Below are 57671 nucleotides of genomic sequence, written 5' to 3' on the forward strand. Positions count from 1 at the left end.
TCTTGAAAAAACAGGAAAAAAAATGATACCGATTACCACTAAGCAAAAATTCAATTTTGCCGGCAATATGCTTGAGGTAAGGTGTGAAAGTGGCAAGAAATACACAGTGATGTCTGCGTCCGCATATGATTCTCTGGGACAGGTGCAGCTCAACACCATCAAACGCTATACAGATATAATTGTACCTAGAATACCTACCATAGAAAAACTCGGAGGAGGTTCGGTCAGGTGTATGATGGCAGAGATTTTTCTTCCATCAGTGTAGGCTACTGGTTTTAATGGAAGGAATGGATATCGTTTCGAATGTGATATTTTTAGCTTTCGAAGATGTTTTGAAGTTTTCTATTACTTCCAGTACATCATAATCAATAATTTTGGAATTACTTCCGTCAAGGACTACATGTTTGTCATTTGGTATTTCGTCCAAAGTTTTGATCAGCGCTCCTTTGTTGAGGAAGCTCATTTCTTCGGAAAGTTTAATTTTGATAATGTCTCCTTTGGTCGTTGTATTGCCTTCAATGATATGAGAGTTTTGGTAGTTTCTCAGAAGAATGTAAATGATGGCTACTCCCATTCCTAAGGCAATCCCAATCAACAGGTCAAATACAACTATGCCTAAGATGGTGATGATAAAGGGCAGGAACTGGTCCCATCCCAGTTTTGCCTGAGTTCTGAAAAGGGAGACTTTTGTCAATTTGTAACCCACTTGAAGCAATATTGCCGCAAGGCAGGCCAAAGGGATTAGATTTAAAAGACCTGGAATAAAAATCACCGAGATGAATAACAGAAACCCGTGAAAAACAGCAGACATTTTTGTTCGTGCTCCTGAAGAAACGTTTGCCGAACTTCTTACTATGACAGCAGTAACTGGAAGACCGCCTATAAAACCATTGATTACATTGCCCACACCTTGGGCAAGCAACTCTCTGTTAGGGGGTGAGTTTCTTTTATATTTATCAATTTTATCGGCAGCTTCCAAGCTGAGAAGGGTTTCCAAACTCGCTATGATTCCAATTGTCACTGCGACCAGCCAAACATCCGAATGAAGAATTTGAGAGAAATCAGGGAATCGGAAAAGGCTAAAAAAACCGCTGATATCACTTACTTCTGGAAGTATTACTTTGTCTTCTATATTGAGATAAAGTGCGGGGATAAAAAACTTGAAGAATTTATTGATCCCCACACCTAACAATACAACTACCAAAGGGCCGGGGATCAACTTCGCTATCAAGCCCCGCTTGAAGAAAGGAAGGTCCCAGACTATCAAAATCCCTAAAGAAACAACCGTAATAATTAATGCGCCAAAGTCAAACTCTTCCAGCAAGTTGCCCAGGTTTAACACAGCTTCCCAGTCATTTACAAATGGAATATATTGGGCTAAATTCTCGGTTTCATTTACTCCAAAGGCGTATGGGATTTGCTTTATGATCAGGATTATGCCAATCCCGGCCAGCATGCCTTTGATCACTGAGGTAGGGAAATAATAACCTATGATGCCCGCTTTCATAATGCCCAGAATAAGCTGGATCAAACCTGCCAAAACTACAGCAGAAAGGAAAATCTCAAAAGATCCCAATTCTGAAATTGCATTCAACACAATTACGGTCAGTCCAGCTGCTGGTCCGGATACTGAAGTGTGGGAACCTGAAAGTGTGCCAATGACAATTCCTCCTACTACTCCTGCGATAATACCGGAAAACAAAGGGGCGCCTGAAGCCAGTGCAATACCGAGGCAGAGAGGTAAGGCAACGAGAAAAACAACTAATCCTGCGGGCAAGTCACTGTTCAAGTGACTGAACATATTTTGGGTCTTTTTCATTGAAATGCTGGAGGCTGGGTTTCAAAAATCGATACTCTAAAATAGGATAATTAAGGATATTCCAGTTTGCCGAATAAAAAATAGTTTGGAAAAGGCATCTTTCTTTAGCCCTACTTTTCAAATTTGGATTAAAAAATAAACATGCCAAGCTTTTAACAATAACAATTAACTTGATAAAGTTGGATTGGTCTGTGGTTCTGAACTAGATTTTGGTGAAAAGGTCTTCATCTCAGCTTTTTTGATATTTGGAAAAATTAGTTTTCAGAGTGATATGAGAAAAAACACCCACCCAAAGCCCAAAGGACTTCGAGTGGATGAAAAAAAAGATCAATAGATTCCTGTATAATTGAAAGGGCTGATTTGTTTCAATTCAGCTTTCACAGCATCACTTATATTGAGGGTTTCGATAAAGTTCTGAATGGAGTCCTCAGTTATTTTGGTGTTGGTCCTGGTGAGCTCTTTAAGAGCTTCGTAAGGCTTTGGATAGCCTTCTCTTCTCAGTATGGTCTGAATTGCTTCAGCGACTACAGCCCAGTTTTCTTCCAGATCTGCATCGATGGCAGTTCTGTTGAGTTCCAGTTTACCAAGTCCTTTTTGCAAAGACTCAAAACTGATCAACATATGCGCCAAAGGCACTCCGATAATCCGGAGTACTGTACTGTCAGTAAGATCCCTTTGTAATCGGCTGATTGGAAGCTTGGCTGCCAGGTGTTCGAGTAGGGCATTGGCGATTCCCAGATTTCCTTCGGCATTTTCAAAATCTATTGGGTTAACTTTGTGGGGCATGGCAGAGGAGCCAACTTCCCCGGCTTTGATTTTTTGTTTGAAATAATTCATGGCTACGTATTGCCATACATCTTTGGAAAAGTCGAGTAGGATGGTGTTGATCCTTTTCAACCCATCAAAGCATGCTGCCAGGTTGTCGTAATGTTCAATCTGAGTGGTAGGGTAGCTTCTTTCCAGTCCTAGATATTGAGAGACAAAACTATCTGCAAATGCATTCCAATCTACTTCAGGATAGGCTACGTGATGTGCATTCATATTACCGGTAGCTCCGCCAAATTTTGCAGCGTAAGGAACCTGTTTCAACAATTCCAATTGCTTTTCCAAACGGATAATGAACACCTGAATTTCTTTCCCAAGCCGGGTAGGGGAGGCTGGCTGCCCATGCGTTTTTGCTAGCATGGGAATTTCTCGCCAGTCTTTGGCTTGCTCCTGAAGTTTTTCAATGACCATTTGAAGTGAGGGTAAAATCACTTTTTCCAAACCTTCTTTGAGCATTAATGGCGTGGAAGTATTGTTGATATCCTGAGAAGTCAATCCGAAGTGAATAAACTCTTTGTATTCCTGCAAGCCTAAATCATCAAACTTTTCCTTGATAAAATATTCCACAGCTTTCACATCATGGTTGGTTATTTTTTCAGTTTTCTTGATGGTATCAGCATCGGATAAGCTAAAATCTTCTGTGATTTTTCTCAACTTGGCGAAAAGGGCTTTGTCAAACCCATTCAATTGAGGAAGAGGTAATTCACAAAGGGCTATAAAGTATTCAATTTCTACATGTACCCTGTATTTGATCAGTGCAAACTCTGAAAAATAATCTCTTAAAGGGGTGGTTTTGGAACCATACCTGCCATCTACTGAGGTGATGGCTGTCAGGTGAGTCAAGTCCATTTGAAGTTGATTTTTATATGAGCCTGCAATTTAGGCTATCCCATCGAAAAACCTGCCCTCCGTTTATAATTAAATGGCTTTAATCGAACCTTAATATTTGCCTTAAGAAAAATTCAAATAGTCTTAGGGCTTTTCTAGTAGTATCATTGCGGGAATGAAACCTATTTATTTCTTATTTACTTTACTCCTTTTTGCTTCTGTTCAGACTGTGTTTTCAAACAGTGACAAAGACAAGGAACTCAAAGAAAAAAAAGCCAAAGACAAAGAGTTTGGCATGGAGATAGGGTATGCGGTTAAAGCAGTCAACCTGGACGGTTCGGTTGATGAGGGAGAGTGGGATGATACAGAAGTGATATCAGGGTTTGTCCAGCAGATTCCAAATGAAGGTATGCCGGCCAACCAAAATACAGAAGTTAGGGTGAAATACGATGAAGATTTTCTGTATATCGCAGCCACTCTTTATCAGAATGCACAGGAGGGATATGTTATTTCTTCACTCAAAAGGGATTTTAGATTTTATGAGAATGATGCTTTTGCCGTCACTTTAGGTCCCTATGATGATGGTAATAATGGGTTTATGTTTGCCGTAAATCCATACAACATACAAATGGAAGGCCTGATCTTCAATGGAGATAGGGTCTCTGATGTCTGGGACAATAAATGGTATTCCTCTGTCAAAAGGTTCGATGACCGCTGGGAAGTGGAAATGGCCATTCCATTCAAAACTTTGAGGTTTACAGAAGGTTCAGATTATTGGAGAGTCAACTTTTTGAGAAATGACAGGAAAAATTTTGAGCGCTCCTCCTGGGTGCCAGTTCCGCTCAACCAAAGAATTCAAGGGATTGCTTTTTCAGGCTATCTCAACTGGGACGAACCCTTAAAAAAGCCAGGGGCAAATATTGCAGTCATACCCTATATTGCCGGGAATGGAGCCAAAGATTACAGATCTGAAGAGGGTGTCAGTTCTGGTGCCGCAGCAGGTTTTGATGCCAAGGTAGCCTTAAGTCCATCTATGAATCTAGACCTGACTTTTAATCCTGATTTCTCAACAGTAGAAGTTGATCAGCAACAAACCAACCTGAACAGGTTTGAACTCTTCTTCCCGGAAAGAAGACAGTTTTTCCTTGAGAATGCAGACCTCTTTGGGGATTTTGGTTTTTCTTCTATCCGGCCATTTTTCTCCAGAAGAATTGGGATAGCCACAGACAGTATGGGCAGAAGTTCCAACAACAGAATCCTATACGGTGCAAGACTTAATGGAAATGTAGGAGACAATACGAGGGTAGGACTGCTCAACATGCAGACAGATACGGAAGATGCTGTAGGCTATCCGGGACAAAACTATACTGTAGCTACAGCACAGAGGAAAGTTTTCAGCAGGTCCAATATTGCAGCCATATTTGTTAATAGGCAGACTACGGGTTCGGTTGCAGAGCCGGGTAGGGATATTGCCAATTACAATAGGGTAGTCGGTTTGGATTATAACCTTGCCTCTGCGGATAATAAATGGACCGGTAAGTTTTTCTATCACCAATCTTTCAGCCCGGATGTGACAGGGGATTCAAAATCACATGCAAGTCACTTGAGTTACAATACCAAGAAATGGATCGTACGTTGGAACCATGAATATGTAGGTGAAAACTACAATGCAGAAGTAGGCTTTGTGCCAAGGTCTTCCTACTGGAGGTTTGAGCCAAGCATGATGTACAGATTGGTGTCCAATAGCAGTAAGATCTTTCAACAGACCTTCCAATTGGCTTATGATGTTTATACTGATGAGAGCTTTGGTCTGAAAACTGATGAAAGGATGACCTTTGCTTACAGGCTTTATTTTAAAAACACATCCACATTACAATTCCGGGTATTTAATGAATATGTGTATTTGTTCAGTCCTTTTGATCCGACCAGAACAGGTGGAGAACAATTAGCTGCCGGAACGGATTACTCCTATACCCGAACAGGATTGACGTATTCTTCTGATTCCAGAAAGCTTTTCAATTATTCCAGTACTGTGTATGCAGGGGAATATTTTAATGGGGAAAGACTTTTTGTCAATACGAATATCAATTATAGGTTTCAGCCCTATGGGAATATTTCACTTTTTGCCGAGTACAATAAAATTGATATGCCGGATCCATACAATGATGCCAGTCTATGGCTTGTTGGACCTAAAATGGATGTTTCCTTTACCGACAAACTATTCCTGAGCACTTTTGTGCAGTACAATTCTCAGATTGATAATGTTAACATTAACACCCGTTTTCAGTGGAGATTCAAACCAGTTTCTGATTTATTTGTTGTCTTCACAGACAATTATCATCCAGAGAGCTTACAAATTAAAAACCGTGCATTAATTTTGAAGCTGACTTATTGGATCAACGTGTAAAGGAAAGCGGGAATGTTTAATTTATTTAAGAAGAAAAAAGAAGAAAATAATAAAGGTGATCAATATCTCTCTCTCAAGATCAGAGAAGTGGTAAAAGAAACGCCAGATACAGTCACTATTTTTTTTGAGCAGCCAGAGCCTTATCTCGATTATAAGGCAGGTCAATATCTAACAGTAATTTTGGATGTCAATGGGAAAGAGGAGCGGAGATCCTACAGCCTTTGTACTTCTCCCTTTGTTGATCCCTATCCCGGGATCACTGTCAAGCGGGTTTCGGGGGGATTGGTTTCCAATTATCTGAATGATCAGATTAGACCGGGGAAAACCATAGAAATTATGAAACCCCTGGGGAACTTTGTCAGTGAGTACCACTCCAAAAACAAAAGGAATTTTGTAATGATTGCAGGCGGCTCTGGCATTACTCCAATTATGGGTATTACCAAATCTGTTTTGGTCAATGAGCCCGAATCTAAAGTGACTTTGCTGTATTGCAGCCGTTCTGAAGATCAGATTATTTTCAAAAATGAACTGGAAAAGCTTGAAGAAAAATATGATGGTAGACTGATGGTTATTCATAACCTCAGCAAACCCTTGGATTCATGGACCGGTCTGAAAGGAAGGCTGGATGCTGAAAAAATCAAGGATGTGCTAGATTCCACAGTGGAATTGAGAAAGGATACCAATAGATTTTATGTCTGCGGCCCAGAAGGATTGATGAAAACTGGGATAGAAACTTTAAAACAGCTTGGTATTCCGGATGAAAGGATCATGGAAGAAAGCTTTTATTCTGACCTAGACGCCAAAGAGCAGGAAATGAAGGAAGCCGGACTCTTATCTCCCGAACTTACCCGCGAAGTAGAGGTGATTGTTGAAGGAGAAAGCTTTACCTTTGAGGTACCTGCGGGCAAAACAATCCTGGAAGCAGGACTGGATGAAGATGTAGATATGCCTTACAGTTGTCAAAGTGGTCTTTGTACAGCATGCAGAGGCAGGTTGATTTCCGGAAAAGTGGACATGATTGAAGATGCAGGATTGAGTGAAAGTGAAATTGCGGAGGGATATATCCTCTGTTGTTCTTCAAAGCCCGCCAGCTCAGATATCAAAATAAACATTGAATAAAATAGCTTTGGACAAAGTCTTTATTAGAAAAAAATTCGACACCTTGGAAAGGAATGCACTCATCATGATGGCCATTCCGCTTCCGTTTTTTGCATTATCCTATTTGTTTACCACAAGCAGTACGATAAGCTACCAGGTACCTGACCTTCCCTTGATTTTGGATACTTTATTGCTCACTTTGGTAATAGTGATGCTGGGAGTTCATTATTTCAATTTCCGGGCTGCTATCAAATCTGCCAGATTGGAGGGCAAAAGTCTTGAAGACAAAGTGCTAAGGTATTCACAAGCGACCATGAAGCGGCTTTGGGTACTATTTGTTGTAATTTTGCTTTGCGCAGCTGGTTTGTTGGTGTATCAAAATCCAGGATATACAATTTCCTTTGCGATTGCTTTGGTTTTCTTCTCTTTGGGAAAACCTACACCTGACAGAATCATAAGGTTACTCAAGTTGAGAGGTGAGGAAAAAGAAGAAATTGAAGCTTTGAAAATTAGAAACCGCTGATTTTATTCGGCATCGTGCCTTTTGGGGACACCAGGGTTTATAAAAGTAAAACCTCTTGCATCATTGCCTTCATAAAAATCCACCTTCATTCCCATCAAAAACATGTAGTGTTTCTTTTCTATTAAAATTGAAATCCCATCTATTTCAAACTGCTGGTCTCCTTCTTTGGGTTTGTCAAACCCAAGCATGTAGGACATTCCGCCGCATCCGCCTCCTTTCACTCCCACACGGAGGGAATAATCAGCCGGAATGTTTTTATTGTTGATAATGTTTTTGATTTCAGCTTGAGCTTTGTCAGTAATATTAATTGGGATAAGCATGTCAATACAATTCAATTTTCCGTTATGAAGTTCAAAATTACAGCTGAACTTAAGGAAATTCTTCGTCTACTTTATCAAAACCTGAAGATGGGAGATTTCCTTTTAACAAGATTTTGATTCTGGTTTTCAATCCTCAAAATAACGATTCCCAAAGTTTCAAAGCAATCAATATTTTCGGATATTCGACCCAAACTAAAAATAGACTATGGAGTATTTGGCCGACTTATTAAAAATTGTATTACCGGCAGGGCTGGTTATCTACGGCATGTATCTCACCATCATGAGCTTTCTCAAAAAGGAAAGGGATAAAATGCTGGTAGAAATAAAAACTCAGAACACCCAAACTATCCTTCCTATACGACTTCAGGCCGGAGAAAGAATTTGCTTGCTTTTGGAAAGGGTTACGCCAAACAATCTTATCAGAAGGGTGAACAGCCCTGAGTTTACCGCCCAGGATCTTTATCATAAATTGATTTATGAGATTCGGGAAGAATTCAACCACAACCTTTCACAGCAGGTTTATTTCACGGATGAGACCTGGGAAAGTGTAAGGAGAGCTGTAGAAAGTGTGATCACAATGGTCAATACTGCTATGCAGGACATGCCGGATGAAGCAAGAGGTCTTGACCTGGCCAAAAGAATTTTTCAGATTTCCTTAGACCAAAAATCTGATACCATTCAGAAAGCATTAAGAAATGTAAAAGACGAAATCAGGATATTTTTCTAAATTGTAAACATGACTTCATTCAAAGACAAATCATTTGATTTTTTTACTAAAGCGAAATTGCTGTATTCCAAAAAAGCTGAGGAGATAGCTGGGTCTGAGAATAAAATCAGAAAGCTGATTGAAAAAGTAAAACTTAGGCTCGAGACTGTATCCCATAATCCTAAAATTCAGGAGGCATTGGAACCTATTTTGGTTTTCAAAAGAATGCTGATAGCGCATAAAAAGAAAGATTTTAAAGTTTCCGGCAGAACTCTGGGATTGATCGTTCTGGGTTTGTTGTACTTTGTTACTCCTATAGACTTAATTCCTGATTTTATTCCTGTTATTGGCTATGTTGATGACCTTTCAGTGCTTTTGGCTGTTTTCAGTGCGGTAAGGGATGAGGTAGAGGAATTTAGAAAATGGGAGAAAACCAAGCTTTTTTGAGCTTGTTGAATCAGTTGAAACTTTGAAGACTTTATGATGCGAAAAATTGCTTTTTTGGCCGGTACTTCAGGCTTGGTGGGGATGCAGACTCTTCACCTTCTGTTGCAAGATGAATCCTACGATATGATTATTTCTGTAGGAAGAAGAAAACTAGCACTCAAACATGGGAAATTGGTTCAAGTAGATGTTGATTTCAAAACCATTAGGAACCTGGACTTGGAAGCCAAATTGCGGGAAGAGGACCTGGGTGGAATATATTTCCCGCTGATAGAAGCTTTGCAGCGTAAGAAATTAGAAATCCATGCTTTTTGTTCACTGGGGACAACCATCAAATCCGCTGGATCCAAGGAAAAATTCTATGAAATAGACCATGACTTTGTGATTAATTTTGCCCTATGGACTCAACAAATGGGAGCCAGTAAGTTTTTATATGTGAGTGCACTTGGTGCAGATCCGCAATCAAATGTATTCTATAATCAGGTAAAAGGTGAAGTGGAAGAGGACCTCAAAGTTGTTCCCTTTGATTATTTGGGCTTATTTGAACCTTCTCTTCTCCTAGGCAATAGAAATGAATTCAGGTTTGGAGAAGAGGCTGCAAAAATCCTGACCAAACCTTTGGTATGGCTCAAACTGGCCAAGAAATACAGACCCATTCATGATTATCAAGTCGCTAAGGCAATGATTCATCATGCTAATGTAGAAAAGAAAGTAAAAGTGGAGGTAATCCCTTCCAAGGACATGCAACAGTTTTAAAGCCATGATAGCAGTTATTCAGAGAGTTTCGGAGTCAGCTGTAAAAGTAGAAGGGAAAATCATCGGGGAGATAGGTTCCGGGCTTATGGTCCTCTTGGGTATTGAGGAGTTGGATACACAGGAAGATACAGGTTGGCTAAGTAAAAAAATCGTCAACTTGAGAATTTTTCCCGACGAAAACGGAATAATGAATAAAAGCCTTTTGGATGTAGAAGGAGACATCCTGTTGATTTCGCAATTTACCCTGCATGCCAGTACCAAAAAAGGAAACCGTCCTTCCTATATCAAAGCAGCCAAGCCTGATTTTGCCATTCCTATGTATGAAAAATTTATTACGGCTTTAGAATCCGATCTCGGAAAGCAAGTGCAAACAGGCGAATTCGGCGCAGATATGAAAGTTTCATTGGTCAATGATGGACCTGTCACCATTGTGATTGATTCCAAAAATAAAATTTAAAAAACACCTAGCAGCAATTGTCGACTCTTATTTCCATAAAAAAGGCTACAGTCAGGCACCTTGAAAAGATCGTGTTTCAAAATTTGGATTTTGAATGGGAAAAGGGAGAACATTGGGCTGTACTGAGTCACTCTGGGGCTGATTTGACTGCTTTTCTGGATACTTTAAGAGGTAGGACTATGGTCACGGAGGGAGTAATTGAAAGACCGTTCGCAAATGATTATCAGAAAATTAAAACAGCAGCCGGAGAGGTCAATTCTTTTAGAGATCTGATAGCTGTAGTTTCACAAAAATATACTTTCAGGAATAAATCCAATCTTCAGAACTTTTATTATCAACAACGCTTCAACTCCATGGAATCAGAAGAAACGGCTACTGTAGAAGAGTTTCTTTTGGACATTCCGATCAAAAACACCGGATACTGGACACTCCAGAAAGTAATCAGCTTACTCCATTTGAACCAGTTGAAAGACAAATCTCTGATCAAGCTATCTAATGGTGAAACGCGCAGGCTGGCTATTGCGCAAGCCCTCTTGCAAAACCCTAAGCTTCTTTTGATGGACCAGCCATTGACGGGTTTGGATGTGCAAACCAGAGCGGAATTCGGTGATGTTTTACAGCAGGTGGTGAATTCGGGAACCCATATTGTGATGGGGACCAATCCTGAGGAAATACCCGATTGCATTACAGATATTGCAGTTTTGGGAAAAAAGAAAGTGCTGAAAATTCTTTCTGCAAAAGAAAAGGATCAAGTCAATTTAGATTTTGAGGAGGCCAAGGGCTTTGAGGACGACTTATTGAAGGGTCTGCTTTTGCCGTACCCATTATGCGGAGCAGATTCCATTCTTAGGTTGGAAAATGTTAATGTCCGCTATGGTGAAAAACAAATTCTCCATGAAATAAACTGGAAAGTCAAAGCTGGAGAAAGATGGAGTCTTAAAGGTTCTAACGGAGCTGGGAAATCCACCTTGCTGAGTTTGATATTGGGTGAAAATCCGCAGGCTTATGCAAATGAGATTTACCTTTTTGACAGGAGAAGGGGAACTGGAGAAAGTATTTGGGATATCAAGAAAAAAATAGGATTTGTAGCGCCAGAGTTGAGCAGGTTTTTTCCAGGGAATCAGACTTGTCTAAAAGTGGTTTTGTCAGGATTGTTTGATACCATGGGCTTATTCAGAAAAGTCAATCCCGATCAGGAAAGACTGGCCTTGGACTGGCTCAAGCTGTTTGGTTTGGAAGATACCAAAAGCAAATTAATGAAACAGGTTTCCCTGGAAAACCAACGCTTTATCCTGCTTGCCAGGGCGATGATCAAAAAACCTGATTTATTGGTACTGGACGAAGCCTCTCAAGGGATGGATATGAGGCAGCGAAGGATTTTTAAGGAAACAGTAAATAGAATTTGTGAATTGACTCCTGTGACCTTGATCTATGTCAGTCATTATGTAGAAGATATTCCGGAGGTGGTGGATAGGGAGTTTGGATTGTAGACTTTGAAGATAATAGATTGAAGATTGAAGATTGAAGATTTAAGATTTGGGCTTTGCGTTATTAATGAAAGGACTCGTAAATCGTACTTCATAAGCCTGAAATAATAAAGAAGCGAGAGATGAGGGATATGGTACCTTCGAAATTCATCATTCGATGTTCAATATTCATAATTTCGAATGAAGAATGATAAAGTATTGTCAGAGCAGAAGGATGAAGGATTAAGGAAATTTAGTCTTTCTATCCATATTGCTCCAAAAGTTTCCTTTTGAGCTGCCTTGGAGTCATGTTGTAAAATTTTTTGGAAGTATGGTAAACCCTATTTTCTTGGTCAATTAGAAAAACTGTATAATTGTAAGTAGTCATATCCTGAATGAAACTGTGGTCTGCGTCCGCAAATTGTGGCCTAAACACAGCATTTCCATGTGGGGCGATTACTAGGTTTCGCTGATTGAAAAAATAAACGAGGATTTCTCCTTTTTCACCATTGTCGATTTCCATGTGTGCGGCTCCGATATGCAATTCCAAGATGTCTTTTGAGGCACCTACATAATGACGGGTTTTGGTAAGTGACCTGTCGCAAGAAGAGACCAAAATCAGAAAAAACAATATGACAAAATACCTTAGCATTTACTATTAATTTAATCAACCCATATTAAAGAAGACGGATTGATTGAGGAAAGGTTTATGAACCAGCTTGATTTTCGAAGGTCCCCATATTGTTCCAATACCATGTATTCAAGGTTATAAGGGGTGGCTTGATAGAAATTTTTGGAGCTGTTTTATACCCTGTCGTCTAAGTCAACCAGGGAACCCACATAGTTTCATTTTGTCTTAAGGATCAAAGAATTAAAATGGCAGAGGTTATTAGGATTACTGAATTCAATGAGGAAGCTCAGGCTTTGGCCAAAAAGGCAAAAAGAAAGAGGAATTTGGTGTGAAGCGGAATGGGGTAGGTTTTTCTCTAAAATTTTGATCAGAAGACTTTCTCCAGATCCAAATCCCTTTTGTCGGTAGGCACGCTGATGGCATCCAAAAACTTCCCATCCTCGCGCAATTTGATTCCTGTAAGACAAATATTTCTGTATGCTCCGGTATCTATATTCCAAGAGTTGGATGATGAGATGAATTCTGGTTTCCCATTGAGTCTTGGAGTGTGGCCGATTACCTGTACTTTGCCGATATTGAGTAAGGATTTTCTGTTCCAAAGCAGGCCATTTGGATCTCTGATGTCAAAGGGATCGTCTGCAGCAACTGAAAAACCTGCATGGGAGACCATGATGTGTTCATTGTTCCAACTCAGTGGGAGGTTTTTTATCCAAGAAAGATAGAAGTTTGGATCGGCACCCTGCTGGTTAAATTCTTGGAGGGTTTCTCCTCCGCCATTGTTCAGCCAATTGAGATGGTTTCCCTTTTCCATTAAATAATCTATCATCATCTGTTCGTGATTCCCTCGCAGAAAAATGGTTTGTTGCTTGAAAGTGGCTTGGAGTTCAAAGGCGAGTTTTACGCATTGAGAAGAATGCTTGCCTCTGTCAATCAGATCACCGAGTTGAATTAGTATTTCTGTTTTTGGATCCCAATTCTCCAGCAAATGGAGGTAAGTATTGAAACAGCCATGGACGTCGCCGATTATAAAAACTCCCATTTAGTCCCGATTTTTTAAACACTTTTTTTCTACATAGATACGTACGAGATATTTTCATCAAAGATATCTTGACATCTCATTTTAAATTTCCTATAATACATTGGTATACAGGAATGTATTTGAAAACAATCTTTTAAAATCTGAAGTTAATCTTTTATGCGTATTTCAATGAAATAGATTTTCTAACCAAAAAACTCAAGCCAAAATGAAAGCAAATGCTACTACACTTATTTTATTCTTCATTTTGAGCGGTTGTCTGACACAAAAGGACTACATCGCAGAATATGATTTTAATTATGCAGGAAACTTTAAAAAATATAAGACTTTTGGTTTTGTGGCCAATCCTTTTCCTGATACTACATTTTTTCACAATACCATAGAAAATACCATCAGCAATAGGCTGGACGCCCAAGGTTTTATAGTTCAGGATGAAAAACCTGACCTATTGATCAATTATAAAATATTCAGTGATACCATCAAATACAGAGGTTATGAGCAGCCCAATTTTGATTATTGGCTTTCCAGAAGGTCATCCCAATACGAAGTATCAGAAGAGGAAGAAAGGGAAAATAGAGAGAGAGACGAGAATTATAACAACGTCAAGTATTTACAAAATAATGGTATGTTGGTGATTTATGTAATTGATAACAAAAGGGGCAGCACCATTTGGCAAGGGTACACTGCAGCAAGCTTTGACTTTATGTCCCCTGATATCAACACAGAACTTACAAAAGCAACCTACAGGGTAATGGATAAATTTAAATTACTCACACGAAATTAACCTTAGAATATAAATGAATGCCTCCCTTTTGCAAACAATTGCAAATAGGGAGGCTTTTTGGTTTATCAAGAATTGGTGTTGTCCTGTATTGAAAAAAGAATAAATAGTGAGTATGCTCTCAAAATAGAATTAAAAGTCATGATCCCAGGTCCCCTCAGCTTGCAGTTGTCCCGCAAAATGTAGTGCTGCTGTTTTTTGGACCACTTCAAAATCCTGAAATGCACAGGTAACTCCTGCAAATTGATCCAAGTCAGTAAACTCCTTCAAAGCTAAGGGATTGCCAAAAATATAAAGAGATACTTTTTTCCTTTCAGCCAGAAGCTGTAACTTTTTTAATGTTGCAGGGTTCATCCCAAAATGGTTGATTGGCTTGGCAGAAGGTACAAATAAGGCTACGAGAACCCATTCAGCATCTTCCAATTCCTCAAATTGTTTGTCTAAGTTTTCGAGTTCAAATGGTTCCCTTGGAAGTAGCTCATTTAAAGATTTGAAAAAGCTGTTTACTTTGCTGCCAAAAACGGCCACTTTACTGCAGTTTTTCATATCTATTTCTCCATTCACTTTTTTCAGGATGGCTAGAAATTTTGGTGATAGTGTTTCCAAAAATTCCTTATGCGACTCCCAGTCAAAAACTGGAACTTTGACTTTTTTGGCATTCAAAACACCATATTTCTCTTTCCATGACATGATTTTCTGAAAACTTTCTTCAATTCTTTCTTCCGGGGCCCTTTCTGAAATCCATTTGATGCCATCTTTGACATTTTCTGAAAAACAGAGCAGGTCTGTTCCTGCCATAAATGCTTCAAATTCCAACTGGCCAGGTTCTGGATAAAGATTCGCCACAGCTTTCATGTTCAAGGCATCAGATACAATTACTCCTTCAAATCCCATTTCTTTTTTGAGTAAGTCTGTAATGAGTTTTTTGCTGATGGAAGCTGGTATTTCTTTACCTCCTGTAAGCTCGGGAACTGCCAAGTGCCCGACCATAACCATGTCAATCCCTTCAGCTATTCCATCTTGAAATGGAGAAAGCTCCTCTTTTTCCAATTCTTCTTTTGTTTTAAGCAGAACGGGAAGGCCCAAATGAGAATCCACAGCCGTATCTCCATGACCTGGAAAATGTTTGTAGCAGGCACCAACTCCTTCATCTTGATGACCTTTGTACAAATGCTTTGAAAATTCACTGACCTTCTCTTTGCTTTTCCCAAATGATCGGTAGCCTATCACAGGATTGTCAGGATTAGAATTGATATCTGCAACGGGTGCAAAGTTTAAATGGATACCAGCTGCTTTTAAATCTCTGGCCATATGCTTACCCACTTCATAAATCCATTCTTTCTCAGAAATATCCATGGCACCTAAACTGATGGCGTAGGGGTATTGAGGAGTGTTTTCAATCCTCATAGCAAGTCCAAATTCAGCATCTATACTTATCAGTAATGGAATTTTGGTGACTAATTGGTATCGGTTGATCAGTTCAATGAGTTTCTCAAGGGTATTGTCATAACTAAGGTTTTCTTGCCTCCTTTCAAAATTGGCAGCAGCAGAATGTCTGCTGTGAAAAAAGGTCAGGCCTCCTATATGGTATTCAGCAATGAGTTTTTCCATAGCCTGAATATTTTCTTCAGAGTCATGGATAAATGCTGCTGGAGAAAAAAGCTGACCGATTTTTTCCTTGATATTCATAGGTTTTTTTCTTTCTATTAATAATTTATAAGCTTATTGCTGTGCTTTCTTCTTCCCATATTCATAAGGGTATTTCACGTATTTTACCATCAAAACCCCGGGTATTGCCGCAGCAACCACCCAAAGGAAAAAGCCTTCGTAACCCAGCCATTCTTGTATAAAACCGGAAATCATTCCCGGTATCATCATACCCAAGGCCATAAAGCCAGTGGCAATGGCATAATGGGAAGTTTTGGCAGGCCCCTCAGATACATAGATCAGATACATCATAAATGCTGCAAAGCCAAAGCCATAGCCCAATTGCTCTATAACCACAACCGCTCCGGCATAGAAAGCAGACTCAGGTTGGAAATAAGCCAAGAAATAGTAGAAAAGGTTGGGCACATTGAGAGCTAGGATCATAGGGAGCATCCATTTTCCCAATCCATCCTTTGAAATCACAATCCCCCCAATGATCCCTCCAAGACTGAGTGCAATGATCCCGAAGGTTCCGTAAATCAATCCCACTTCGGAAGTGCTGAGGTTAAGTCCTCCTGATTCTCTTGCATCAAGTAGAAATGGAGAGGCCATTTTTACCAATTGGGACTCCCCGAGCCTATACAACAGAATAAAAGCCAGCGCTATCCAAACTTCTTTTTTACTGAAAAAACTCTCAAAAACCTTCCAAAATGTTAGGGACTCCTGTTTTATATAACCTTTGGCTTTTTCAACATTCGGTGTGGTCCAAAGATTGATCAAGGTAAGTATAAACATCAGCCCGGCTATCATGACCATAGTCAATGACCATGCTTTGGCATTGTCACCAAATCGGATTTCCAGATAACCCGCAACAATCACAAATAAACCCTGACCTGTTACCATGGCAATTCTGTAAAATGTGCTTCGAACGCCGATGAAAAAAGATTGCTGATCTTCTTTTAAAGCCAATAAATAAAAACCGTCAGAGGCGATATCATTCGTAGCTGAAGCAAAAGAGGCAAGCCAAAAGAATGCTAAGCTGATGACAAAAAACTGACTTGTTGGTAGGGAAAGGCCAACACCCAGAAATGCCAGAGATAAGATTAACTGCATCCAAAGAAACCACTTTCTCTTGGTTGCATAAAGATCCACAATGGGACTCCAAAAAGGTTTGATGACCCAGGGTAAATATAGGAAGCTGGTGTAAAGCCCGATGTCAGAATTAGATACCCCTAGATTTTTGTACATGATCACCGAAACTGTAATGATCAGAACGTAAGGAATACCTTCTGTCAAGTATAAGGGTGGGACCCAGTACCAAGGATTGTTTCCTTTAGGTTTACTCATGGTTTTTTCTGATCATGTTTTGGTAAACGCTTATTTCTGAATTTTTTATCTCTACTGCCTGTACTGTATTTTTGTAAAAATCTGCAGGACCTACACCACCAATAATGGCATAAGTATATCCCATTTCTTTCAATGCCATCAAACTTTTGATCAGCAATACCCGTCCAATACCTTTTCCTCTCCACCCTTCTTTAGTTCCGGTAGGACCAAAGAAGTTTTTTGCAGTGACCTCATAGCAGGCAAATCCCAGGATTTCATTTTCTTTTTGGGCAATAAAGCAATGGACTGGATGGCAGGAAAAAGCTACTTCCGTTTCATTATACCAATATTGCCCAAAATGTTCCTTTACCCAGTCGCATACAAATGATTTTTCAGGCGCAATAGGTCTTCTGAAAATAATTTTCTCTTCAGCGAGTTCCTTTTCTACCAAACTGATATTTGGGAGTTCTGAGAGACGGACGAGCATGTCTTTCATTATTTCTGGGTAAGGTTGCGGGTTTGAATTTCAAATGCTTTCGGCTTAGTTTCCTTACCATACCTGTCTATAAAGCTGATGATGACAAATTTCTGGTTACTTGGACTAAGTACTGGAATCAATTGTCTATTGGTCTCGTCCAGATACACTTTTTGGACAAGGGTATTCCCATTTTTGAGCTGAATGTCCTGAATAGTGGGTGATGTATAGATCAATGCATACCTGAAATCTGGGTCTAAAGGTTGACTAAGCTGAAATGCAAAACCATCACTGTGAGGGACTAATTCTATTTTTTTGGAAAATGTCGGTTGAAAACTTACAGACAATACATCCGGAGTTAAGACCGGGGTCTGGTAGTGGTTTTTAAACAAAAGGTCTGCGACATCTCTATTTTTCAGGTACATGGATTTTGCGCTGAAGTAGGCATTGCCTGAGATGTTTGGAGTAATTTTGGAAAGGGCTACCTGATTGGGGATTTCCATGGGATTTTCCCAAGCTTTATCTGCATTATCACGGATTTTGTATGGTCCATTTCCGATGTAAATTTTGGTATTGTAACTGTTTCTGGACCACCAGTTTACCAATTCTCTATGGGACGCAAGGTTATAGTCCATGCTCCAATAAAGTTGCGGGATGAGATAATCGATCCAGCCATTTTTCATCCATGTGATGACGTCCGCATAAAGGTCGTCAAAGTTGGTCTGCCCTGCACGGGTATTGGACCCATTGGGGTCTTTGTCTTTATTCCTCCATACACCAAAAGGGCTGATGCCAAATTGCACCCAAGGTTTTTCTGCTTTGATGGTTTCATTTACCTCTTTCACCAAAAGGCTTACATTCTCCCTTCTCCAATCATCTATTTTTTGACCTGACTTCCCATATTTTTTGAAGGAAGCAGCATCTGCAAAGTCCAACTTCCCGACTTTATATGGATAGAAATAATCATCAAAATGTATAGCATCTATATTATAGTTTTTGACCACTTCCTGAATAATATTGACCAAATGCCTGCGGACTTCCGGTAGTCCAGGATTGTAATAGTATTTCGTATCATATTTGATCATCCAGTCTTTATGCTTGAAAAAATCATGTTCTGGGCTAAGTATTTTGGTGTCCAGGTTCATAGTGGCCCGGTATGGGTTTAACCAAGCGTGGAATTCCAGTCCCCTTCTATGTGCTTCCAGGATCATCCAAGAAAGCGGGTCTTCGGTAGTGTTTGGTTTTTGGCCTTCCTTTCCTGTCAGATACCTTGACCATGGTGCAAATTTGGAAGGGTAAAAGGCATCACCGGATGTACGGATCTGTACGATAACCGCATTAAAGTTTAGTTTTTGATAGTAGTCCAGAAGTTCTGTGAATTCCCTTTTTTGTCTCTCGAAAGGAATGTGTCCGGCACTTGGCCAGTCAATATTAGCCACAGTAGCAATCCAAACCGCACGGAATTCCCTAGGACTTGGAGTGATTTCCATATCCAATACTTTATAAAACTCGGGAGCAGGCAGGGCATTTACCGTTCTTTCGGGAAAACCTTTTGAATTGGTAGGAAAGGGAGTGCTGATACTCTTGTTACCGGAAGAAGATATATTAGGCTGTGTGGTTTTACAGGATTGAAAAGCCAGAAAGATAAAAGCAAAATATAAAATAGAAAGGAATTTGTTCATATTGGTGCTGGGGTAATTTATTCGATTCAAGGTTGATGTTTGAAATTCAGGTCGACGAGTTTTTTTCTTAGTTTTTTCATAAACCTATCTCCTGGGTCTTGTTTACTCGTAAGGTAATCAGGGTCTGTTTCTTTCCAGAGTTCAGAGCCTTGAAAATCATAATATTCGTGATGGCCTATGACATATTCAATGTCATGCTTCTTATGGAGATATCTGATCAATTCGGCATTGGCCTTAAGTTGCGCTTTGGTGAGCGGCGCATCCGGTCCTCCAATATTTTCTATGCCAATGGCCATGTAATTCAATCCTATGGTGTGTCTGGCAAAAGCAGTATCGGACAATAGCCTGAATATGGTGCCATCCCGGTCTACCAAAAAATGAGCCGAAACATTCAGGTTGCTGGCAGAAGTAAGTTCAGGTCTCCCACCCAAGTGTACAGGGTTGAAAACATCAAATGTGGTCTCCAAAGTAGGTACAGCCGTCCAATGAACCACCACCATTTTCGGGTCAATTTCTGCCTTTTCTCTGCTGAGCCCATGTCTTTTCTCCAGATATTCTAAAGACAATTTTTCTCGTTCTTCATTGTATATGATGGGTTTCTCAAAAATACGGAAAGTCTGGGCAGTGGCCGAAAAAAGGCAAAATATGAAAATCAGAGAGGTCAGAATAGCCAGTTTGCGGTTCATGATTTTGGGTTGCTTGTGGGTATAAAATTAAGATTAAAGTTTGGATTGGCAGTGGCTGTTCAGATTGTCTTTTAGGGTTTTTCCATTCGGATAAATAGCTTCCTAAGCATGAATTCTATGCAACGGGCAGCAAGGCGTGCTGTGGCATTGTCCTGGTCATATTTGGGATTCAGCTCAACTACGTCCATGCTGATCATTTTTCCCGATATAGCCAGCCATTCCATCACCTTAAAGGCCAATTCTGGAGAAAAACCCAATGGGGAAGGTGCGCTTACTCCTGGAGCAAAAGCAGTGGAAAACCCATCTAAGTCTATGCTAAGGTAGATTTTATTGACTTTTTGATAGAAGTGCTGCAATGTCTCCGCAATATAATCCCAATTGTCGATTCTGAATTCTTCCATATCCATCCATTGCGTTTTGGTGGATTTAGCTGTTTTAAAGAGACTCGCAGGGTTTGCAGGTTTTTGGATTCCAAGGCATAAGTATTGAAATTGGTCCGGGGATTCCTGAGAGAGTTGATAAAATGGAGAACCTGAATGTCCCTTTCCTCCATTTAGGTCACGAAGATCAAAGTGGGCATCAAGGTTGATGATACCTAAGCTTTCATTTTTTTGTTCCAAATGCTTCAAGATAGCCCTACCATGTGCTAAGGCAAGGTCATGTCCTCCACCTATCAGAACAGGAAAGATATTTTCCTGCAGTAATTCGGTTACTTTTTCAGTTAGCAATTGGTGGCTGCCTTCCATGTCATTTCCAACTGTCAGAATATTTCCTAGATCTAGAATCTGCAAAGAGTCAGAAAGGTGGTATGCCATTCCTGCTAACATTTTTCGTATGGAATCAGGTCCTTCGGCTGCCCCAATTCGCCCCTGATTTCTTCTTACCCCCTCATCTCCGCAATAACCCAATAGCGCAACTTTCTTTTTACCTGTTACCTTTACAAAAGACATGGCCTGATGCCAATAATCTATAGATTGGGAATTTCTACCCGTCCATATTTTTTGATTTGCCGGAATGTGTTTTGCCATTTTGTTTAAATTCAAGGGTTGGGATAGTTGATCTGTATCAAGTCCCACAGGTTGCCATAAAGGTCTTCAAAAACCAAAACTTTACCATACTTTTCTATAATGGGTTCTCTTTTTATCCTGACATTATAGGAAAGTAAATTTTGGTAATCCCTGTCGATGTCATCTGTATATAGAAATAGGAATACCCTACCACCGGTCTGATTACCAATGCTGGCTTTTTGCTTTTCATCGGCGGCTTTTGCAAGCAAGAGCGAACAACCTCCACCTCCTGGAGGTCTGATGACTACCCATCTTTTGACACTGGAAAGAGGGGTGTCTTCAAGCAGATCAAATTTTAATTTTTTGGTGTAAAAAGTGATGGCTTCATCGTAATCTTTTACCACAAGGGTGATTTGATTTAAAGTCTGCTTCATTAATACTACTTTAAGTTTGATTTCCAGGCCTCCCATAAGATGCCTGGAAAAATGAATAAGCTCCCTTAGACTTCAAATCCGGGACGATATTCTCTGCCAACAAATTGGTTAGCTTCTTCCAAGTTGGTAATCTGCATATTGTCACCGTCCCAGAGGAGCTTCCTTCTGCCGTAAAACTCCATTTGTCCTTTGCTGTTTTCCCTCCTCAACATATAGCTTCTGATTGCCAAGTTACCCATCAAAACAGTTTCGGTCATTGGACCTGCATAGTCGAATGAAGAAGTAAGTGCTTTGTGTTCTTTGCTTCCATATCCAGCTTTGATGGCGTCTACCCATAGCCTTTGGTGCCCGTATTCCGGTTCTTCATTGGATTCTGATTCCGGACCAAACTCCTGTGTTCCATCATTGAGATACAGCTTGGGCATTAATGGGGAGCTGTCATTGATATTGGTAGAGATAATCCCTTTTTCTCCTATGATCAATACCCCATTGGCAGAATTGGCCCCTCCAATGTCATGGTCAGCGGGGATGATATCAGGATGTGATGGACGAATACCTCCATCACTCCAAGTCATTTCTATTGGAGACTGGCTTTTGTCTGTAGCCTCAAAATGCAGGGTGATAAAGGAAGAAGCCGGGGCACCTTCAGGATTATAATCAGGAGTCCACATCCTTGAAAAAACAGTGCCTACACTGCATTCTGCACTTTTGGGATAATGGAGGCCTAAAGTCCTGAACGGAATGTCAATCAAATGGCAACCCACATCTCCCAGTGCACCTGTACCGTAATCCCACCATCCCCGCCAATTGAAAGGGTGAAGGTTTGGTGTATAGGCTATTTCAGGAGCAGGACCTAGCCATAAATCCCAATGGAGTTCATCAGGTTTTTTAGAAGGCTCAGGTTGTGGAAAAGCGAAGCCCTGTGGCCATACAGGCCTGTTGGTCCATACCTGAACTTTGGATATTTTGCCCATTTTGCCTGAATCTACCCATTTTTGAACCATGTCGAGCAATGGATTGGAAGCTCCTTGATTTCCCATCTGGGTGACTACTTTTTGGTCTCCGGCCATTTGGGTGAGGAGCCTTGCTTCACGGATGTTATGGGTCAGTGGTTTTTGCACATAGACATGTTTGCCTCTTTCCATGGCATACTTGGCTGCAGGACCATGCACGTGGTCAGGTGTGGAAATGGTGACTGCATCAATGTCTTTCATTTGATCCAGCATTTCCCTGTAATCAGCAAAAAGCTTGGCATTAGGAAAATTTTCTATGGATTGTTTGGCGGAACCCGAAAAGTCCACATCACAAAGGGCAATTACTTTTTCACGCCCGTTGACAGAGGCATTTTTGATGTCAGAAATCCCTTTTCCTCCTGCACCGATAGCGGCCAAATTGAGTTGGTCAGATGGGGCCGTAAAGCCTACCCCTCCAAGTACATGCCTTGGAACAATAAATATAGAAGAAGCCAATGCGGCATTTTTGATAAAATCTCTTCTTGTCTGGGCTGTTGTTAGTTTTTGAGAAGGTTTCATAAAATGTTAGGTTTCTGAAATTTTTCGAGAAACCAAGTTAAACTTTTATGTTTATTTTATTTTCCTTCTTTGAGATAATTTTGGAAAAAGGGTGAAGCCTACTCCTTTCTGGTAAATATAGCTACAATGGCAGAGGTGAAAATCCCTGCTATTGGAGCGAAAATCGCGCTTTGAATCAAGTAATTTTTGAAATTGAAATAGGATTTTGCTTCTTCTTGTGACATTTTTCCTTGGTCCACACTGTAGGCAATCATATTTGGAAAATATTCAGGGCTGATCCAAAAAGACACGAGATACTGCGTCAGGGGAGTAAGTATTGTGACAAACAATGAAATCCAAAGTCCGGTTTTTAAACCCTGCCAATAGGTCATTTTTCCTCCAAAATCATTTTTTCTTTTGTCCAGAAAAGCTAGGGCGTACACGATAAAAGCAAAAATTGCCACAAAATTGGTGTAGATATAATGCTGATCTATATTCCTGTCGTGAAGCCCGGTTAATTTTTCGATTACAAACCAGCTGAGTTGCATGGACACAAAGATGAGGGCCCATTTGATTTCGGTTTTTAGATTCTTCATAGTGCATTTGGGTGAAAGTGATGAAGAAATTTATTGATCGGATTTTTTCATAAAGTCAAAACCTCCTTTTCTTAAATTAATTCCAAACTCTAAGTAGGCTTTGAGGCAGGCTAAGAAATTCGCCCAGCCGGCAGTATTGCCTTTCAGCCAATTGATGCCTTCCGCTGTATTTTCCATTCCGTATTCATCCACATAAACTACCGTCGCCAGTCCGTCATTTACAGCCTCCAACCTGATCTCTACTGTAAGTGCTTTGCTGTCCCCGTCCCACTCAAAAATTATTTTCTGGTTTTCCGTTACTTCCAAGACCCTGACAGGGAATGCGCCAGGAAATTCGGGGAATTCCCATTCTACTGTTTCTCCTTGATGCATCATTGCCGTACCATGTGAGATGAAGTAGTTTTTCATCTTTTCAGGATCAATGATAGCTTTGAAAACTTTGTCAGATGTGCTGCCTACCTGTAAGGCTGTTGAAATTCGCAATTGGTCCATATCCTTGAATTTTGATGAATTTAATCAAAGATTACACAACAAAAAAGGGAAGCCGATTAGACTTCCCTTCTTGGATTAGTTTGCTTCTATCTTAAAAGGCTGCTTTAAATGCATCCATTTTTTGGTCTACTTGGGTATCTACCATAAAGGAAACCTTTACGTTTTCCCAAGCAAGGCTTACTTTCGCTACTTTATTGTCTTCAGCAGAAATGTAATATTGTAGTCTTTCTTTGGTCTTGTCCAATTTTTCAGGAGCAGCATTCACTGATACTGCTAGGTCCTTGCTCAAAGCATCCATATCGATTTTACCATCTTTCATGTAAGCAAATACCGAGTTGCCTTTGGAGTTGAAATGAAACACCCAGTCTCCAGACTCATTTGGAGTCACAAATATGGAGTATTTTCCGGGACGAAGATTGGTACCTCCTATATTGACAGAAGTAGAGAATTCAATGATGGTCTGGGCATTGGCTCCAGCTCTCCATGGAGTGCCGTATTTTTCCAATTCACCAAAAACCTTTCTGCCTTTCACAGCCGGAGAAGAGTAATCAATGTTGATTTTGGTAAAGCCTACTACTTGGGATACCGAAGCTGCAGGACTTGGTGCAGGCGCCTGCAATTGTGCAATGGCTTGCTCAGGCTGAGCAAAAAAGAAAATGGCTGCCAATGCAGCGATGAATAGTTTTGTTTTTTTCATAAGTGTTTTGTTTTTGTAGATGGGTTAATTAATTAATCGAATGTACAACCTTAAAATGGTTTTGTTGTTTGGATAATGGGCTTGCTTAGTTTAAATTCTTTACAGAAAATTAAAAATTGTACCTTTAGGCGATGAAAACGTTACCTCCCTGCCCGTCTTGTGGCTCTTTATATGCTTATGCATTAGAAAATTCACTTGTTTGCCCAGAATGTTCTTTTGAGTGGGAACCGACAGGTGAGGAAACAGCTGGAAATTTCATAAAAGACGCCAACGGAAATGTTTTGGCAGACGGGGATACTGTGATAGTGATTAAAGATTTGCCGGTAAAAGGTGCTCCTAAACCAATCAAGTCAGGAACAAAAGTTAAAAACATAAGATTGGCCGAAGGTGATCATAATATTGATTGTAAAATTGATGGGTTTGGATCGATGGCTCTGAAGTCGGAATTTGTAAGGAAGGCCTGATTTTTATGACACAAAATTGAATTAAAATCGCTCTAGCTGGATTTTGGATTTGAATTTGTTAAATTGTATAACATGATTTTCCGTTTTCTTACCAGTAGAACCTAAATAATGGAACAAACCTATGATTTCTAGCCAATATCAATAAATATCCAATATCTATTAGTATCGGATTGATCTAGGCCCTTATTTAAATTGGTTAATGGTTTTATTGCGGATATACATATTGAACAATACTTTAATTCTTTGTTTATATAACTATAACAAATTAAAATTTTATGCCATATACAGTAAAAATTACAGATACATTTTCCTTGACTCATGATGTGAAAAGGTTTAAAACTGAAAAACCAAAGGGCTATACTTTTGTACCCGGTCAAGCGACAGAGGTAGCCATCAATAAAGAAGGTTGGAAGGAAGAAAAAAGACCATTTACTTTTACTTCTCTTCCAGAGGAGGATCATTTAGAGTTTGTGATCAAATTTTACCGTGACCATGATGGAGTCACCAAACAAATTGAAGACTTGGTGGAAGGGGATGAACTGATTATTGATGATTCTTGGGGAGCTATTCAATACAAAGGCAAAGGTGTGTTTATTGCTGGGGGCGCTGGGATAACCCCTTTTATCAGTATTCTGAGAGACTTATCCGCTAAGGGTGAATTGGAGGGAAATAAGTTGATTTTTGCAAATAAAACAGGGAAAGACGTGATCATGGAGTCGTATTTTCATGAGCTATTGGGGGAGGATTTTATTTCAATTTTGGATAAAGAAAAACTTGAAGGCCATTTCCATGGCAGGGTTAATATGGATTTTTTAAAAGAAAGAATTGAAGATTTTTCTCAAGAGTTCTATGTATGTGGACCTCAGCCTATGGTAGAAGGAGTCAGTGAAATTCTGAAGCACTTGGGAGCAAATCCCGATGGGATTACTTTTGAGGAGTAAGCAAAGGTTGCAAATTGAAAGGAATGCAGGTTGGTCCAGCCTACATTCCTTCTTCTTCAGCATACTCCAAAATATCTCCGGGCTGACAGTCCAAAGCTTTGCAGATTGCTTCAAGGGTGTTGAAGCGAACAGCTTTGGCTTTTCCGGTTTTAAGTATGGAAAGATTGGATAGGGTGATGTCTACTTTTTCGGAAAGTTCATTGAGAGACATTTTTCTTTTGGCCATCATCACATCCAAATTGACTATTATGGGCATAATTCAGATGGTTAGTTCGTTTTCCGATTGAATGGCAACACCTCTTTTGAATACTTGTGCAATGGCATAAATCAATGCGCCCATCAACAGATACTCAAAAGCCCCTCCAACATACCCTCCCAAAGCAGGGAGGTCGAAGCCTCTTTTGACCAACCAAGAAAAATAGGCTGATGCCAGGATAATAACGATACCAATCTGAATTGCGATTTGGGCGATTTCTGTAATCAGTTTGGAAACTTCAGCACTGAAGGGGTGTACCATGTCGATAGTGAGAAAAACCCTGATCATAAGATAAAACATGTAAGCCTTTTGACCGGCAATCACCAATATAAAGGACATGACTCCAATGTAATTCCATAAATGTTGATCCAGGAGCCTATATAAGTTAAGGCCTTCATAAAGGTTTTTTGCTACCTCTGCATTAAAAAGGCTGTAAGTAAAAGTAAAGAGCAGTGCTCCTGCTTTTATGCACAGCCCAATGAAGATGGACCAGATCACAATGGTGATCAACATCAGCCCGGGCTGATTTTCCCATTTTTTCTTCCAATTTTCTTTCCAAGTCATATCGTGAGTGTTTTTATTATTTTCAAATTACAGTAAAAATTTATTGTAAAACAATAAAAATATATTTTTTAGCATAAAAAATGCTTGAAGAGCGATATAGGGAACTTCTTTCAAAGTCTTCTGAAATCAGAGATATGATTGAAATAGAGCGGAACCTCAGCAACATCAGAAATGAGATTGAAATCAATGAGTCGAGATTTAAAAGTCTCGGCAATGATATTGCTTACAGTACCATAAGTGTTTACCTCCATCAAGATCTGCAGAAATCAACTGTCTATTCTGATAGCTTTGGAGGTAAATTATTGAAGTCTCTTGCCACAGGTTGGAACTTGTTTGTATATATGGTATTGCTTCTTGTCAGACTCTGGCCTTTTGCGATTTTGGGTGTTTTAATCTGGTTTTTAGTCACAAGAATGAGGAGTAGAAATAATAAAACCTGAACCAAAATGAGAGCTTCATCATATCGGATCTCTCTTTCTGGTTTTTAACAATTAGGTGGATTTATTTTTTCTAACACCATTTTATCATGAGGCTTTTATATGGCTCCTTAAACAGAAAGGCACAAATATTCACAAAGTCATTAGTGATTTTTTAGTGCCTTTGCGCTTTGTGGCAAAAATTGATTTGACTCATGAAAGTTGTGAACTTTTTATTTCAAGAAGCATCTTCTACTACTATCTCAAAATCATCAAAATATGCCTTTCCCTCAGTGCCAGGCATCATGACAGCAAAAGGGATCATGAAAATCGTTCTTCTTGTAAAATTAGAAAGGGTGAGTTCTAATACATGGTCTTCCAAGGTGCCCCCAATGGGATCATTTTCAGTGGTCAAAGTAGCTGTTTCCACTAAATTAGCACCGGTATTGCCGATTTCGGTTTCATAAATCCTCAAAGCTATTGCGACTCCAGGGCCTTGCAGATTTTCTGCATTGATTTTTGTCCTTAGCGTTACGGATGCCCCTTCAGGAATATTTGGGACCAATATTTCTTTATAAATATATCCTGTATTTTGACCGTCCCCTTCGGATGAAATTCCAAGATAGGGTACACCAGAATCCTCATGTACACCTCTGGATACTTGGTAGTTGCCATTGTCATTGGAAAAATTCCAAAATCCATCCTCTAACTCATTTTTAAAGAATGCAGGATCCTGATCAAAATCCTGCCCGAAATCAATGCATTGTTCACTGGCTGCTACCCTGTCAAACAATTCATCAAGGTAGTAAGTCCTTAATTCTTCTTCGCCTGCTCTGTATATTTCGAAAATATTAAATTCATCAGTCATCAGTGAAAGAGGTCTTCCGTCACATTTGAGTGCATTGTCATGAGGGAGGTTAAGAAAGGCATGTCCCATTTCATGGAAAAATAGATTTTCCCTTTGAATGTCTGAAAGGGCCGCCCAATTACAGTTTGGCGCTCTTGAAATTTCGACTGTTCGGCGTCCTGTTTGAGGATGAATGATATATCCATAACCACAATAGGGTGCATCATTTCTATTTATTTCATCTACATACACAGCATCCAATCCAGATAAATTTAAGTCAAAACCTCTAAAGCTGGCTTCTTCTGCAAATCTATCCAGAAAAAGCTGTAGATCAGGAAAATCGTCTTGAATGGGGTTGGGTTCGGGGTTGTCGTCAGTGTCACACGAAAAAATCGTAATTATAACAAAAGCGAAGGAAAGTATTCTAAAATGGTTTTTCATCATATGATTATTTGGTTCGGTCTTTTGACTTTACGCTAAAAAATAAAATTTTGTTTTGAAATCACTCTAAAAGCAATTTAAAATGATGTTTTAGAAAATGAGAACAGCTTTTTTGAATTACCCTATACTTTTTTATAAAAATCTATTCCGACCCTATTAATGTGTTCTAAAAATTCCGGATTGCTGATATGATGAAAAATAGAAAGATCTATTTTGTAGGGTAGGAGAAGATCGTCAAGTTCAAGTTCTATTTTTTGAAGTTCAGTGAGATCCAAAGAAGCTCCAAGAAGTGTTAGGTCAATATCTGACCCTGGCCTGTAATTACCCTTAGCCCTTGAGCCATAAAGCACTGCTTTATCGACTTGAGGATGTTTAGAAAATACATCTCGAATAAGCTGAATGGTTTTGTCTGATAATCCAAACATTAGGTAAGGGCTAATTTTGACTTTTTAGTTTTTCCATCTTTTCTTGAAATAGAATGAATTCGGAGATATACTGATTCATAATTTTCAAGAAAATTTCATCTGCCGTTTCTTCATTATAAGTATGAGATGTTTTGTTACGACTTTTAATCATATCCATCCATAATTCACCACTGCCAATAAGGCCCGATGCAAAAGCCTCCCTTGTGGCATCTTTAGAACCGTAAATGCCAGTATTTCCTGCATTGCTAAGAAAATCTTTCATAACATTCCAAGCCAACTCATGAGTATATTCGAATCTTTGTATCAAGCCTTCTTTTAAGATATCGTCCAAAAACTGATCAGTATCTATTTTTCCATCTTCATCTATGGGGAAATCTTTTCTAATTCGATCAACTGCTTCACTTAACTTCAATAATGCTTTATTGAAGTTGCTGAATCTTTGCTCCCACCTGACATCTTTTGATTCCATTATTTTCAGTTTTAGATTGGCACATTATAGAGGTTTTGGAGAAGAAATATGCAAAAAATAAAATCTTAAAGCGATTGATATCGACCAATATCCGAAAATACCGGTCGATATCTTTTCACATTTAGCCTAACTTAGTCAGTGCTTCCTCCAGCGTTTTGATTTTTGCTTCTGCATCAGCCTGTTTTTTCTTTTCGTTTTCTACAACTGCTGCCGGTGCTCCTGACACAAAACGCTCATTGCTAAGTTTTTTCATTACTGAAGCCAAAAATCCTTTGGTGTACTCAAGCTCGTTGCTGAGGCTTTCCTTTTCCTTTTCTACATCAATCTCCTCTGTCAAAGGCACAAAGCATTCGTCGGCCTTTACCAAGAAGCTTACAGCATTTTCGACTTTTTCGGCAAAGTTGATTTCAGACAGGTTCCCCAGCTTTTTTAGGACCGCCTGATAGCTGATATACAGCTCAGGTTGTTGGGTATTGATGGATAAAGACAGTGTCTCTTTCGGGGACATACCTTTAGAACTCCTCAGGTTTCTGACCTGTGAGACCAACTCAAACACCTGTGCGGCTTCGGCAATTGGCTTGGTGTCGTAAGATTTTTTCTCTGGCCAATTCTGTACAATTAATGCATGTCCAGGCCCTCTATCATTAAGCGTTTGCCAGATTTCTTCTGTAAGGAATGGCATAAATGGATGAAGGATCCTTAATATATCTTCTAGAAATTCTATGGTTTTTTCATAGGTTTCCTCGTCTATAGGCTGCTGATAAGCAGGCTTGATCATTTCCAAATACCAAGAGCAGAAATCATCCCAGACCAATTTGTAAGTGGTCATCAATGCATCAGAAATCCTGAATTTATCGAAGTGATCTTCGATTTCAGCCAATGCTTCCTGAAAACGGTTTTCAAACCAGTGAATACTTGCTTTATTTTCTGAACCTGAAATTTTGCTATCTACTTCCCAGCCTTTGATCAGTCTGAAAGCATTCCATATTTTGTTGGCGAAATTTCTTCCCTGCTCTACCAGTTTTTCATCAAACGGCAAATCATTTCCGGCAGGAGAGGAAAACAACATTCCTGTTCTTACTCCATCTGCCCCGTATTGCTTGATCAGCTCAAGAGGATCAGGAGAGTTTCCAAGTGATTTGGACATTTTCCTGCCCTGCTTATCTCTTACTATTCCTGTCAGGTAGACATTTTTGAACGGCTTTTCTCCCATGTATTCATACCCGGCAATGATCATTCTTGCCACCCAGAAAAAGAGAATTTCAGGAGCGGTTACCAGATCATTGGTAGGGTAATAGTACCTTAAATCTGCATTTGGAGCATCACCTTCAAAAACTTTGCTGTCAAAAACAGAGATAGGCCATAGCCATGAAGAAAACCAGGTATCCAGTACATCTTCATCTTGCTTCAGATCTTCGATAGTAAATTGATCTCCGAATTTTTCATTTGCCAATTTCAAAGCCTCTGCTTGTGTGGCCGCGACCACAAATTCTCCATTAGGGAGGTGGTAGGCCGGAATTCTATGGCCCCACCACAGCTGTCTGGAAATACACCAATCACGCACGTTTTCCATCCATGCGCGGTACATGTTCTTGAATTTTGGTGGGTATAGTTGAATGATATCTTCCATTACCGCCTTCAAAGCCGGTTTGGTGATATCTTCCATTTTCAAGAACCACTGGAGAGAAAGTTTTGGCTCCACTACCGCATCCGTTCTTTCTGAATGGCCCACGTTGGATTTATAGTCTTCTACCTTGTCCAGTTGACCTGCTTCATCAAGAAGTTTAGCGATTTTTTTTCTGGCTACAAACCTGTCTTCGCCTATGAGGATTTGGGCTTTTTCATTCAAAGAACCATCATCATTGAGTATATCAATGACTTCAAGCTTGTGTTTGACACCAAGTTCGTAGTCATTTAGGTCATGGGCAGGGGTGACTTTGAGGCAACCTGTTCCGAATTCCATATCTACATATTCATCTTCAATGATAGGAATGGCTCTTCCTATCAAAGGGATAATGGCCTTTTTTCCTTTCAGATGGGAGAATCTATCATCGTTGGGATTGATACAGATCGCTACATCCGCCATGATGGTTTCAGGCCTTGTCGTGGCTATTGTCAAGGTTTCATTTTCAGAACCCTCTATTTTATAATGGATATAATACAGTTTGGACTGTACTTCTTTCATGATCACTTCATCATCTGAAAGGGCTGTTTTTCCCTGCGGATCCCAGTTGACCATTCTTATGCCCCTGTAGATTTTGCCTTTTTTGTGCAGGTCTACAAAAACAGAAATTACTGCCCGGCTGAGGTCCTCATCCATCGTAAACTTGGTTCTGTCCCAGTCACAGGAAGCACCTAATTTTTGAAGTTGCTCGAGGATGATTCCTCCATACTTATTCTTCCAATCCCAGGCATGCTCTAGAAATTCATCCCTGCTGAGGGATTTTTTGTCTATGCCCTTTTCTTTGAGCATGGCCACAACTTTAGCTTCAGTCGCAATGGAGGCATGGTCAGTTCCTGGTACCCAGCAGGCATTTTTCCCTTCCATTCTCGCTTTTCGGATCAGTACATCCTGAATGGTGTTGTTGAGCATGTGGCCCATGTGAAGTACACCAGTTACATTAGGAGGAGGGATTACAATGGTGTAAGGTTCTTTTTCTGGGTCTACTTTGGAAGAAAAAAAACTGTTTTCCATCCAGTATTTATACCATTTTAATTCTACTGACTCCGGGTTATATTTTGTAGCTAAAGACATGTTTTAAAAAAGGCTGATTTAAACTTCGATTGGCAAAATTAAGATAAAATAAGTTCCAGACTACCCAATTTGAATCAAATTAGGATTTTGTTCAGTGAATTGGTTTAAGCTTTATAGATAAAGAAATTTACTGTGAATTAAATGGCTAAGTGAAGTTTATTCTCTTGCTGTGACTTTTTATTTTTTATCTTCTACCTTATTCTTCTAACTTTGGATCTCGAACCAAATTTTTACACATGACAAAGCCTGAAATTTCCCCACTCAATTCTTGGGTGCAGGTTCCAAAGGATTCTGATTTTACAATTTACAACCTCCCTTTTGGTGTATTCCAAAACAAAAGGCTATCACCAAGAACAGGTGTTGCTATCGGAGATAAAATAGTAGACTTAGCTGTATTACATGATGAAGGCTTTTTCTCTGACCTAACACAGTTGCCCAATGATATTTTTCTTAGAGATTCGCTCAATGAGTTTATATCTCTGGGAAAGCCAGTGACCAGGAGGGTAAGAGAGATCGTACAAGAGCTCTTGAAGGAAGATAATGAAATGCTGAGAGATCATCAGATCCGTGGAAAAGCAATGGTCAATAGAAAGGAAGCTGAGATGTTGATGCCTGTAAAGGTGGGTGATTATACCGATTTTTATAGCAGTATGGAGCATGCTACCAATGTAGGTACTATGTTCAGAGATCCTGACAATGCTTTGTTACCCAACTGGAAGCACATTCCGGTAGGTTATCACGGTAGGGCCTCCTCTATCATTCCTTCGGGTGTTCCGATTCACAGACCAAAAGGGCAATATAAAGATCCTAATATGGAAAAACCTGAATTTGGGCCAAGCAGAAGATTGGATTTTGAATTGGAGCTAGCTTTTATCACCGGACGCCAAACCAAAATGGGAGATAGTATTTCTACAGATGAAGCGGAAGATTTTATTTTTGGTTTTGTTCTTTTCAATGACTGGTCTGCCAGAGATATTCAAGCATGGGAATATGTGCCTTTAGGCCCCTTTTTGGGGAAAAATTTTGCAAGCAGTATTTCGCCATGGATAGTGACGCTTGAGGCTCTGGAGCACTTTAGATTACAAGGTCCATCTCAGGATCCGGAAGTGCTTCCCTATTTAAAATGTGAAAAGGCTCATGCCTTCGATATTAATTTGGAAGTTTATATCCAGCCAGGAAGTAAAAGCAGCACCAAAGTCTGTTCTTCCAATTTTAAATACATGTATTGGAATATCGCCCAGCAATTGGCACATCATACCGTAAATGGATGTAATATCAATGTGGGGGATATGTATGCCTCCGGTACCATTTCAGGTCCGACAGAGGACAGCTATGGTTCTATGTTGGAATTGGCCTGGAAGGGGACCAAACCGATTAAACTAGAAGACGGATCAGAGCGAAAATTTATTGAGGATGGAGATACTGTTGTTATGAGAGGCTTTTGTAAAAAAGATGGTATTAGGGTTGGTTTTGGTGAAGTGTCTACCAAAGTACTTCCTTCAAAATAATTCAATTTAAATTGCTAAAAAAAAAGCCTGTCGATTCAAAATCGACAGGCTTTTTCAATTTATCTGATGATGTTAAGTTCTCTCATTTCAGCCTTCAGGGCATCCACATATTCTGCCGCAAAGGTCTGCATATCAGCTGGATTTACGGTTCTTGACTGGGCACTCCAAATCAGTTTCATGGATTCTGCATCATATAAGTTGGTTTCCATAAAGTATTTTTTGTCAGTAGTATAATACCCTTGGTTCCAACCGGCTCCCTGCCAATGATCCCAATATCCGAAAAAGTTTCCGTAGTATCCGAACCTTCCCATAGGAGCGAATCCGGGACCAACCCGTCCGCCAGGAACAAATCTTTCTTCCTCCTCTACATTGATGAGTGTAATGGTCAGAATGGATTCAACATTTACTTCTTCAAGGATTTCCAAGACTTGATCCTGGTTAGGTTCAGTGCTTGAAAAAAAATCAGGAGAAAAAACATCAATACTTCTAATTGCTGTAACATCTCTATTTTGAAGTCGCGACATAAATTCACCTTCTATGGACTGTCTCAAAGATAGATCTTCCGAAAATGCTGCCAGCAATACGCTATTGTAAGGCTGCCTGCTTTCTTCCTCATTTTTCCAACTGGCCGTAATCTGAGTTGTAGACCCACATCCCATCAAAAACAGTAAAAATAAGGACAATAATAAAGTAATTGGTTTCATATAATTTGGGATTAAAATTAAACACATACAGGAATCTGATATTCCTTTTTACTTTAAAAAAAACAACAACCATTCCATTTTGTTAAATTATCCGTCTTTTTGGAACTTGGCAAAAAGCACAGAATTATTCAAAAAGGAATACAGTTCTGTTTTTCCCCACTCGATTAAAAGACTATTTTTGCATCGAATCCTATTAAACAAAAAACGATGAAAAATATAAATCCCAGTAAAACTGTAGCTTGGTCCAAGCTTGCAGAGTTGAAAGAAAAGACCGGAAAAAGGCATATCAAATCATTTTTTGATGAAAAGGATCGTTTCAGTCAATTTTCTATCCGTTTTGAAGACCTTCTTGTGGATTTTTCTAAAAACAGACTTGACAAGGAAACCTTAAAGATACTTTTAGGATTAGCGAACGAAACCGAGACAAAAGAGGCCATTGAGTCCATGTTTACAGGAAAGGTCATCAATGGAACGGAAGGCAGGTCTGTATTGCATACAGCATTGAGAAATCGCTCAGGCGATCCTGTTTATGTGAATGGAGAAGATGTGATGCCTGAGATCAACAAAGTCCTTTCGCAGATGAAAACCTTTGCTGACAAAATATCCAATGGAACTTGGTTGGGTTATACTGGAAAGCCAATCACCTCATTGGTGAATATCGGTATTGGAGGATCTGATTTGGGACCTGTGATGGTTACTGAGGCATTGAAACCATATCAGAACCCAAATTTGGATATTCATTTTGTGTCCAATGTGGATGGAACACATATTGCTGAAGTTCTCAAAAATGTCAATCCCGAAACAACACTGTTTTTTATAGCTTCCAAAACTTTTACCACTCAGGAAACCATGACCAATGCACATACAGCAAGAAGTTGGTTTTTGGATTATGCAAAAGAAGAAAAAGCCGTTGCTAGACATTTTGTGGCCTTATCTACTAATGAAAAAGGAGTTACTGAGTTTGGAATAGATCCCCAAAATATGTTCGCTTTTTGGGATTGGGTAGGAGGAAGATATTCATTATGGTCTGCTATTGGTTTGCCAATCGCCTGCGCCATAGGTTTTGATAATTTTGAAAAACTTCTTGAAGGAGCCCATTCCATGGATAGGCATTTTAGGGAGGAGGATTTTTCCAGAAATATCCCTGTAATCTTGGCCTTGATTGGTATTTGGAATACCAATTTTCTTGGAGCGGGTTCTGAGGCAATTTTACCTTATGACCAATACCTTCATAGGTTTGCAGCATATTTTCAGCAAGGAAATATGGAATCCAATGGCAAATACATTGATCGGAGTGGGCAAAAAGTGGAATATACTACAGGGCCTATTATCTGGGGAGAGCCGGGTACTAATGGACAACATGCATTCTACCAGTTGATTCACCAAGGGACACATTTGATTCCCTGTGACTTTATTGCACCGGCCATTTCACATAACCCAATTGGGGATCACCATGTGAAGTTACTCTCCAACTTTTTTGCTCAGACAGAAGCATTAATGAATGGGAAAAATCTGGATGAAGTTACTGCGGAAATGATAAAAGCAGGAAAATCCAAGGCAGATATAGAAAAGATAGCTGCCCATAGGGTTTTTGAAGGAAACAGGCCTACCAATTCTATTTTGGTCAAAAAGATCACTCCATATACTTTGGGACAATTAATCGCAATGTATGAGCACAAGATTTTTGTTCAAGGTGTGATTTGGAATATATATAGCTTTGACCAATGGGGGGTGGAGTTAGGGAAGGTTTTGGCCAATGCAATACTACCGGAACTACAAGACGATGTATTTGTGTCCTCGCATGATAGCTCAACAAATGGGCTGATCAACTCCTTTAAGGAAATGAGAAAGTAAAAAATCTATACATTTTGAAATTTAAAAACCTGCCATATCTTCATTTCATGGCAGGTTTTTTTAAGTCAATTAACGCTCAAGTTTTTCAAGTCTTTCCAATAATGGGGGATGCGAATAATTCACAAACACATACCAAGGGTGGGGATTGATATTGCTTAGGCTATTCACTGAAAGCGTCTTAAGAGCTTCAGCTAAGGGAACTCCGGAAAAAGACTCCTTTGCAAAATCATCAGCTTCGAATTCATTTTTTCTACTGATAAGGTTCATTCCTATTCCCAAAATCATGGAAATAGGAGAAAACAACATAGTAAAACCAATAATATTTAAGTGTACTGCCAATTGATCACCGCCCAAAGCCAAGCTCATATTTTCGCTAAATATAAACTGAGCCAAAATGAAAAGCATGATTCCTATGTGAAGCACTGAAGTCAACATTCCAAAAATAATGTGTTTCTTTTTGTAATGTCCAACTTCGTGAGCCAATACTGCTACAAGTTCTTCAGGAGTATGCTGCTCGATGAGTGTGTCATAAAGGACTACTTTTTTTCGCCTTCCAAAACCTGAGAAAAAAGCATTTGCTTTGGAGGAGCGTTTGCTGCCATCAATGACAAAAATATTATCAATAGGAAAATTTACTGATTTGGCATATTGGACAATTTTGGCTTTAAGTTCACCATCTTCCAAAGGAGTGAGTTTATTGAATAGTGGGAGTATCCAAGCTGTATAAAATAAATTCACCGAAATCATGAAAAAAGCGGAAATCAACCAAAATTGCCACCAGAAACCCTTTCCTATCTGATGGATAAGCCAAAGCAGGATTCCCAATAAACCACCACCTATGATGATAGATAGAATATACCCTTTTACTTTATCAGAAAAGTAAGTCTTGACATTAGTTTTATTGAATCCAAAATGCTCTTCTATGACAAAGGTATGGTAGTAGTCAAAAGGAATGGAAATCAGATCCGAACCTATGAAGATAACTCCAAAATAGGCCAAAGACAGAAGTATAGGGTTTTCAATAAGATCTCTGAGCCACAAATCCACCCAGCCAAAGAAGCCAAAATAGATAAAAGCAAAGGTCAGGAGGAAGGTGATAGTGCCTGTAAGTATGCCGAATTTGAAATTACTTAGCTGGTACTTTTTGGACTCTGAAAGTTTTTCCTTGCTTATATATTGCTCAAGTGTGGTAGGAATATTTGGGATAGGCCTTTTGTTATTCAAATAGCTTAAGCCTTTTTCGAATATAAAACCAAAAGTTAATACGCCTAATAAAAGGTATTTAATCCACTCAGCATCCATACCTTTAGTTTAGAATTTTGGGCAAGGGAGAATTGTATCTCTGCTTCTTAACTTGCTTTTGTTTTTGTCGGCCAATAGGAAGGAAACGCTGATTTCGTGTGCGCCCCCTGATTGCATTCCCAATTGGGAAACTGTGTAGTCAAAGCTGTAGCCTACATTCATCCCTGAAGGTAAATTTACCCCCACCATTACGACCAAAGCATCTCTATTCAATTGGTTTTCAATCGGCCTGTAAGGAAGTCCTCTATACCAAAGTCCTATCATCAAAGGCTCAGAATATAAGTAAGCTCCAAGGTCCAATTGCTCGAATGGTCCTTGTCTTTTGTAATTAAGCGTTGGAACGATATACCTTTGTCGGGTCATGTGTGTAAAATCCCTTCTATAGCCCCCACTAGCCAAGGCAATTCTGTATCCTGTATGTACGGAGTATTTTGCAGGAAGCCTACTAACCCCATCCAAGAAGGATTGGTTGGGCGTATTGACGTGATCTGCAGCTATTCCAAACCAGAAATTTTCTGTAAAAAAAAGTCCTCCAAATGAAAGAGATAACATATTGACCGGTTCACCAAAACCAGGAAGATCTGTGCTGGGGAGTGTAGGGCCAAAGGGGTTTGTTTCGTCAATTTGATTGGCAAAAATCAGATTTTCAAAAAAACCGATATCTCTTCTGATATAACTCGCTCTGAATCCGGGCCTGAAATAAGCCCTATCTGAGATTCTCAGCTCATATGAGTAAAATCCTGCTATGGTAGTTGACTGTAGCTTGGCCGCACCTTCTACATCATTCATAACCATTAATCCTACTCCGCTGTTATACTCATCTAAATAGGTATCTATATAAGCTGAAAACGTAGTAAACTGAGCGTCAAGGCCTGGCCATTGATTTCTATAATTGAAGCCAACTCTTGGGACAAGTTCGGAACCAGTAAATGCTGGATTCAAATACAAAGGAGCAGCATAGTATTGACTGTACTGCGGATCTTGGGCCTGCAGGCTCCCAGCTGATAAAGTTATTATCAGCAGAAAAAAAAGACGATATAAATGAGACCTTTGCAAGTAATTCTTCGTTAATTGGTTGATTCAATACATCAGCTAAACGCCAGAAGTCTGTCGTTGTTTTGCAAGCAGCGTGTAAATTATGAAAAGCCTAAGTAATTCCATAAAGTTAAATTTAATTTTTAACATAATCATTGCGTTTAGTTGCTGTTTGCCTATTCAAAAAAGTTTTTCGCAAGGATTTAATAATAACGAATGGATTTTTGGCTATTGTGGTTCAGGACAGGGAAATAGCTACATATCCTTTGGGAAAGGAGACGAACCGACGGTAAGAACGCTTCCTGGAACAATAGTGATTGGTGCTGAAAATAGCCCAGTTGACAATAATTCCGTAGTTGTCGATCCAATTACAGGTCAGGTATTATTCTATACAAATGGTGTAGTTGTCTACAATTATGATAATGTATCCATCCAAGGAGCTCCTAATGGTGTCAATGGTCAAAATGAGGCTAGGCAAAAGACAGCAATCGGTACTTTAAATTTTGAACCTGACGGGGATCGGCTTTTTTACCTTTTTTACATCACTCCGGGTGGTCAGTTGCAATATTCAGTAGTGGACATGAATGCCGCTGGTGGGGCATCAGGTAATCAGCCACCTTTAGGAGAGGTCATCACCCTAAATCAGAACATTAGTAATGCTTCTGGAGCTATTGCTGTAGTGAAAAGGGCAAATTCACCTTCGTATTTATTAAGTTTTGAAGGAGGAGAGCTGGTTTCAAGAAGGATTGAAGATACAGAAGGGCAGTTTACGCAGACAGGGACTACCGGCCTTGGGTTTACTCCTAAAGCAATCATTTTCAATGAATCTTTGAGCCAGGTAATATTGATCCCCGAAAATGAAGGAGATGATATAGTCATTGTAGAATTTGATACACAATCAGGTACTTTTGGAACTCCCGAGCCTGTCACCAATTCAGGTGGGGCTGAGGCTATAGATGGAGCTGAGTTTTCTCCGGATGGTGAATATCTTTATTTCTCCAGAGGGGATGAATTGCTAAGAGTACCAGCCAATGACCTTACCGCAGAACCTGAGGTCATTCCTTTGGAAAATGATATCTATAAAATTTATGATATTAAAGTAGGTCCCGATGGCAGACTGTATTATATCTACGAGGAGGTAGAAGGAGGACCTCAATTGGTTGGTAGGGTAGATAATCCCAATGAAGAGGATATTCTTGAAATCGAACTGAATGAAGAACCTTTTAACGGTACTGATTTTTGTGGAAGGGTTTTTCCTCAATTTGCGCCAAATCAAGATGTGGATGCTGTGGTGGATTTTACATGGGAACCTGAGTTTCCCTGTGCAAACAACCCTATACAACTGACTAGTGAGATTACACCCGAAAATTTCAGGGCAGTAAGTTTCGAATGGTCTTTTAATCCACCCCTTACAGATGAAGATGGCGAGCCGGTAGATATTGATTTCAACCAAGAGCACTTGTTGATTCCTGAAGAAGCAGCGCAAGGTGAGTCTATACAAGTTACCTTGACAGTTACTTTTGCGGATGGAAGTACTCAGACTATTCCCAAGACCATTAATTTGCTCGAAAATGACCTTGAAGCCAATTTTTCTGCACAGGATACTACAGTTTGTGAAGGTGCCTGCGTTGATATAGGGTCTTTGCTTGAAGTAGAACAAGGAGGAGGCCAGGGTGGTGAAAACCCAAATATAGGTGGGCCCGGTGGAGGAAATTATGAGTATTTCTGGTCCAACAGAAGAACGGAAGGCTGGGTTACAGATACCGACAATTGTGTTGATCTTCCAGGGCTTTATTGGGTTTTGGTTCGAGAACCAGGTTCTTCTTGTTATGCCTATGCAGAAATCAGAGTTAAGATATGGGATCTCCCTGATCAGAGCAATAATATTTGGTATTTCGGCGATGGGGCTGGTCTTGACTTTAATAATGAACCTGGTGTTCCAGATTCCTTACAACAAATTCCTCGCCCTGTAACTCATCCCAACAATATTCCTGCTGGTACCACTACAATTTCAGACGAAACAGGCGAAGTACTTTTTTATACTGACGGTGAGACTGTTTGGGATCTGAATGGAAATCCTATGGAAAATGGAGAGAACATTGGAGGGAGCAATCAAGCTTCGGAAAGTGTCATTGCGGTACCAATTCCTCAACAAGAGACTGTTTTCTATGTATTCACTACCCAAAGGTCTGCAGATGGTAGTAGCCGGGTGAAGTATTCAGTAGTTGACATCAAGGCAGGAGCAACTGAACCTAATGCAAATATCGATGGGATAGGAAATGTTGTATCCAAAGGCAATTTTCTATTTAGCCCAAGTACAGAGCAATCTGCAGCTCTTGCATCAGGTGATACTACATGGGTGCTTTTCCATGAGTTGGGCAATAATACATTTAGAGCCTATCCTGTTTCCCAATTTGGTATTGGTAGCCCTGTTTTTTCTTCTGTAGGATCTACACATGGATTCAATACAGGGGTAGGGACTATGAAATTCAGCCCGGATGGAAGTCAGGTAGCCGTTACCATTCAGGATGGAGCTTGTAGCAGATTGGAAATTTTTGATTTTGATCAAAGTACCGGAAGGTTGACCGAATATGCATTATTGGATTTGGGTTGTAACAACGAAGAAGTATATGGTGTGGAATTTTCAAATGACGGTAGCCGGGTTTTTGTTTCTTACTTGGGAGGTGGTGGAAAGATTGAGGAATTCTTAATCGGTGTCCCTGAAAGTCAGAGAGATCCGGACGACCCAGATGCACCTGATCCCGATTTAACTTGTGCGCAATGTTTTAACAATGCCAATAGCCGTGCAGACAGAGAAAATTGTATTCTCAACTCATCTATCAGAAACACAATAAGTACGGATGGTCCTTTTGGCGCTGTCCAGATAGGGCCAGATGGGCAGATCTATGTGGCCCGACCAGGCCAGAGTTCAGTCGGTCAGATTACTGCAGGCAGTAACTGTGACGCGAGCAATTACCGCGAAGATGGTGTCAACCTGGTAGGTGGGACGAGCTCTAATTTGGGTTTGCCTGCTTTTGTCCAACAGTCCGGAAGCAGTATTCCGGAACCGGCTTTAGCTGGAGATGAAAGAATCTGTTTGGATCCGGTAGATGGAGGAATTGGTTTTTTTGAAGGGGGAGGAGAGCCAGACATAGATGCCTATTTTTGGACTATTCAACATGAAGATGGAGAATTTGAATTACAGAATTTTGGAGGTCTGGGCGAAGATTTTCAGGAACTGGAGCACCCTTTTTCAAGAGAGGGTTTGTTTACGGTTACCCTGAGAGTAGACCGCTGTGATGAAGTGGGATATTTTGAAGAAAGTATGGAAATTCTGGTAGTGGCACCACCTGAACTGACATTGCCAGATGATGTGGTTTTATGTGCCGGCTCACCTGTGGAATTGACAGCAATAGAAGGTTACGACCCAGATGAAGGCCTTTATGATTTTGAATGGAGAAATGCTGCCGGTCAATTATTTGGAGACAGGGATTCAAATACCATTGATGTTACAGAAGAAAGTATTTATACTGTTACCGTTTCTTATAGAATTCCAGATGGGGCGGATGAGGCATTTTTTGATGTTTGTCCTGCCAGCAAGGAAGTGTTTGTTGGTCCAGCCTTTGATTTTGACTTGAATCAAAGTGCTGAGGAGGTTTGCTATGATGATCAGTTGGTGGTCTTTGCTCCCAACACTCCGTTGGAAGGGGAGTGGTTTTATGAATTGGAAGGTTCAGGAAATAGGGTTTCTTTGGGTAATTTCTTTGAACTCGAACTTGAACCCTCTTCTTTACCGGCACCGGGACAGTATGAAATAATTTTTATCGGGGAAGACCCGATTATAGAAGATTGTCTATTTGAGAAAAGAGCTGATTTAATAGTATATCCTTTGCCTGCTGTTGCTATCACGCCTTTAACTGATGCAGATGACTGCGATACTCCAAATGGTAGCTTTGAATTGGAAGCGCTGACTGATATAGATAGATTGGAAATCCCTGAGCTCAATTTTGTCCAAAATAATATTTCGGCAGGAACGGTATTGCCAGTATTTACAGACTTGGAGCCAGGATTATATACGATACAATTGGAAGGAGAATTTGGGTGCGAGTTCGTCCAAACAGCAGTTATTCAAAATCTGAATCCACCGGCTGAAATAGAAGGATTTATCGTGACCACCCAAGATGAAGAATGTACTGCCGATGGAGTTTCGGATGGACGTATAGTTATCGATTTTCCAAATGGTCCGGCGAGTGGAAGTTACCTGTTGGTGAGGCAGGACACGGGAGAAGAGTTCAGTGGGAACTTCAGCAACGAACTGCAATTGGTAATTGAAGTTCCCGAGGGTACTTATGCTGTAGAAATTGCAGATGAAGACGGGTGCGATATTCCTGATCCTGATCTTTACACAGTAGAAGAGAAAGAGCAAGCTGAGTTTTCAATTCCATCAAATGTAGATGCTTGTGAGGTATTTGAATTTGCACCAAGTTCAGCTGATCCTGATTTAGGTTACAGGGTTGAGGATGAATTCGGGAACTTACTTTCTTCACCGGATGGGACTAATTATCAAATTACACAGTCAGGTTTATATACGGTGATTGCAATCCATTCAAACTCGGATATTTGTCCTAGGGTAAGAGAGATGGTAGTGAATATCAGCGGGCCTGTAGATTTTGAATTAGTAGGTCCTGAGATAGACTGTGAAACCGGAGTGTCATATACTGTAGATTTGAAGGGGCTTGCACCTGCAGATGTAAGAATTTTTTGGAGAAATGCGAATGGGGAGATTATCAGTAGAAATCCTATCCTTTTCCCCACAGAAGCCGGTATTTATACTTTAGAAGTTCAGCCAGCAGCAGGAGGACTATGCCCTCCAAGCACTGTGGACTTTGAAGTAGAAGAGTTTATTGAATCTTTGGAAATTGAGTTAGATGCCCTGCCATTTTGCGGAGAGGATGTTTTCACCATAATTTCAATAGAGGGAGATCTGGAGAATGTTTCAGAAATCAACTGGTACAGGCTAGCTGGGACTACTAGGCAACTTTTACCTGATTTGTTGGGTGTTTCGGATGCTACCGTGGTAGAAGCCGGTTTGTATCAAGTTGAGCTGTTTAATGAATTTGGTTGTTTGATTGCCAGGGAACAGATTCAGATATTAAGATCTGATGCTGTTCCACCGGTGTTGGAGGAGAATTATATTATTTGTGCAGCTGAGAATGTAGTTCATATTTTGGAACCTGGAGAATATCAATTCTATTCTTGGTTGCTTGATGGTCAAGAAGTAGCAGACACTCCAATATTCACCCCAACCGAAGCTGGCTCTTATGAATTGATTGTCTTTGATGATGCAGGGTGTGAGTTCAGTGTTACCTTTGAAGTGGAGGAAGATTGTGAATTAAAAGTTATTTTTCCCAATGCAATGAGGCCAAGTGATCCTAACAGGTTGTTTGTGCTTTATGCCAATGATTTTATAGATGAAGTTGAAGTTTTGATTTATAACAGATGGGGAGAATTAATCTTCTACTGTCAAAACGACAACATACCTTCTGAAGAACCAATTTGCTTTTGGGACGGTTTAGTTAAGGATCAGGTAGTACCTATAGGTACATATCCTGTAATGGTTCGATATAGAAGTAACAACCAAGACCTGACGCAAACAATCCGTCGGGCTATAACAGTTATAGAGTAAAAGCAATATTATGATTACACTTATTTCACCTGCGAAAACCTTAGACCTTAACACCACAGATATCAGCTTACATACCCAGCCCGAATTCCAGAAGGATACTTTTGAACTGGTTTCTATCATGAAAAAAAAGAGTAAGGAAGACCTCATGAAAATGATGGGGATTTCAGAAAAACTTGCGGAGTTGAATGAGGGGAGGTACAAGAATTTTAAGAAAACATTTGAGCCGGAACATGCCAAGCAGGCACTTCTTGCTTTTAAGGGTGATGTCTATACTAAAATAGATGTCGAGAATTACACAGTAGCTGAATATGATTTCGCCCAAAAGCACCTTAGGATTCTTTCCGGTCTTTATGGGTTGCTCAAACCCTTAGATCTGATTCAGCCTTATAGGTTAGAGATGGGGATCAAGGTGGAAAATAAGAGAGGAAAAAATTTATATGAGTTTTGGGGACAGAGAATAGCCAAGGCTATCAATCAAACAGCTGCCGGTGAGCCAGTTGTGAATTTGGCTTCGCAGGAATATTTCAAAGCAGTAGAACAAAAGTCTATTCAATCGGAAATCATATCCCCAGTATTTAAAGAATTTAGAAATGGGAAGTATCAGATCATTGGGATTTTTGCCAAACAAGCTAGAGGCTTGATGACCGATTACATCATTAAAAACAGAATTACAGATCCAGAAAAACTGAAACTGTTCAATGAAGACGGATATGAATGGGCAGGGGATGAAAAGGAGTGGTTGTTTGTCCGTTAATAGCAGATATTGATAATTAATACAGCCTCATTAACTTATGTTGGGAAGGCTGTTTTTTTCAATTGGATAAAGTTGTAGATTTGTTTTCATACTTTTCAAAAAAATGTCCACAAACTGCACATTCATTGAATGAAACAATCAAAACAAATATTCTCAGCCAAGAATTACTGGCTGACTTTCGTATTGATTGTGGGCACATTTGGGTTAATCCTCAGTAAAACTGCAAAAACAACCAATCCTCTCCCTTTAGATTCTTTTGTTGACGAATTTGTAATTGAGGGCCCTGAAAGGGTGTGCCTGATTACCGGGAACAGGATAGAGGAGTTTTTTGGAGGTGGGGATGCGGATACTGATTTCTACAGATGGACCATTTCAGAGCCAACTGGAGCTCCTAGAGTTTTTCAGGGTGGGGAATCTGTTCAGACTTTGGCTTTTACATTTTCTCAGGCTGGAACACACACAATTAATCTGATTATATCTAGAGGAGGAATCCCAGTTTCAAATTTGACAAAAGTGGTAGAGGTACTTCCTGGAGCGGAGGTTTCCTTATTGGGGGATTATGCGCTTTGTCCTGGAGACGAACTTACTTTGAGGGCATTGGATCCTTCTACCGTTGGGCTGGCAGATTATTCATTTGAATGGACAGATGAAAATGGTGATGTGGTTTCTTCTGATAATGAGCTTTTGGTAGACGATGAAGGTGAATTTCAAGTTAAGTATTTTTTGCAAAACTCACTGGGTGAGGCTGAGTGTGAGAATGTATTGACCACACAGGTTCGTTTTGCTGTGGATTTTGATTTGGATGTCAATGGAGTGAACTTCTGCCCGGGGAATGTAATTGTTGCATTTGCTGAACCGCAAGCTCAAGGAAGATGGTACTACCAAAAAGAAGGTGAGCCTGAAGTTTTTATAAATCAGTCAAATTTTCTTCAATTATCTACTGCTAACCTGGCAGGTTTTGGTGATTATACTTTGATTTTTGAACTGGTAAATGAAAACAATCTCTCCTGCGTGATTAGGAAAACCCATGATTTCACATTTGGCCAAAATCCCCAATTCAGAATTGAAGAAGAGAACAGTGCTTCCGAATGCTTGGCTGAGGATGGAGCTTTAAGAATTTTTGCAGATGGTGATATTGATTTGATTTATTATGTAATCGATGAAGAAACAAATGGTCCTGGTTTTTCCTTGTCCGCCGGCGAGGAACTTGTAATACCTGGGCTCAGATCTGGAGTTTATACTTTTGAAGCTTTCGCAAATGGCTGTAGATTTACTTTAGGTACAGTGGTAACCCTACAGGATGTTCCCGATCAATTGAGGTTTTCAGTAGACCCGGATAGCATAGTTCCTGAAACCTGTTCAGATGAAGGGAAAAATAATGGAAGCTTTACGGTTTTTTTTGAAAATGGCCCGATTGATCTTATTTATGAATTATATACCGAAAGAGGAGATTTGGTAGGGACTGGGGTATTGGAAAGCGATGAGTTAGAGGATATTGAATTTGTGATTGAAGTACCTGGCGGTATTTTTTACTTTGAGGTTTTTATTCCTGAAGAACCATCAGAAGAAGGTGAGGACGACGAGGAGGAAGGTGAAGAGGGAGATGAAGACGATGATGAAGAAGATAATCGCTGCATGGTCCCCTTCGTTGAGAGAATTGAAGTTCCGGGTCTTCCCCAGGTTGAATTCACTGTTCCAACAGTTTTTAAGTTTTGTGAAATTTATGAACTTGTTCCTGAAACAACACAACCACTTGAATTCCTATTAAGAAATAAAGCTACAGGAGAAGAGAGGGTTGGTCAAACCTTCACTATTACAGAGGCTGGGGATTATGAATTGATAGGAAGGCATTTGGATTTTCCTGAAGAGATTTGTCCAACTAAAGTTGAGCTAAGTATAGAAGATGTTGATCCTGTAGATTTTGAAATAGAATTTCTTTCCCAAGACTGTGTTGGAAACCAAGTTTGGGAGGCAAATATCCTCAATTATGACCCAAGTGAAGTAAGGATCCGATGGTATGATGAAGCTGGAGAAGTGGTCAGTACCGGTATCAATATGTCCCCTGTTACCTATGGAGAGTATGAGGTAGAAATGCAACCCCGTAATATTTTAGGTACTTGCCCAACTCCACCCACAAAATTTATTGTTCCTGAGCCTGTATTGAGTGTTCCTGTAGATTTGGATGCAAGTTTATTATGTCCTTTCGGCCCAGACGCTACAATAACTTTGGATACAGATTTTGAAAATGTAGGTAGAATCCGATGGAGGTATTTTGATGAGGATGGGGAGATTACAGTATTGACAGTTGAAGAAAATTCTTCAAGTATCGTGGCAACTGTATCGGGAACTTATGAGGTAACTGTATACAACAGTATTAATACCACTTGCGAAATTGGCAGAACCAATATTGACATAGAAATCAGCGACAATCTTACCCAATTCGAAGTGCCGGAAGAAGAGTTGGTCATCTGCGAAAGGTATGAATGGATTCCTGAAAGCAATTTTTCTTTGGTATACACATTGACTTATCCCAATGGAGAGCAAGTAACTAAAAATCCGGATGAAAGATTTGTTTTGAACCAATCAGGTGAATATGAAATCAGGGGAGCTGATCCAAATAATCCAATCTGTCCAAATGTAAAAACTTTTGAAGTCAGGGTCGTTGATGCGATAATTTTTTCAGCTGAATTAATAGATCAGTCCTGCGAAGGTGAATTTACTTATGAGGCTAATATTGGAAACAGTGCTCCGGAAGATGTTTTGATCACTTGGAGAAATTCGGGAGGTCAGGAATTGGGCAATTCTCCAATTTTCACGACTAGCACACCAGGAACCTATACCCTTGAAGTGCAACCTGCAGGAAGTTTGCCATGTGACATTGAACTGGACGAATTTACTATCGAAGCTCCGATTCTATCAGTAGATGCATTTCTTCAGGCAGGAGTGATTTGCCCGGATGATCTATCCACTGTGATTGATCTGGAGATTGATCTGCCCGAAGAAGTTGAAAGAATTGAGTGGTTTTTTACCGACCTAAATGGAAATAGTGAGTCTTTGCCCCAATTTCAAAATCTATTTGAAGCAGTTGCGGAAAGGGAAGGAACCTATGAAGTATTTGTTTATAATGAACTTGGTTGTCTATTAGACGACGAAATGATCTTGATACTGCAAAGTGTAGACGATATTAGACCAGTTGTCAAAGAGCTTTACGAAATCTGTGCAGAATATGAAATCGGGGAAACGATCAACCCGGGGAATTTCAGTACTTATGAATGGTATTTGGATGATAGGCTTCTTTCAACAAGCCCAACTTACAAACCGCAGTTGGTGGGAACTTATACTCTTGTTGTAAATAGTCAGGAGAATTGTGAGTATATAACCACTTTTGAAGTTGAGGAAGAATGTGAGCTTAAAGTTTCTCTTCCTAATGCAATCATTCCAGGGAGTAGCGATAGAAATTTCCTGATTTATTCTAATTTTTTAATTGATGAACTTGATGTATGGATTTTTAATAAATGGGGTCAGGAAGTCTTTTCTTGCTCGGAAAGAAGTTTGGTGGAAAATTCGGTCTCTTGTGTGTGGGATGGCTTTTATAGAGGGGAAAAGCTCCCCATCGGTGCCTATGCTGTTCGGATTCATTATAAAAATACCCAAGAAGGTATTGAACAGACCATGATGACTACCCTGACTGTGATTGACTGATTCAATACTGGTACTGTTTTTGGATGGGAGTTTCAAATTATAAGATGCAATTTTCAATTATTTTAAAAGTTATAATTGTAAAATTGCCGATTATTTGATTCTGTATAAATCCAGGAATGACCATAAGCTCCACCTTGAAACTGCTATTACCTTCAACTCTGTTAGTTTTTTTAACAGTTCTTTTAGGCATATCCTATGCTAAAGCGAATATTAAGCCTTCTTTAATAGAGGCTGAAAACAATACTGAAATGACCTTCAATGATCCGGAACTTGTAGGCCCGGAAAGGCTCTGTATTGTTTTTGGAGCTGTTATCGCAGAATTTTCTGCTGGTGGAATAGCAGCTTCTGACAGATATGAATGGAGTGTGATCAACCCCTCGGGTAATGAGTATTTTACAGCCAGCGGAAGAGGGGAAAATTACGAAACAATACCTGTCAGGTTTACAGATTTAGGTCCTCATACAGTGACAGTGAGCGTAAGCAGGTCAGGAGCTGTGATCTATTCTGAAAGCAGGACAGTAGAAGTTGTACAAGGTCCGGAATTAATTTTACGTCCTGACTATTTACTTTGTGGGGACGAACCCACTACTATCAGTGCAATTCCTACATCGACTCCTGGGTTTGCTCAATACACCTTTGAATGGAGAAATGCAGCTGACCAAATTGTAGGAAATAGTAATGAATTGACTGTTACTGAAGAAGGGCCATACTTCATTTCTTTGTTTTTTACCAATTCAGGCGGGGGACAGGATTGCCTGATTACAGGAAGTACTTTTGTAGGTCCACCTGATGATTTTACACTAAGCATCCAACAGCCAGATGCATGCGAAGGAGAGTTTGTAGCAGTGACTGCAGATACACCTTTGAGAGGGGACTGGTCAGCACTGAAACAGGGAGAAAGCCAACGTATCAACTTGGGGAATTCATTTTCTTTGAATATAGATACAGAAAATGACCTGGAAGGACCAGGAGATTATACCCTGTTTTTTAGCGTAGCCAATCCTCAAAACCCAGGCTGTACTTCGGAGAAATCCATAGCTTTCTCCATCAATGAAGGGCCATTGTACAGTCCTCAAAATATAATCTCAGCCTCAGATTGTGATGTCAATAATGGTAGCTTTGAAATTTTGACAGAGAGTGTTTTAGATGAATTGAAAATCATTGAATTGGGGTTTGAGGGGTTTAATTTTGCAGAAGGAGAGGTGATTTCATTTTCAAATGTCCCATCAGGGATTTATACGGTAGAAACAAATACCAATGGCTGTTTCAGAACTGGAATTGTGATTGTGCCCAGTTTGGGTCCGGAGGCAAGTGATGTTTTTGAGGTAACTGCTGTAGGTGAAACTTGCGATTCTCTGGGTACAAATGACGGCCAGTTGGTGGTCACTTTTGTCAATGGAGTTGTTCAGGGAGATTATAGGGTTGTAACTGGAAATGGTGGTGTAGTAAAAGAGGAACCTGTTCCAAATCAAAATCAGTTTGTAATAGATGATCTTCCGGGAGATTTTTATGCTTTTGAAATCATCGATTCCAACGGTTGTGTCATTCCTTGGGATGCAGTGCTGGATGTGTCCAAAAAGAATCTTGTCACTTTCTCAGTGCCTAGCCGGATTAATGTTTGTGAATCTTTTGACTTGGAGCCTACCACAAATGAAGATCTTGAATTCGAGCTTTTTAGAGGAACAGAATCACTAGGAACAAGGGATGCCGGCGAGGCATTTCAACTTACAGAAGCAGGAGATTACAGCATTGTAGGAAGGGAAAAAACATCAAATCCAGAAAACTGCCCTAGAAGGACAAATTTTAGAGTTGATGTTTCCTCCGAAATCCAATTCGACGTAGCACTTACCCAGGAAGACTGCTTTGGAAACAAACTTTATGTAGCGGAATTGTTTGGTAGAGACCCTGAGTCAGTCATCATCCGCTGGAGGAATGGAGATGGAGAAATTGTGGGGAGGGGAGAGAATTGGATCCCAACAGCTTTTGACACCTTTTTTCTGGAGGTGCAGCCAAGAGGAAGTGGATTCTGTGCAGTAGATCCCTTGGAATTTGTTGTGGAGGAACCTGTATTCTCCATTGATATTGATCTTCAAGTAGATCCTTTTTGTATAGATTCTCCATTTACCGTTTTAGCTTTAGAATCGGATCAGCGGAATTTGATTGCTGATATCCAATGGATATTCCTTGACCAGGATGGCAATGAGACCATTCTTACACAATTTGACGGTCTTGATGTCATTACAGTTGAAGAAGAAGGGACTTACGAGGTGCTGGTTTTTAACGCTCTGGGTTGTGAGCTGGCCAATGATGTCGTTTTGATATTGAGAAGCTTGGATGACAGACGCCCAAGTATCAATGAATTTTATTCAGTCTGTGCGGATATCAATTTAGGTGAAACTATATCCCCCGGTGAATTTGAGTCTTATGAATGGTTGTTGGAAGGAAACTTGGTTTCAACTGACTCTGTTTACAAACCTCAGTTGGCAGGTGCATATACTTTAATTGTTACCAACTCAGAAGGCTGTAGCTTTGAAGAGAGTTTTGAAGCTTTTGAAGATTGTGAGTTTCAATATGTATTCCCCACTGGGATGATCTTAGATAATCCTGAAAAGCTTTTTGAGATTTATGTGAATGATGCTGTAGAAAGTGCTCAGGTTTGGATACACAATAGACAGGGTCAGTTGATTTTTTTCTGTGAAGACTTCAATGTTCAGACAAGAGTTCCATTTTGTCAATGGGATGGGACCTTTGGTGGAGCGAATGTTCCGATAGGAACTTATACTGTTACCTTAAGATACAACAGTGATAGGTTTGGGGTTCAAGAAAAGGTCAGCAGAAACTTGGTAGTATTGAATTGATATTCACATTGAAAATATTGCGTTGGTAAAATTCTGAGTGCATTTTTTAAAGAAAGAAAAAGGCAGTCTGTATTATTTTTCATATTTTCCGAATGATTTTATTAAATCACCTCAATCTTTGTAATCAATAACCTTTTAAACCCAATCAACATGAACGAAAATATCAACAAATCAGCCTTGTTTAATGCAAGCTGTTTTGCACTGATCACAACAGCATTTACCTTCGCCATCAGGGCAGGCATACTTCCGGAGCTGGGAGTGAAGTTTGACCTTAATGCAGAACAACTAGGTTTTATCAATTCCATGTGGTTCCTAGGATTTCCTATTTCTATGATTTTAGGAGGGCTTTTTTACCATAAAATCGGCCCAAAACTGATTATGCAAATAGCTTTTGTTGCCCATACTCTGGGGATCATTATGACGATTTATGCAGGAGGATATACAAGTTTACTGATATCAACCTTATTTATAGGTTTTGGGAATGGCTGTACTGAGGCTGCCTGTAACCCTATGATTGCAGATATGTACTCAGGTTTGACCATGAATAAAATGCTGAATAGATTTCATATGTGGTTCCCCGGTGGGATAGTCTTAGGAAGTTTGATTTCAAAATTTATGACTGACTTTGGCTTTGGATGGCAGGCTCAAATGTGGGTTTTAATGATCCCTACTGTGATTTATGCAGTTCTGTTTTTTGGAAAAGCATTTCCAAAACCTACAGTCGAGGGTGTTACCTCTATTTCTAGTAATGTCAAAGCTTTGTTCTCCCCTGTATTTATCTTTCTATTCTTTTGCATGGCGTTAACAGCAATTTCAGAATTTGGACCACAACAATGGGCAAATATCGTGCTGAGCAGCACTGGTGCCAGCGGTATGTTGATTCTTGCTTTAACTACAGGTGTAATGGCAGTTGGAAGGTTCTTCGCAGGTCCAGTTGTGAAAACCTTGGGACAAACAGGAGTTTTACTTGGAGGAGCTATTTTCGCTACAATAGGTATTTATATGTTTAGCGTTGTAACAGGACCTGCTGCTTATTTGGCTGCCATCGTATTCGCTATCGGCGTTTGTTATTTCTGGCCAGTAATGGTAGGAGCCGTGGCACAAAGAGTGCCTTTAAGCGGTGCCTTGGGAATGTCTATCATAGGTGGTGTGGGAATGTTCTCCACTGCTATTTTCCAGCCTATTATCGGAAGATGGATAGATGTATCAAGGGCAAACAAAATGGCTGAAGGCCTAACAGGTGATGCTTTGGAATTGGCAGCTGGTCAGGCGACTCTTCTGAGAATGGTATCCTTTCCGGGGATTCTAGTCGTGCTGTTTATTATTTTCTTTATTTGGCAAAAGAATACTAAATCCACCGCAGCGGTGCCCACTGCACATTGATAATAAAAAAAAGGGGTAACGTTTAGTTGCCCCTTTTTTTATTTTTAAAATCTTTAGAGTCCTAATTTCTTTTTACATAACTCCAGTACCCTCTTCAAGGCTTACCAAATGAAAATCAGGGGACTTTCCAAAGTTCTGATTGAACCCTTTTTGGATTTCCTTCTTAAACAAAGCTACCTGATCTTCCTGAACAATATTGATGGTACAACCTCCGAAGCCCCCACCCATCATTCTGCTTCCCAAAACAAAATCCATGGTTTTGGTCTGGTCTACCAACCAGTCCAATTCTGCGCAGGAAACTTCATATAACTCTGAAAGCCCTTGGTGCGAAGCATACATAGCTTCTCCAAAACCTTTTAAATCATTTTTTTCCAAAAGAGCTGAGGCTTTTAAGACACGTGCATTTTCCTCAATTACATACTTGCACCGGTTATAGACGGTGGGACTGATTTGGGTACTGATTTGTTCTAAATCAGAAAGGTCCATATCTCTTAAAGCATCGACTTTTTTGGGTAAATGTTGGGCCCTGACTACACCCTCCCTGCATTCATTTCTTCTTTGGTTATAAGCCGAGTCAGCGAGAGAATGTTTTACCTTGGAGTCAACCAAGAGGATACAATGATTTTCAAGTTTAAAAGGGAAGTGAGCATACTCTAAAGTCCTGCAATCCAGTCTGATGGTATGGTCCTTTTTACCCATGACTGAAGCAAATTGATCCATTATCCCACATTGTACGCCAGCAAAAACGTGTTCAGCTTTTTGAGCGTAATGAACTAATGAAAGTTTGGAAACTTCAAAGCCAAAAGCTTTAGCAATGGCAAAACCTGTAGCTGCCTCAAGTGCCGCTGATGAAGAGAGACCAGCACCTACAGGAATATCACCCCCAAATACCATATCAAAACCTTTTACAGGAAATCCAGCTTGAATCAATTGTGCGGTCACCCCCATAATATAGGTTGACCAATGTCCTGTTTTAGGCCCAAAGCTCCTGGTGTCGAAAGCAAACTCTTCCTCAAAATCCAATGAAAAAATTCTGGCCTGTGTACCGCTGTTTTTGGCTATGGCGACTACCATCTTTTTATTGATAGCAGCAGGCATGACGAAGCCTTCATTATAATCCGTATGTTCTCCGATAAGATTGATTCTTCCCGGTGAGTAGACCAACACAGGCTCTTTGTCAAAAAGCTTTCGAAATGTATTTATAAGCAGTTCTTTCATGAGATGGTTTCAAAAATAAAAGAAGTGCTTGATTCAAATTTCTGGTCTTTTTCCAATACAATGCTTGGAAAATGGGCATGATTATGACTGTCAGGAAAATGTTGGCATTCAAGGCAAATGGCAGCTCTTTTTCCAAATGCAATGTCATTCTTGCCTTTAAATGAGCCATTCAGGTAATTACCCGTGTAAACCTGCAAACCTGGTGATGTGGTGTATAATTTAAGTATTCTTCCACTCTTTGGGTCCGATAAAATAGCAGACTCATTTTCTCCATTCAACACAAAACAATGGTCAATTCCACCAGCAAGTGAAATTTGTGGATCTCCGGAGAGCAAGGCTTTTCTCAATACCTTCTTCTTTCTAAAATCAAAGACTGTCCCATCAACAGGTTTCAATTCACCGGTAGGAAGACTTTTTTCATTCATGGGAAGAAATTTGTCGGCCTGTACTTGAAAAAGATTTTCTTCGATGTCTTGGTTAAAATCTCCGGAAAGGTTGACGTAAAAGTGATTGGTAGGATTCAATACTGTTTTGGTATCCGTACTTCCTTTGTAATTGATGCTTAACTTTCCGGTAAAATCCAATTTGTAAGTGACCTCAATTGCTACAGCGCCTGGGTAGTTTTCTTCTCCATCAGGACTATGATAAGTAAATTTTACTGAAACTGAAGTCTCATTTTCTTCTGTTTCAAAACGCCATACTTTTTTATCCCAACCTTCTATTCCTCCATGAAGATGTGTGTCGCCCTGATTTAAAGGAAGCAGGTATGTTTTTCCGTCTAAGCTAAAACTATTGTCGGTCGCTCTGCCGGCAACCCTCCCCACTGTCGATCCAATATAACAATAGTTGTCAAGGTAATCCTTATGAAAAAAACCATCCAAAGATTCAAAACCTAAGAGCACATCATCCATTTTTCCATTTCTATCAGGAATAAAAAGATTGGTCCAAGTAGCACCGAGGTTTATTACAGAAAGAGAAATTTTTTCTGGAAGTGACAAAGTGACTAATGTGATTTCCTCTCCTTTTGGGCTTTTGCCAAAAGGTTTGCTGCTTATGGTGGGTTTCATAGGTTAAATAGGATTTTGTATTAGGCAGTAGTTGACTTTTGGGAAGAGTTTCTTTCTACCAAGGTAGTCAGTAGTATAAAGGATTGGGGATCATCAGGTACGATTTCATCCAATTGATCTAGCAGGTGATTGGCGGCAAGCTGGCCCATTTCATAACCTGGTTGTGAAATGGTCGTCAGAGATGGTTCTACAACCGCAGAAGTGGGATTGTTTGTAAATCCTGCCAAAGCAATATCCTGAGGGATTTTGATGCCATTTTCTTTCAAAACAATCATAACGTCTATGGCCAGAGGGTCAATCATAGCAAATATCGCATCAGGCCTATCACCCTCTGCCAACATTTCCATGGTTACTTTTCTGTTCATTTCCTCCGTCAGGTCTGTAACGTAGACTCTGCTCTCTGTTTCCGGAATTCCAAACTCCTGAAGGGCTTCAAGGTATCCTTCTTTTCTTTTTTTGCTGATGTATAGGTCAGTAGGGCCGGAGAAATAAGCGATTTTTCTACAACCTTGCTGTAACAAATGATTGACAGCCAGGTATGCTCCATGTGCATCATCCACCGTTACTTTCGAAACGGGGATTTCTTCCGTTACCCTGTCAAACATGATAAATGGAATTTCTCTGTCATACAATTCCTGCAGATGCTCATAAGATTTGGTTTCTCTACTTAGAGAGATCAAAAGACCATCTACTTGTGAAGATACCAATGTTTTTAGGTTGGCTTTCTCTTGTTCAAAGGATTCATTGGATTGGCAGATCATGATATTGTATCCTCTTTTATAGGCAGTATCCTGAATTCCGCTGATATTACTGGAGAAAAAGTGTGAAGTGAGTTCTGGGACTATGACACCGAGAACTTTACTTCGGCTGATTCTTAGACTTTGCGCCAGCAAGTTGTATTGGTAATTCATACTTGTGGCCATTTCTACAATTCTCTTTTTGGTGTCCGGATGAAGTTCCGGAGAATCTTTTAATGCACGGGATACAGTAGAAACAGATACGCCAAGCTTTTTGGCTATTTCTTTCATGGTAACCTGATGGCCCTTTTTCATCTTTATTGTGGTTTAGGTAAACTTATTCCTGATAGATGGTGAAAAGCACTGTTTGCCCTACAGCTTTCAGTGGCCTTTTGTCAATAAGTTCCATATTATCAGCATGGGTGTGGTGATAGTGTCCAAATCCAAAGTCCGGAGAAAACTCAACGATATTGATCATAGGAATGCCTGCATTTCTATTGACAAATACATGGTCATCTATGATCTCCGGTGAATCCCTCATGACGAAGAAGTCTGAATATCCCAATTCTGAAGCATAATTCCACACTTTATTGACAATGTTTTTGCCATATTGCCTGGAATACCCTTCTCTGTAGAATCTTGCTCCTTTGGCTCCGACCAAATCCACCAATATTCCAAAGTAAGCTGAATAACCGTTTTGATGGGGCGTTTTTGACCAATGCTGTGATCCCAAACACCACCAGATTTGGTTGTTATTTCTGATTTGTGCGTTTTCAGGTTCTCCGTCATCTTCTCCATCAAAAAGAATAATGTCAATGCCTACTTCTGGTTGATTATCATAAGTGGCAATAATTCTGGCTACTTCCAGAAGAACTCCCACGCCTGAACCCCCATCATTAGCACCGTCTATAGGTTCATCAATTCTTTCGGTATCCTTATCTGCAATCCTTCTTGTATCCCAATGGGCAGCCAGTAGGATTCTCTTGGAAGCTTCCGGTTTATAAGAAGCTATGATATTGCTCAAGTCCCAATTCAACCCATCATAAGTAGTCGCTTGGAAATCCTGCGTCTGCACTTGGAGACCGAACTCTTCAAACTTCCTGATGAGCCAAGCTCTTGTGTCTCTATGTCCCTGTGTATTGGGGACCCTGGGTCCAAAATCCACCTGTTTTTGGATATAGGCATAAGCAGAGTCCGCCGAAAATTCCGGGACTTCTCTGTAGACTATGGTTTCTTGTGTGGAATCTGATGCTTTGTCAGTTCCACAAGACCAAAGAATAACAAGGCCTAAAAGAAATACGCTTATTCTACTCTTCATATGCCCAGTCAATTTTATCTTTCATATCTTTTACCACTATGCCTATTTCTTTCAACTTGGCTCTGATTTCGTCTACCTTATCATAGTTGCGAGCAGTTTTGGCTTCTCCATAGATGTTGAGCAAAGCATCCAATAAAGCACTTTGATGATCTGTTTTCTCTTCTTTCAGTCCAAGAATTTCAGTTACAAAACCAGAGAATGTGCCAATGAGTTGTCGGAAAGTGTCTTCTCCAAACTGTGCGGGATGCAACTGTCCGGTATAGATGGAGTTGATTTTCTTCAACAAGTTGAAAAGGTGGCCAATGGCCTGCGCCGTA

The 57671-nt window shown here is 40.0% G+C and carries 50 protein-coding genes (2 of these 50 cut by a window edge); 20 read left to right on the top strand and 30 right to left on the bottom strand.

Annotated features, from left to right (window positions below):
* Positions 1 to 265: the 3' portion of a citrulline utilization hydrolase CtlX gene (ctlX, locus tag A33Q_RS08800; protein WP_009034559.1), read on the top strand. It extends 671 nt beyond the left edge of the window; 265 of the gene's 936 nt are visible here — the last part of the coding sequence; its start codon lies off the left edge, out of view; the stop codon is at positions 263 to 265.
* Here the strand turns inward: ctlX and A33Q_RS08805 are convergent.
* Positions 257 to 1819, bottom strand: coding sequence for a SulP family inorganic anion transporter (locus A33Q_RS08805; RefSeq protein WP_009034560.1), 1563 nt, complete (start codon positions 1817 to 1819; stop codon positions 257 to 259). The two genes, ctlX and A33Q_RS08805, sit on opposite strands and share 9 nt — an antisense overlap.
* A gap of 327 nt (positions 1820 to 2146) precedes the next feature.
* Positions 2147 to 3493 (bottom strand): adenylosuccinate lyase, encoded by a 1347-nt coding sequence (gene purB, locus A33Q_RS08810; protein ID WP_009034561.1) that lies wholly within the window; start codon positions 3491 to 3493, stop codon positions 2147 to 2149.
* 154 nt (positions 3494 to 3647) lie between these two features.
* Here purB and A33Q_RS08815 point away from each other — a divergent pair, with 154 nt between their 5' ends.
* Genes A33Q_RS08815 through A33Q_RS08825 form a run of 3 tightly spaced genes read left to right on the top strand, consistent with a single transcriptional unit; the run spans position 3648 to position 7500 of the window.
* Complete coding sequence (locus tag A33Q_RS08815; RefSeq protein ID WP_009034562.1) at positions 3648 to 5879, top strand: DUF5916 domain-containing protein; 2232 nt, start codon at positions 3648 to 3650, stop codon at positions 5877 to 5879.
* Between the two features lie 12 nt (positions 5880 to 5891).
* Positions 5892 to 6998, top strand: a complete 1107-nt coding sequence (locus A33Q_RS08820; protein ID WP_009034563.1) for a ferredoxin--NADP reductase — start codon at positions 5892 to 5894, stop codon at positions 6996 to 6998.
* Complete coding sequence (locus tag A33Q_RS08825; protein WP_009034564.1) at positions 6991 to 7500, top strand: hypothetical protein; 510 nt, start codon at positions 6991 to 6993, stop codon at positions 7498 to 7500. Before A33Q_RS08820 ends, A33Q_RS08825 begins: the two co-directional genes overlap by 8 nt.
* Before the next feature lie 2 nt (positions 7501 to 7502).
* Here A33Q_RS08825 and A33Q_RS08830 read toward each other — a convergent pair whose 3' ends face one another.
* The gene (locus tag A33Q_RS08830; protein WP_009034565.1) at positions 7503 to 7820 is read right to left on the bottom strand and encodes a HesB/IscA family protein; all 318 of its coding nucleotides are present in this window, start codon (positions 7818 to 7820) and stop codon (positions 7503 to 7505) included.
* A 205-nt stretch (positions 7821 to 8025) separates the two neighbouring features.
* Between A33Q_RS08830 and A33Q_RS08835 the strand changes: the two genes are divergently transcribed.
* The 5 genes from A33Q_RS08835 to A33Q_RS08855 all read left to right on the top strand — a co-directional run bounded on the left by A33Q_RS08835 (position 8026) and on the right by A33Q_RS08855 (position 11673).
* Entirely contained in the window at positions 8026 to 8547 is a 522-nt protein-coding gene (locus A33Q_RS08835) for a DUF7935 family protein (protein WP_009034566.1), read from the top strand.
* A 9-nt stretch (positions 8548 to 8556) separates the two neighbouring features.
* Entirely contained in the window at positions 8557 to 8973 is a 417-nt protein-coding gene (locus A33Q_RS22590; RefSeq protein ID WP_009034567.1) for a YkvA family protein, read from the top strand.
* A gap of 36 nt (positions 8974 to 9009) precedes the next feature.
* Positions 9010 to 9726, top strand: coding sequence for a Rossmann-fold NAD(P)-binding domain-containing protein (locus A33Q_RS08845; RefSeq protein ID WP_040490290.1), 717 nt, complete (start codon positions 9010 to 9012; stop codon positions 9724 to 9726).
* Positions 9727 to 9730: 4 nt separating this feature from the next.
* Positions 9731 to 10183 carry a D-aminoacyl-tRNA deacylase gene (gene dtd, locus A33Q_RS08850; protein ID WP_009034569.1) on the top strand — a complete coding sequence of 151 codons (453 nt, stop codon included), beginning with the start codon at positions 9731 to 9733 and terminating at the stop codon, positions 10181 to 10183.
* Between the two features lie 71 nt (positions 10184 to 10254).
* Positions 10255 to 11673, top strand: coding sequence for an ATP-binding cassette domain-containing protein (locus A33Q_RS08855; RefSeq protein ID WP_016254986.1), 1419 nt, complete (start codon positions 10255 to 10257; stop codon positions 11671 to 11673).
* Between the two features lie 238 nt (positions 11674 to 11911).
* Here A33Q_RS08855 and A33Q_RS08860 read toward each other — a convergent pair whose 3' ends face one another.
* Positions 11912 to 12301, bottom strand: coding sequence for a hypothetical protein (locus A33Q_RS08860; protein WP_009034571.1), 390 nt, complete (start codon positions 12299 to 12301; stop codon positions 11912 to 11914).
* A gap of 346 nt (positions 12302 to 12647) precedes the next feature.
* Positions 12648 to 13319 (bottom strand): metallophosphoesterase family protein, encoded by a 672-nt coding sequence (locus tag A33Q_RS08865; RefSeq protein ID WP_009034572.1) that lies wholly within the window; start codon positions 13317 to 13319, stop codon positions 12648 to 12650.
* 205 nt (positions 13320 to 13524) lie between these two features.
* On the opposite strand from A33Q_RS08865, the gene A33Q_RS08870 reads away from it, so the two are divergent.
* Positions 13525 to 14100, top strand: a complete 576-nt coding sequence (locus tag A33Q_RS08870; protein ID WP_009034573.1) for a DUF4136 domain-containing protein — start codon at positions 13525 to 13527, stop codon at positions 14098 to 14100.
* A gap of 129 nt (positions 14101 to 14229) precedes the next feature.
* Here A33Q_RS08870 and A33Q_RS08875 read toward each other — a convergent pair whose 3' ends face one another.
* The 11 genes from A33Q_RS08875 to A33Q_RS08925 form a co-directional block, all read right to left on the bottom strand.
* On the bottom strand, positions 14230 to 15786 hold the full coding sequence (locus A33Q_RS08875; RefSeq protein ID WP_009034574.1) for a glycoside hydrolase family 3 protein: 1557 nt from the start codon (positions 15784 to 15786) through the stop codon (positions 14230 to 14232).
* A 33-nt stretch (positions 15787 to 15819) separates the two neighbouring features.
* Positions 15820 to 17091: an MFS transporter gene (locus A33Q_RS08880; protein WP_009034575.1), complete on the bottom strand. Its 1272-nt coding sequence runs from the start codon at positions 17089 to 17091 to the stop codon at positions 15820 to 15822.
* Positions 17084 to 17566 (bottom strand): GNAT family N-acetyltransferase, encoded by a 483-nt coding sequence (locus A33Q_RS08885; RefSeq protein ID WP_009034576.1) that lies wholly within the window; start codon positions 17564 to 17566, stop codon positions 17084 to 17086. The genes A33Q_RS08880 and A33Q_RS08885 overlap by 8 nt, the downstream gene beginning before the upstream one ends.
* Positions 17566 to 19227, bottom strand: a complete 1662-nt coding sequence (locus A33Q_RS08890) for a glycoside hydrolase family 10 protein (protein ID WP_009034577.1) — start codon at positions 19225 to 19227, stop codon at positions 17566 to 17568. Before A33Q_RS08890 ends, A33Q_RS08885 begins: the two co-directional genes overlap by 1 nt.
* Positions 19228 to 19253: 26 nt before the next feature.
* Positions 19254 to 19913 carry an N-acetylmuramoyl-L-alanine amidase gene (locus tag A33Q_RS08895; RefSeq protein ID WP_009034578.1) on the bottom strand — a complete coding sequence of 220 codons (660 nt, stop codon included), beginning with the start codon at positions 19911 to 19913 and terminating at the stop codon, positions 19254 to 19256.
* Positions 19914 to 19984: 71 nt separating this feature from the next.
* Positions 19985 to 20941 carry a formimidoylglutamase gene (gene hutG / locus A33Q_RS08900; protein WP_009034579.1) on the bottom strand — a complete coding sequence of 319 codons (957 nt, stop codon included), beginning with the start codon at positions 20939 to 20941 and terminating at the stop codon, positions 19985 to 19987.
* A gap of 11 nt (positions 20942 to 20952) precedes the next feature.
* Entirely contained in the window at positions 20953 to 21354 is a 402-nt protein-coding gene (locus tag A33Q_RS08905; RefSeq protein ID WP_016254991.1) for a VOC family protein, read from the bottom strand.
* Positions 21355 to 21419: 65 nt separating this feature from the next.
* Positions 21420 to 22886: a Gfo/Idh/MocA family protein gene (locus A33Q_RS08910; RefSeq protein WP_009034581.1), complete on the bottom strand. Its 1467-nt coding sequence runs from the start codon at positions 22884 to 22886 to the stop codon at positions 21420 to 21422.
* Positions 22887 to 22984: 98 nt separating this feature from the next.
* Positions 22985 to 23461 carry a DUF4199 domain-containing protein gene (locus tag A33Q_RS08915; protein ID WP_016254992.1) on the bottom strand — a complete coding sequence of 159 codons (477 nt, stop codon included), beginning with the start codon at positions 23459 to 23461 and terminating at the stop codon, positions 22985 to 22987.
* Positions 23462 to 23491: 30 nt separating this feature from the next.
* Positions 23492 to 23953 carry an SRPBCC domain-containing protein gene (locus A33Q_RS08920; RefSeq protein WP_009034583.1) on the bottom strand — a complete coding sequence of 154 codons (462 nt, stop codon included), beginning with the start codon at positions 23951 to 23953 and terminating at the stop codon, positions 23492 to 23494.
* 91 nt (positions 23954 to 24044) lie between these two features.
* Entirely contained in the window at positions 24045 to 24650 is a 606-nt protein-coding gene (locus A33Q_RS08925; RefSeq protein ID WP_009034584.1) for a DUF2911 domain-containing protein, read from the bottom strand.
* Between the two features lie 131 nt (positions 24651 to 24781).
* Between A33Q_RS08925 and A33Q_RS08930 the strand changes: the two genes are divergently transcribed.
* Together A33Q_RS08930 and A33Q_RS08935 are read left to right on the top strand one after the other, a co-directional pair.
* Entirely contained in the window at positions 24782 to 25114 is a 333-nt protein-coding gene (locus A33Q_RS08930) for a zinc ribbon domain-containing protein YjdM (RefSeq protein ID WP_009034585.1), read from the top strand.
* A 275-nt stretch (positions 25115 to 25389) separates the two neighbouring features.
* Positions 25390 to 26055, top strand: coding sequence for an FAD-binding oxidoreductase (locus tag A33Q_RS08935; protein ID WP_009034586.1), 666 nt, complete (start codon positions 25390 to 25392; stop codon positions 26053 to 26055).
* Between the two features lie 40 nt (positions 26056 to 26095).
* Here the strand turns inward: A33Q_RS08935 and A33Q_RS08940 are convergent, their stop codons facing one another.
* On the bottom strand, positions 26096 to 26311 hold the full coding sequence (locus A33Q_RS08940) for a helix-turn-helix domain-containing protein (RefSeq protein ID WP_009034587.1): 216 nt from the start codon (positions 26309 to 26311) through the stop codon (positions 26096 to 26098).
* A 3-nt stretch (positions 26312 to 26314) separates the two neighbouring features.
* Entirely contained in the window at positions 26315 to 26875 is a 561-nt protein-coding gene (locus tag A33Q_RS08945; RefSeq protein WP_009034588.1) for a DUF2975 domain-containing protein, read from the bottom strand.
* Between the two features lie 80 nt (positions 26876 to 26955).
* Between A33Q_RS08945 and A33Q_RS08950 the strand changes: the two genes are divergently transcribed.
* Positions 26956 to 27315: a DUF4349 domain-containing protein gene (locus tag A33Q_RS08950; RefSeq protein WP_009034589.1), complete on the top strand. Its 360-nt coding sequence runs from the start codon at positions 26956 to 26958 to the stop codon at positions 27313 to 27315.
* 214 nt (positions 27316 to 27529) lie between these two features.
* On the opposite strand, the gene A33Q_RS08955 is transcribed toward A33Q_RS08950, so the two are convergent.
* The 4 genes from A33Q_RS08955 to A33Q_RS08970 form a co-directional block, all read right to left on the bottom strand.
* Positions 27530 to 28582, bottom strand: coding sequence for a hypothetical protein (locus A33Q_RS08955; RefSeq protein WP_009034590.1), 1053 nt, complete (start codon positions 28580 to 28582; stop codon positions 27530 to 27532).
* 119 nt (positions 28583 to 28701) lie between these two features.
* The gene (locus A33Q_RS08960; protein ID WP_009034591.1) at positions 28702 to 29004 is read right to left on the bottom strand and encodes a nucleotidyltransferase domain-containing protein; all 303 of its coding nucleotides are present in this window, start codon (positions 29002 to 29004) and stop codon (positions 28702 to 28704) included.
* A 10-nt stretch (positions 29005 to 29014) separates the two neighbouring features.
* On the bottom strand, positions 29015 to 29473 hold the full coding sequence (locus A33Q_RS08965) for a nucleotidyltransferase substrate binding protein (protein ID WP_009034592.1): 459 nt from the start codon (positions 29471 to 29473) through the stop codon (positions 29015 to 29017).
* Between the two features lie 121 nt (positions 29474 to 29594).
* On the bottom strand, positions 29595 to 32228 hold the full coding sequence (locus A33Q_RS08970; RefSeq protein ID WP_009034593.1) for a valine--tRNA ligase: 2634 nt from the start codon (positions 32226 to 32228) through the stop codon (positions 29595 to 29597).
* Positions 32229 to 32464: 236 nt separating this feature from the next.
* On the opposite strand from A33Q_RS08970, the gene fahA reads away from it, so the two are divergent.
* Positions 32465 to 33736 carry a fumarylacetoacetase gene (fahA, locus tag A33Q_RS08975; protein ID WP_009034594.1) on the top strand — a complete coding sequence of 424 codons (1272 nt, stop codon included), beginning with the start codon at positions 32465 to 32467 and terminating at the stop codon, positions 33734 to 33736.
* Between the two features lie 59 nt (positions 33737 to 33795).
* Here the strand turns inward: fahA and A33Q_RS08980 are convergent, their stop codons facing one another.
* Positions 33796 to 34440, bottom strand: coding sequence for a hypothetical protein (locus A33Q_RS08980; RefSeq protein ID WP_009034595.1), 645 nt, complete (start codon positions 34438 to 34440; stop codon positions 33796 to 33798).
* Positions 34441 to 34647: 207 nt separating this feature from the next.
* Between A33Q_RS08980 and pgi the strand changes: the two genes are divergently transcribed.
* On the top strand, positions 34648 to 36294 hold the full coding sequence (gene pgi, locus A33Q_RS08985) for a glucose-6-phosphate isomerase (RefSeq protein WP_009034596.1): 1647 nt from the start codon (positions 34648 to 34650) through the stop codon (positions 36292 to 36294).
* Positions 36295 to 36363: 69 nt separating this feature from the next.
* Here pgi and A33Q_RS08990 read toward each other — a convergent pair whose 3' ends face one another.
* Together A33Q_RS08990 and A33Q_RS08995 are read right to left on the bottom strand one after the other, a co-directional pair.
* Positions 36364 to 37596 carry a M48 family metallopeptidase gene (locus tag A33Q_RS08990; RefSeq protein ID WP_009034597.1) on the bottom strand — a complete coding sequence of 411 codons (1233 nt, stop codon included), beginning with the start codon at positions 37594 to 37596 and terminating at the stop codon, positions 36364 to 36366.
* A gap of 9 nt (positions 37597 to 37605) precedes the next feature.
* The gene (locus A33Q_RS08995) at positions 37606 to 38652 is read right to left on the bottom strand and encodes a PorP/SprF family type IX secretion system membrane protein (protein WP_009034598.1); all 1047 of its coding nucleotides are present in this window, start codon (positions 38650 to 38652) and stop codon (positions 37606 to 37608) included.
* A gap of 151 nt (positions 38653 to 38803) precedes the next feature.
* Between A33Q_RS08995 and A33Q_RS09000 the strand changes: the two genes are divergently transcribed.
* The 5 genes from A33Q_RS09000 (at position 38804) to A33Q_RS09020 (ending at position 53014) form a co-directional block, all read left to right on the top strand.
* Positions 38804 to 44317, top strand: coding sequence for a gliding motility-associated C-terminal domain-containing protein (locus tag A33Q_RS09000; protein ID WP_009034599.1), 5514 nt, complete (start codon positions 38804 to 38806; stop codon positions 44315 to 44317).
* Positions 44318 to 44327: 10 nt separating this feature from the next.
* Positions 44328 to 45071 carry a peroxide stress protein YaaA gene (yaaA, locus tag A33Q_RS09005; protein ID WP_009034600.1) on the top strand — a complete coding sequence of 248 codons (744 nt, stop codon included), beginning with the start codon at positions 44328 to 44330 and terminating at the stop codon, positions 45069 to 45071.
* 129 nt (positions 45072 to 45200) lie between these two features.
* Entirely contained in the window at positions 45201 to 48773 is a 3573-nt protein-coding gene (locus A33Q_RS09010; protein ID WP_009034601.1) for a gliding motility-associated C-terminal domain-containing protein, read from the top strand.
* Positions 48774 to 49021: 248 nt separating this feature from the next.
* Positions 49022 to 51631, top strand: coding sequence for a hypothetical protein (locus A33Q_RS22175; RefSeq protein ID WP_016254997.1), 2610 nt, complete (start codon positions 49022 to 49024; stop codon positions 51629 to 51631).
* 150 nt (positions 51632 to 51781) lie between these two features.
* Positions 51782 to 53014: an MFS transporter gene (locus A33Q_RS09020; protein ID WP_009034603.1), complete on the top strand. Its 1233-nt coding sequence runs from the start codon at positions 51782 to 51784 to the stop codon at positions 53012 to 53014.
* Between the two features lie 72 nt (positions 53015 to 53086).
* On the opposite strand, the gene galK is transcribed toward A33Q_RS09020, so the two are convergent.
* The 5 genes in view from galK to cysS are tightly spaced (at most 22 nt apart) and all read right to left on the bottom strand, a layout consistent with a single transcriptional unit that may run on beyond the window.
* Positions 53087 to 54232: a galactokinase gene (galK, locus tag A33Q_RS09025; protein WP_009034604.1), complete on the bottom strand. Its 1146-nt coding sequence runs from the start codon at positions 54230 to 54232 to the stop codon at positions 53087 to 53089.
* Complete coding sequence (locus A33Q_RS09030) at positions 54229 to 55299, bottom strand: aldose epimerase family protein (RefSeq protein ID WP_009034605.1); 1071 nt, start codon at positions 55297 to 55299, stop codon at positions 54229 to 54231. The genes galK and A33Q_RS09030 overlap by 4 nt, the downstream gene beginning before the upstream one ends.
* 20 nt (positions 55300 to 55319) lie before the next feature.
* On the bottom strand, positions 55320 to 56351 hold the full coding sequence (locus tag A33Q_RS09035; RefSeq protein WP_009034606.1) for a LacI family DNA-binding transcriptional regulator: 1032 nt from the start codon (positions 56349 to 56351) through the stop codon (positions 55320 to 55322).
* Positions 56352 to 56373: 22 nt separating this feature from the next.
* Positions 56374 to 57354 (bottom strand): M28 family peptidase, encoded by a 981-nt coding sequence (locus tag A33Q_RS09040; protein ID WP_009034607.1) that lies wholly within the window; start codon positions 57352 to 57354, stop codon positions 56374 to 56376.
* Positions 57344 to 57671 carry the 3' portion of a cysteine--tRNA ligase gene (cysS, locus tag A33Q_RS09045; RefSeq protein WP_009034608.1) on the bottom strand. 1166 nt of this gene lie beyond the right edge of the window, so the window shows 328 of its 1494 coding nt (coding positions 1167-1494); the start codon falls outside the window, past its right edge; it ends in the stop codon at positions 57344 to 57346. The genes A33Q_RS09040 and cysS overlap by 11 nt, the downstream gene beginning before the upstream one ends.

The organism is Indibacter alkaliphilus LW1, from assembly GCF_000295935.2.
In the GTDB taxonomy this organism is placed as follows: Bacteria; Bacteroidota; Bacteroidia; order Cytophagales; family Cyclobacteriaceae; genus Indibacter; species Indibacter alkaliphilus.

What these genes read in the sequence shown, in the direction of transcription:
- A33Q_RS08805 (WP_009034560.1), bottom strand. Translation starts at nt 1,819, where the DNA reads ATGAAAAAGACCCAAAATATGTTCAGTCACTTGAACAGTGACTTGCCC.
- purB (WP_009034561.1), bottom strand. Translation starts at nt 3,493, where the DNA reads ATGGACTTGACTCACCTGACAGCCATCACCTCAGTAGATGGCAGGTAT.
- A33Q_RS08815 (WP_009034562.1), top strand. Translation starts at nt 3,648, where the DNA reads ATGAAACCTATTTATTTCTTATTTACTTTACTCCTTTTTGCTTCTGTT.
- A33Q_RS08820 (WP_009034563.1), top strand. Translation starts at nt 5,892, where the DNA reads ATGTTTAATTTATTTAAGAAGAAAAAAGAAGAAAATAATAAAGGTGAT.
- A33Q_RS08830 (WP_009034565.1), bottom strand. Translation starts at nt 7,820, where the DNA reads ATGCTTATCCCAATTAATATTACTGACAAAGCTCAAGCTGAAATCAAA.
- A33Q_RS08835 (WP_009034566.1), top strand. Translation starts at nt 8,026, where the DNA reads ATGGAGTATTTGGCCGACTTATTAAAAATTGTATTACCGGCAGGGCTG.
- A33Q_RS22590 (WP_009034567.1), top strand. Translation starts at nt 8,557, where the DNA reads ATGACTTCATTCAAAGACAAATCATTTGATTTTTTTACTAAAGCGAAA.
- A33Q_RS08845 (WP_040490290.1), top strand. Translation starts at nt 9,010, where the DNA reads ATGCGAAAAATTGCTTTTTTGGCCGGTACTTCAGGCTTGGTGGGGATG.
- dtd (WP_009034569.1), top strand. Translation starts at nt 9,731, where the DNA reads ATGATAGCAGTTATTCAGAGAGTTTCGGAGTCAGCTGTAAAAGTAGAA.
- A33Q_RS08860 (WP_009034571.1), bottom strand. Translation starts at nt 12,301, where the DNA reads ATGCTAAGGTATTTTGTCATATTGTTTTTTCTGATTTTGGTCTCTTCT.
- A33Q_RS08865 (WP_009034572.1), bottom strand. Translation starts at nt 13,319, where the DNA reads ATGGGAGTTTTTATAATCGGCGACGTCCATGGCTGTTTCAATACTTAC.
- A33Q_RS08870 (WP_009034573.1), top strand. Translation starts at nt 13,525, where the DNA reads ATGAAAGCAAATGCTACTACACTTATTTTATTCTTCATTTTGAGCGGT.
- A33Q_RS08875 (WP_009034574.1), bottom strand. Translation starts at nt 15,786, where the DNA reads ATGAATATCAAGGAAAAAATCGGTCAGCTTTTTTCTCCAGCAGCATTT.
- A33Q_RS08880 (WP_009034575.1), bottom strand. Translation starts at nt 17,091, where the DNA reads ATGAGTAAACCTAAAGGAAACAATCCTTGGTACTGGGTCCCACCCTTA.
- A33Q_RS08885 (WP_009034576.1), bottom strand. Translation starts at nt 17,566, where the DNA reads ATGAAAGACATGCTCGTCCGTCTCTCAGAACTCCCAAATATCAGTTTG.
- A33Q_RS08890 (WP_009034577.1), bottom strand. Translation starts at nt 19,227, where the DNA reads ATGAACAAATTCCTTTCTATTTTATATTTTGCTTTTATCTTTCTGGCT.
- A33Q_RS08895 (WP_009034578.1), bottom strand. Translation starts at nt 19,913, where the DNA reads ATGAACCGCAAACTGGCTATTCTGACCTCTCTGATTTTCATATTTTGC.
- hutG (WP_009034579.1), bottom strand. Translation starts at nt 20,941, where the DNA reads ATGGCAAAACACATTCCGGCAAATCAAAAAATATGGACGGGTAGAAAT.
- A33Q_RS08905 (WP_016254991.1), bottom strand. Translation starts at nt 21,354, where the DNA reads ATGAAGCAGACTTTAAATCAAATCACCCTTGTGGTAAAAGATTACGAT.
- A33Q_RS08910 (WP_009034581.1), bottom strand. Translation starts at nt 22,886, where the DNA reads ATGAAACCTTCTCAAAAACTAACAACAGCCCAGACAAGAAGAGATTTT.
- A33Q_RS08915 (WP_016254992.1), bottom strand. Translation starts at nt 23,461, where the DNA reads ATGAAGAATCTAAAAACCGAAATCAAATGGGCCCTCATCTTTGTGTCC.
- A33Q_RS08920 (WP_009034583.1), bottom strand. Translation starts at nt 23,953, where the DNA reads ATGGACCAATTGCGAATTTCAACAGCCTTACAGGTAGGCAGCACATCT.
- A33Q_RS08925 (WP_009034584.1), bottom strand. Translation starts at nt 24,650, where the DNA reads ATGAAAAAAACAAAACTATTCATCGCTGCATTGGCAGCCATTTTCTTT.
- A33Q_RS08930 (WP_009034585.1), top strand. Translation starts at nt 24,782, where the DNA reads ATGAAAACGTTACCTCCCTGCCCGTCTTGTGGCTCTTTATATGCTTAT.
- A33Q_RS08935 (WP_009034586.1), top strand. Translation starts at nt 25,390, where the DNA reads ATGCCATATACAGTAAAAATTACAGATACATTTTCCTTGACTCATGAT.
- A33Q_RS08940 (WP_009034587.1), bottom strand. Translation starts at nt 26,311, where the DNA reads ATGCCCATAATAGTCAATTTGGATGTGATGATGGCCAAAAGAAAAATG.
- A33Q_RS08945 (WP_009034588.1), bottom strand. Translation starts at nt 26,875, where the DNA reads ATGACTTGGAAAGAAAATTGGAAGAAAAAATGGGAAAATCAGCCCGGG.
- A33Q_RS08950 (WP_009034589.1), top strand. Translation starts at nt 26,956, where the DNA reads ATGCTTGAAGAGCGATATAGGGAACTTCTTTCAAAGTCTTCTGAAATC.
- A33Q_RS08955 (WP_009034590.1), bottom strand. Translation starts at nt 28,582, where the DNA reads ATGATGAAAAACCATTTTAGAATACTTTCCTTCGCTTTTGTTATAATT.
- A33Q_RS08960 (WP_009034591.1), bottom strand. Translation starts at nt 29,004, where the DNA reads ATGTTTGGATTATCAGACAAAACCATTCAGCTTATTCGAGATGTATTT.
- A33Q_RS08965 (WP_009034592.1), bottom strand. Translation starts at nt 29,473, where the DNA reads ATGGAATCAAAAGATGTCAGGTGGGAGCAAAGATTCAGCAACTTCAAT.
- A33Q_RS08970 (WP_009034593.1), bottom strand. Translation starts at nt 32,228, where the DNA reads ATGTCTTTAGCTACAAAATATAACCCGGAGTCAGTAGAATTAAAATGG.
- fahA (WP_009034594.1), top strand. Translation starts at nt 32,465, where the DNA reads ATGACAAAGCCTGAAATTTCCCCACTCAATTCTTGGGTGCAGGTTCCA.
- A33Q_RS08980 (WP_009034595.1), bottom strand. Translation starts at nt 34,440, where the DNA reads ATGAAACCAATTACTTTATTATTGTCCTTATTTTTACTGTTTTTGATG.
- pgi (WP_009034596.1), top strand. Translation starts at nt 34,648, where the DNA reads ATGAAAAATATAAATCCCAGTAAAACTGTAGCTTGGTCCAAGCTTGCA.
- A33Q_RS08990 (WP_009034597.1), bottom strand. Translation starts at nt 37,596, where the DNA reads ATGGATGCTGAGTGGATTAAATACCTTTTATTAGGCGTATTAACTTTT.
- yaaA (WP_009034600.1), top strand. Translation starts at nt 44,328, where the DNA reads ATGATTACACTTATTTCACCTGCGAAAACCTTAGACCTTAACACCACA.
- A33Q_RS09010 (WP_009034601.1), top strand. Translation starts at nt 45,201, where the DNA reads ATGAAACAATCAAAACAAATATTCTCAGCCAAGAATTACTGGCTGACT.
- A33Q_RS22175 (WP_016254997.1), top strand. Translation starts at nt 49,022, where the DNA reads ATGACCTTCAATGATCCGGAACTTGTAGGCCCGGAAAGGCTCTGTATT.
- A33Q_RS09020 (WP_009034603.1), top strand. Translation starts at nt 51,782, where the DNA reads ATGAACGAAAATATCAACAAATCAGCCTTGTTTAATGCAAGCTGTTTT.
- galK (WP_009034604.1), bottom strand. Translation starts at nt 54,232, where the DNA reads ATGAAAGAACTGCTTATAAATACATTTCGAAAGCTTTTTGACAAAGAG.
- A33Q_RS09030 (WP_009034605.1), bottom strand. Translation starts at nt 55,299, where the DNA reads ATGAAACCCACCATAAGCAGCAAACCTTTTGGCAAAAGCCCAAAAGGA.
- A33Q_RS09035 (WP_009034606.1), bottom strand. Translation starts at nt 56,351, where the DNA reads ATGAAAAAGGGCCATCAGGTTACCATGAAAGAAATAGCCAAAAAGCTT.
- A33Q_RS09040 (WP_009034607.1), bottom strand. Translation starts at nt 57,354, where the DNA reads ATGAAGAGTAGAATAAGCGTATTTCTTTTAGGCCTTGTTATTCTTTGG.